Origin of the sequence: Alcaligenes sp. PF14 (assembly GCF_037150615.1) — a bacterium.
Lineage (GTDB): Bacteria > Pseudomonadota > Gammaproteobacteria > Burkholderiales > Burkholderiaceae_B > Alcaligenes > Alcaligenes phenolicus.
Map to the genome: position 1 here is coordinate 172,073 of NZ_JBAGRS010000004.1, position 57,124 is coordinate 229,196.

General features: G+C 56.2%; 49 protein-coding genes, 1 tRNA gene and 1 riboswitch (2 of these 51 cut by a window edge). Of the genes, 28 read left to right on the plus strand and 22 right to left on the minus strand.

What is annotated here, in order from left to right; all coding sequences use genetic code 11:
- Both WFM49_RS10250 and WFM49_RS10255 read right to left on the minus strand, forming a co-directional pair.
- Positions 1–289, minus strand: partial view of a CobW family GTP-binding protein gene (locus tag WFM49_RS10250; protein ID WP_009462610.1) — the beginning only. The gene continues 812 nt to the left of window position 1, outside the view; 289 of the gene's 1,101 nt are visible here — the first part of the coding sequence; its start codon is at positions 287–289; the stop codon falls past the left edge of the window.
- Between the two features lie 199 nt (positions 290–488).
- The gene (locus tag WFM49_RS10255; RefSeq protein WP_009462608.1) at positions 489–980 is read right to left on the minus strand and encodes a Fur family transcriptional regulator; all 492 of its coding nucleotides are present in this window, start codon (positions 978–980) and stop codon (positions 489–491) included.
- Positions 981–1,214: 234 nt separating this feature from the next.
- Between WFM49_RS10255 and WFM49_RS10260 the strand changes: the two genes are divergently transcribed.
- From WFM49_RS10260 to WFM49_RS10270, 3 genes are read left to right on the plus strand one after another with little or no spacing between them, the layout of a single operon-like run.
- The gene (locus WFM49_RS10260; protein ID WP_009462606.1) at positions 1,215–1,937 is read left to right on the plus strand and encodes a metal ABC transporter ATP-binding protein; all 723 of its coding nucleotides are present in this window, start codon (positions 1,215–1,217) and stop codon (positions 1,935–1,937) included.
- Positions 1,937–2,836 (plus strand): metal ABC transporter permease, encoded by a 900-nt coding sequence (locus tag WFM49_RS10265; RefSeq protein ID WP_031232761.1) that lies wholly within the window; start codon positions 1,937–1,939, stop codon positions 2,834–2,836. The genes WFM49_RS10260 and WFM49_RS10265 overlap by 1 nt, the downstream gene beginning before the upstream one ends.
- On the plus strand, positions 2,836–3,885 hold the full coding sequence (locus WFM49_RS10270) for a metal ABC transporter substrate-binding protein (RefSeq protein WP_250756638.1): 1,050 nt from the start codon (positions 2,836–2,838) through the stop codon (positions 3,883–3,885). Before WFM49_RS10265 ends, WFM49_RS10270 begins: the two co-directional genes overlap by 1 nt.
- A gap of 1 nt (position 3,886) precedes the next feature.
- Here WFM49_RS10270 and WFM49_RS10275 read toward each other — a convergent pair whose 3' ends face one another.
- Genes WFM49_RS10275 through WFM49_RS10295 form a run of 5 tightly spaced genes read right to left on the minus strand, consistent with a single transcriptional unit; the run spans position 3,887 to position 8,268 of the window.
- Positions 3,887–4,927 carry a tyrosine recombinase XerC gene (locus WFM49_RS10275; protein WP_009462602.1) on the minus strand — a complete coding sequence of 347 codons (1,041 nt, stop codon included), beginning with the start codon at positions 4,925–4,927 and terminating at the stop codon, positions 3,887–3,889.
- A complete protein-coding gene (locus tag WFM49_RS10280) occupies positions 4,915–5,592 on the minus strand; it encodes a DUF484 family protein (protein ID WP_250756639.1) in 678 nt (225 codons plus the stop codon). The genes WFM49_RS10275 and WFM49_RS10280 overlap by 13 nt, the downstream gene beginning before the upstream one ends.
- A gap of 2 nt (positions 5,593–5,594) precedes the next feature.
- Positions 5,595–6,518, minus strand: a complete 924-nt coding sequence (dapF, locus tag WFM49_RS10285) for a diaminopimelate epimerase (protein WP_203145158.1) — start codon at positions 6,516–6,518, stop codon at positions 5,595–5,597.
- A gap of 8 nt (positions 6,519–6,526) precedes the next feature.
- Complete coding sequence (locus WFM49_RS10290; RefSeq protein ID WP_009462598.1) at positions 6,527–7,417, minus strand: lysophospholipid acyltransferase family protein; 891 nt, start codon at positions 7,415–7,417, stop codon at positions 6,527–6,529.
- Complete coding sequence (locus WFM49_RS10295; protein ID WP_083054272.1) at positions 7,414–8,268, minus strand: lysophospholipid acyltransferase family protein; 855 nt, start codon at positions 8,266–8,268, stop codon at positions 7,414–7,416. Before WFM49_RS10295 ends, WFM49_RS10290 begins: the two co-directional genes overlap by 4 nt.
- A 237-nt stretch (positions 8,269–8,505) precedes the next feature.
- Between WFM49_RS10295 and metK the strand changes: the two genes are divergently transcribed.
- From metK to metF, 4 genes are all read left to right on the plus strand, one after another.
- Positions 8,506–9,669 carry a methionine adenosyltransferase gene (metK, locus tag WFM49_RS10300; RefSeq protein ID WP_009462596.1) on the plus strand — a complete coding sequence of 388 codons (1,164 nt, stop codon included), beginning with the start codon at positions 8,506–8,508 and terminating at the stop codon, positions 9,667–9,669.
- A 204-nt stretch (positions 9,670–9,873) separates the two neighbouring features.
- A riboswitch (S-adenosyl-L-homocysteine riboswitch) is annotated at positions 9,874–9,966 on the plus strand.
- 74 nt (positions 9,967–10,040) lie between these two features.
- The gene (ahcY, locus tag WFM49_RS10305; protein ID WP_026484121.1) at positions 10,041–11,438 is read left to right on the plus strand and encodes an adenosylhomocysteinase; all 1,398 of its coding nucleotides are present in this window, start codon (positions 10,041–10,043) and stop codon (positions 11,436–11,438) included.
- Between the two features lie 42 nt (positions 11,439–11,480).
- Positions 11,481–11,819 carry a phage holin family protein gene (locus WFM49_RS10310; protein WP_009462594.1) on the plus strand — a complete coding sequence of 113 codons (339 nt, stop codon included), beginning with the start codon at positions 11,481–11,483 and terminating at the stop codon, positions 11,817–11,819.
- Positions 11,816–12,655, plus strand: a complete 840-nt coding sequence (gene metF / locus WFM49_RS10315; RefSeq protein ID WP_021447042.1) for a methylenetetrahydrofolate reductase [NAD(P)H] — start codon at positions 11,816–11,818, stop codon at positions 12,653–12,655. The genes WFM49_RS10310 and metF overlap by 4 nt, the downstream gene beginning before the upstream one ends.
- Before the next feature lie 144 nt (positions 12,656–12,799).
- On the opposite strand, the gene WFM49_RS10320 is transcribed toward metF, so the two are convergent.
- Positions 12,800–13,429, minus strand: coding sequence for a 5-formyltetrahydrofolate cyclo-ligase (locus WFM49_RS10320; protein WP_009462592.1), 630 nt, complete (start codon positions 13,427–13,429; stop codon positions 12,800–12,802).
- Here WFM49_RS10320 and WFM49_RS10325 point away from each other — a divergent pair.
- Together WFM49_RS10325 and WFM49_RS10330 are read left to right on the plus strand one after the other, a co-directional pair.
- Positions 13,428–15,530 (plus strand): lytic transglycosylase domain-containing protein, encoded by a 2,103-nt coding sequence (locus WFM49_RS10325; RefSeq protein ID WP_336973076.1) that lies wholly within the window; start codon positions 13,428–13,430, stop codon positions 15,528–15,530. The two genes, WFM49_RS10320 and WFM49_RS10325, sit on opposite strands and share 2 nt — an antisense overlap.
- An 11-nt stretch (positions 15,531–15,541) precedes the next feature.
- The gene (locus WFM49_RS10330) at positions 15,542–16,684 is read left to right on the plus strand and encodes a CCA tRNA nucleotidyltransferase (protein WP_021447040.1); all 1,143 of its coding nucleotides are present in this window, start codon (positions 15,542–15,544) and stop codon (positions 16,682–16,684) included.
- 222 nt (positions 16,685–16,906) lie between these two features.
- Here the strand turns inward: WFM49_RS10330 and WFM49_RS10335 are convergent, their stop codons facing one another.
- On the minus strand, positions 16,907–18,121 hold the full coding sequence (locus tag WFM49_RS10335; RefSeq protein WP_336973078.1) for a class I SAM-dependent methyltransferase: 1,215 nt from the start codon (positions 18,119–18,121) through the stop codon (positions 16,907–16,909).
- 4 nt (positions 18,122–18,125) lie between these two features.
- Positions 18,126–18,347, minus strand: coding sequence for a hypothetical protein (locus tag WFM49_RS10340; protein ID WP_009462588.1), 222 nt, complete (start codon positions 18,345–18,347; stop codon positions 18,126–18,128).
- A 118-nt stretch (positions 18,348–18,465) separates the two neighbouring features.
- Here WFM49_RS10340 and WFM49_RS10345 point away from each other — a divergent pair, with 118 nt between their 5' ends.
- A complete protein-coding gene (locus WFM49_RS10345; protein ID WP_336973081.1) occupies positions 18,466–19,035 on the plus strand; it encodes a class I SAM-dependent methyltransferase in 570 nt (189 codons plus the stop codon).
- An 85-nt stretch (positions 19,036–19,120) separates the two neighbouring features.
- On the opposite strand, the gene WFM49_RS10350 is transcribed toward WFM49_RS10345, so the two are convergent.
- Positions 19,121–19,903: a sulfite exporter TauE/SafE family protein gene (locus WFM49_RS10350; protein WP_088451290.1), complete on the minus strand. Its 783-nt coding sequence runs from the start codon at positions 19,901–19,903 to the stop codon at positions 19,121–19,123.
- A gap of 138 nt (positions 19,904–20,041) precedes the next feature.
- On the minus strand, positions 20,042–22,876 hold the full coding sequence (gene ppc / locus WFM49_RS10355) for a phosphoenolpyruvate carboxylase (RefSeq protein WP_336973083.1): 2,835 nt from the start codon (positions 22,874–22,876) through the stop codon (positions 20,042–20,044).
- Positions 22,877–23,039: 163 nt separating this feature from the next.
- On the opposite strand from ppc, the gene ilvD reads away from it, so the two are divergent.
- The 3 genes from ilvD to WFM49_RS10370 all read left to right on the plus strand — a co-directional run bounded on the left by ilvD (position 23,040) and on the right by WFM49_RS10370 (position 26,984).
- Positions 23,040–24,899: a dihydroxy-acid dehydratase gene (gene ilvD / locus WFM49_RS10360; RefSeq protein WP_009462585.1), complete on the plus strand. Its 1,860-nt coding sequence runs from the start codon at positions 23,040–23,042 to the stop codon at positions 24,897–24,899.
- 499 nt (positions 24,900–25,398) lie between these two features.
- On the plus strand, positions 25,399–26,226 hold the full coding sequence (gene nadE, locus WFM49_RS10365) for an ammonia-dependent NAD(+) synthetase (protein WP_336973086.1): 828 nt from the start codon (positions 25,399–25,401) through the stop codon (positions 26,224–26,226).
- Positions 26,227–26,228: 2 nt separating this feature from the next.
- Positions 26,229–26,984: an IclR family transcriptional regulator gene (locus WFM49_RS10370; RefSeq protein WP_035273598.1), complete on the plus strand. Its 756-nt coding sequence runs from the start codon at positions 26,229–26,231 to the stop codon at positions 26,982–26,984.
- 8 nt (positions 26,985–26,992) lie between these two features.
- Here the strand turns inward: WFM49_RS10370 and WFM49_RS10375 are convergent, their stop codons facing one another.
- The 4 genes from WFM49_RS10375 to WFM49_RS10390 form a co-directional block, all read right to left on the minus strand.
- Positions 26,993–28,159 (minus strand): acyl-CoA dehydrogenase family protein, encoded by a 1,167-nt coding sequence (locus WFM49_RS10375; RefSeq protein ID WP_247966048.1) that lies wholly within the window; start codon positions 28,157–28,159, stop codon positions 26,993–26,995.
- A complete protein-coding gene (locus tag WFM49_RS10380) occupies positions 28,156–29,385 on the minus strand; it encodes a CaiB/BaiF CoA transferase family protein (RefSeq protein WP_336973089.1) in 1,230 nt (409 codons plus the stop codon). Before WFM49_RS10380 ends, WFM49_RS10375 begins: the two co-directional genes overlap by 4 nt.
- 17 nt (positions 29,386–29,402) lie before the next feature.
- A complete protein-coding gene (locus WFM49_RS10385) occupies positions 29,403–30,401 on the minus strand; it encodes a Bug family tripartite tricarboxylate transporter substrate binding protein (RefSeq protein WP_083054261.1) in 999 nt (332 codons plus the stop codon).
- A 61-nt stretch (positions 30,402–30,462) separates the two neighbouring features.
- Positions 30,463–30,843 carry a cupin domain-containing protein gene (locus tag WFM49_RS10390; RefSeq protein WP_026484142.1) on the minus strand — a complete coding sequence of 127 codons (381 nt, stop codon included), beginning with the start codon at positions 30,841–30,843 and terminating at the stop codon, positions 30,463–30,465.
- Positions 30,844–31,393: 550 nt separating this feature from the next.
- Here WFM49_RS10390 and WFM49_RS10395 point away from each other — a divergent pair.
- From WFM49_RS10395 to WFM49_RS10430, 8 genes are all read left to right on the plus strand, one after another.
- The gene (locus WFM49_RS10395; RefSeq protein ID WP_021447032.1) at positions 31,394–32,458 is read left to right on the plus strand and encodes an AI-2E family transporter; all 1,065 of its coding nucleotides are present in this window, start codon (positions 31,394–31,396) and stop codon (positions 32,456–32,458) included.
- A 314-nt stretch (positions 32,459–32,772) separates the two neighbouring features.
- A tRNA-Leu gene (locus WFM49_RS10400) sits at positions 32,773–32,857 on the plus strand.
- Between the two features lie 680 nt (positions 32,858–33,537).
- Entirely contained in the window at positions 33,538–33,918 is a 381-nt protein-coding gene (locus tag WFM49_RS18650) for an antitoxin VbhA family protein (RefSeq protein WP_442893031.1), read from the plus strand.
- A gap of 149 nt (positions 33,919–34,067) precedes the next feature.
- On the plus strand, positions 34,068–35,111 hold the full coding sequence (locus tag WFM49_RS10410; RefSeq protein WP_336973091.1) for an SIR2 family protein: 1,044 nt from the start codon (positions 34,068–34,070) through the stop codon (positions 35,109–35,111).
- Positions 35,108–36,859, plus strand: coding sequence for an ATP-binding protein (locus tag WFM49_RS10415; protein WP_336973094.1), 1,752 nt, complete (start codon positions 35,108–35,110; stop codon positions 36,857–36,859). The genes WFM49_RS10410 and WFM49_RS10415 overlap by 4 nt, the downstream gene beginning before the upstream one ends.
- Positions 36,860–37,024: 165 nt before the next feature.
- Positions 37,025–37,696 (plus strand): HNH endonuclease signature motif containing protein, encoded by a 672-nt coding sequence (locus tag WFM49_RS10420; RefSeq protein WP_336973096.1) that lies wholly within the window; start codon positions 37,025–37,027, stop codon positions 37,694–37,696.
- On the plus strand, positions 37,693–38,112 hold the full coding sequence (locus WFM49_RS10425) for a hypothetical protein (RefSeq protein ID WP_336973098.1): 420 nt from the start codon (positions 37,693–37,695) through the stop codon (positions 38,110–38,112). The genes WFM49_RS10420 and WFM49_RS10425 overlap by 4 nt, the downstream gene beginning before the upstream one ends.
- Before the next feature lie 985 nt (positions 38,113–39,097).
- Complete coding sequence (locus tag WFM49_RS10430; protein ID WP_442893032.1) at positions 39,098–40,144, plus strand: porin; 1,047 nt, start codon at positions 39,098–39,100, stop codon at positions 40,142–40,144.
- 146 nt (positions 40,145–40,290) lie between these two features.
- On the opposite strand, the gene WFM49_RS10435 is transcribed toward WFM49_RS10430, so the two are convergent.
- Positions 40,291–42,477 carry a DNA/RNA helicase domain-containing protein gene (locus tag WFM49_RS10435; RefSeq protein ID WP_336973100.1) on the minus strand — a complete coding sequence of 729 codons (2,187 nt, stop codon included), beginning with the start codon at positions 42,475–42,477 and terminating at the stop codon, positions 40,291–40,293.
- Positions 42,478–42,946: 469 nt separating this feature from the next.
- On the opposite strand from WFM49_RS10435, the gene chrA reads away from it, so the two are divergent.
- The 3 genes from chrA to WFM49_RS10450 all read left to right on the plus strand — a co-directional run bounded on the left by chrA (position 42,947) and on the right by WFM49_RS10450 (position 45,361).
- Complete coding sequence (gene chrA / locus WFM49_RS10440; protein WP_336973102.1) at positions 42,947–44,227, plus strand: chromate efflux transporter; 1,281 nt, start codon at positions 42,947–42,949, stop codon at positions 44,225–44,227.
- Between the two features lie 196 nt (positions 44,228–44,423).
- Positions 44,424–44,945 (plus strand): ferritin-like domain-containing protein, encoded by a 522-nt coding sequence (locus tag WFM49_RS10445; RefSeq protein WP_009463738.1) that lies wholly within the window; start codon positions 44,424–44,426, stop codon positions 44,943–44,945.
- Positions 44,946–45,076: 131 nt separating this feature from the next.
- Positions 45,077–45,361, plus strand: a complete 285-nt coding sequence (locus tag WFM49_RS10450; protein ID WP_035271398.1) for a hypothetical protein — start codon at positions 45,077–45,079, stop codon at positions 45,359–45,361.
- Between the two features lie 50 nt (positions 45,362–45,411).
- Here the strand turns inward: WFM49_RS10450 and WFM49_RS10455 are convergent, their stop codons facing one another.
- Together WFM49_RS10455 and WFM49_RS10460 are read right to left on the minus strand one after the other, a co-directional pair.
- On the minus strand, positions 45,412–46,974 hold the full coding sequence (locus WFM49_RS10455; RefSeq protein WP_336973105.1) for a sulfatase-like hydrolase/transferase: 1,563 nt from the start codon (positions 46,972–46,974) through the stop codon (positions 45,412–45,414).
- An 18-nt stretch (positions 46,975–46,992) separates the two neighbouring features.
- Positions 46,993–47,970 carry a tripartite tricarboxylate transporter substrate-binding protein gene (locus tag WFM49_RS10460; RefSeq protein WP_052159363.1) on the minus strand — a complete coding sequence of 326 codons (978 nt, stop codon included), beginning with the start codon at positions 47,968–47,970 and terminating at the stop codon, positions 46,993–46,995.
- 102 nt (positions 47,971–48,072) lie between these two features.
- Here WFM49_RS10460 and WFM49_RS10465 point away from each other — a divergent pair, with 102 nt between their 5' ends.
- Positions 48,073–48,603 (plus strand): MarR family winged helix-turn-helix transcriptional regulator, encoded by a 531-nt coding sequence (locus tag WFM49_RS10465; protein ID WP_336973108.1) that lies wholly within the window; start codon positions 48,073–48,075, stop codon positions 48,601–48,603.
- Positions 48,604–48,712: 109 nt separating this feature from the next.
- Here the strand turns inward: WFM49_RS10465 and WFM49_RS10470 are convergent, their stop codons facing one another.
- From WFM49_RS10470 to WFM49_RS10480, 3 genes are read right to left on the minus strand one after another with little or no spacing between them, the layout of a single operon-like run.
- The gene (locus WFM49_RS10470) at positions 48,713–50,188 is read right to left on the minus strand and encodes an efflux transporter outer membrane subunit (RefSeq protein ID WP_336973110.1); all 1,476 of its coding nucleotides are present in this window, start codon (positions 50,186–50,188) and stop codon (positions 48,713–48,715) included.
- A gap of 14 nt (positions 50,189–50,202) precedes the next feature.
- A complete protein-coding gene (locus WFM49_RS10475; RefSeq protein WP_336973112.1) occupies positions 50,203–53,379 on the minus strand; it encodes an efflux RND transporter permease subunit in 3,177 nt (1,058 codons plus the stop codon).
- The gene (locus WFM49_RS10480) at positions 53,376–54,596 is read right to left on the minus strand and encodes an efflux RND transporter periplasmic adaptor subunit (RefSeq protein WP_336973114.1); all 1,221 of its coding nucleotides are present in this window, start codon (positions 54,594–54,596) and stop codon (positions 53,376–53,378) included. The genes WFM49_RS10475 and WFM49_RS10480 overlap by 4 nt, the downstream gene beginning before the upstream one ends.
- Before the next feature lie 327 nt (positions 54,597–54,923).
- Here WFM49_RS10480 and WFM49_RS10485 point away from each other — a divergent pair, with 327 nt between their 5' ends.
- The 3 genes from WFM49_RS10485 to WFM49_RS10495 all read left to right on the plus strand — a co-directional run.
- The gene (locus WFM49_RS10485; RefSeq protein WP_336973116.1) at positions 54,924–55,925 is read left to right on the plus strand and encodes a 2Fe-2S iron-sulfur cluster-binding protein; all 1,002 of its coding nucleotides are present in this window, start codon (positions 54,924–54,926) and stop codon (positions 55,923–55,925) included.
- Between the two features lie 198 nt (positions 55,926–56,123).
- A complete protein-coding gene (gene cueR / locus WFM49_RS10490; protein WP_009463760.1) occupies positions 56,124–56,600 on the plus strand; it encodes a Cu(I)-responsive transcriptional regulator in 477 nt (158 codons plus the stop codon).
- A gap of 118 nt (positions 56,601–56,718) precedes the next feature.
- Positions 56,719–57,124, plus strand: partial view of a GNAT family N-acetyltransferase gene (locus tag WFM49_RS10495; RefSeq protein WP_336973118.1) — the 5' portion only. The gene runs 143 nt beyond the window's last position; 406 of the gene's 549 nt are visible here — the first part of the coding sequence; the start codon lies at positions 56,719–56,721; the stop codon falls past the right edge of the window.

Consider the following 57,124-nt stretch of genomic DNA (forward strand, 5'->3'; position numbering starts at 1 on the left):
GTTCGCCTGCCTGGCGGCGAACGCGCAAATCATTCAGGGTGCGCATCAGGTCACCACGCACGGTGCAACATACGCAACCATTGCTCAGCTCAACGATTTCTTCTTCGGAGTCCTGCACCAACAGTTCGTTGTCGATACCTTCGGGCCCGAATTCGTTTTCGATGACGGCAATGCGTCGACCGTGATATTCGCTCAGGATGCGCTTGAGCAGCGTGGTTTTACCAGCGCCCAAAAAACCAGTCAGAACAGTGACTGGAACCATGTTGTTCAGATCTGATGCCGCGTTCATAAACATGCCTCGCAGTGGCGGGCGAAAGGTACAAGGCACGGCACCAACCGCGGCTTCCTGCACCCATCTGCTCCGCACGAAAACAACGTGCGATTACATCACAGCCTTGCCTGTTGGGCAAACGGTGATCTGTAAAAATTCACAGAGGTTTGCCAATAGATCGGGGAATATATACCGATTGGCGGCAAAATACCACGTTTTAGGGGGCAGATAAGGGTTTTCGCTCGTTTTTAGCTGCAACGCAACGTTGGCACAGGCCGCGCAGTTCAGTTTCGTGGCCGGACAGGGCAAAGCCCGCTCCGCGCACACAGTCGGCCAGCCTTTGGCTCAGGTCCGGAGCGCACAGCTCCACCACGGTGCCGCACTGGGTGCAGACAATCAGCAAGTCGTGGGGGTGGCCGCCGGCATCCACACAGGCCGTCCAGGCATTGACGGCATCCAGGCGGTGGATCAGGCCTTCTTCCGTCAGAAAGTCCAGGGCGCGGTAAACGGTAGGGGGTTTGGCGCCGGGCTGGAACTCGCGAACCAGATCCAGCAGTTCGTAGGCGCGCAAACTGCGCTGGGCCTGAATCAGGATTTCCAGCACCTGGCGGCGAATTGAAGTCAGCCGTTTACCGCGTTCCAGACAAAGCTGTTCAGCGGTAGCGAGCTGATCTTCAATGGCGTTGGGCGTAAGAATATGTACAGGCATGGCGCTTGATAGGGTGTTTGTTATGTTATAACATCTTTGGAAAAATTAAATTCCCAATCTAGCCGCATTATCCCTGTTTCATGTCCTGTTCTCAATTTTCCTCGGCTCCCCGTAGTCCGGCACCCCGCCGTTCGCTCCTGCTGGCTTCGGCCGGGCAGCGCGTACTGGGCGCTTTGTGCGTGTCAGCAGTCCTGTGGTTGCTGACCACCTGGGCATTGGGTGCATGGTAGAGGCATGAGTTCACACCAAACCTTGATCGAGCTTGACCATGTGGCGCTGGGCTGGAAAGACAAGATAGCCTTGCGCGACATCAGCGGCTGTTTCAAACGCGGTTCGCTGACGGCCATTGTGGGGCCAAATGGGGCGGGCAAATCCACCTTGTTGAAAGGGCTGACAGGGCAGATCAATCCCCTGAAAGGGCGCATTGCCGTCGATAGCGGTTTTCTGGATCAGTTGGCCTTGTTGCCGCAAATGGGCGATCTGGATAAAAGCTTCCCTGTGACAGTGCATGACCTGGTGGCCATGGGAGCCTGGAAGCGCGTGGGTGCCTGGGGCGGATTTCCCAAGGCAGAACATGAACGTATTGGCCATGCGCTGGAGCAGGTGGGGCTGGCCGACTTTGCGCGTCGCTCCATTGGCACTTTGTCGGGTGGGCAATTACAGCGAGCCCTGTTTGCCCGCATGATCATGCAGGACGCCCAGATATTGTTGCTGGACGAGCCTTTTGCTGCGGTGGACCGTGCAACCTCGGACGAATTGATGAACCTGATTCTGGACTGGCACAAACAGGGCCGTACCGTGATGGCCGTGCTGCATGATCTGGATATGGTGCGTAGCTGTTTTCCGCAAACCGTGCTGCTTGCCGGGCAGGTGGTGGGCTGGGGTGAGACCGAGGCGGTGCTGACGCCGGAGAACCTGCATCTGGCTCGCCATTTGTGCGCGGGGGACTACCTATGATGGCGCTGATTGATGTGCTGTTTGGCCCCTTCATGGACTTTGGTTTCATGAAGCGCGCACTGGCTGGTTCTTTCGCCCTGGCTGCAGCGGCCGGACCTTTGGGGGTATTCCTGGTGTTGCGCCGCATGAGCCTGATGGGCGATGCCATGGCACATGCCATCCTGCCCGGTGTGGCGGTTGGATTTCTGACGGCGGGCCTGTCTTTAAGCGCGATGGCCATAGGCGGCATGATTACCGGCCTGGTTGTCGCCTTGCTGGCCGGACTGGTGGCCCGCCTGACACCACAACGGGAGGACGCCAGTTTTGCGGCCTTCTACCTGGTATCCCTGGGGCTGGGGGTGCTGCTGGTGTCCTTGCGCGGCTCCAATATGGATTTGATCCATGTGCTGTTTGGCACGGTGCTGGGCCTGGATGATGCCTCCTTGCTGCTAGTGACCAGCAGCACGACGGTTACGCTGATTATTCTGGCTTTGGTATTCCGGCCTCTGGTGCTGGAGTGCATGGACCCGATCTTTTTGCGCACGCAAGGCGGGCGCGGTTCCGTCGTCCATATGTTGTTCTTGTTCATGCTGGTCATCACGCTGGTGGCTGGCTTCCAGGTGCTGGGAACCTTGATGGTGGTGGGGATCATGATGCTGCCCGCTGCCTCGGCCCGATTCTGGGTGTATTCCGTTGGTCGTCAGATGCTGGTGGCGGCCTTGCTGGGCATGATCAGCGCCTATCTGGGCCTGCTGTTCTCGTACTACTACAACGTGCCTGCTTCGCCCGCGATTATTTTGGCAGCCGGCGCCTTCTATTTTCTTTCTATCACCTTTGGCCCCCAAGGCGGTTTGCTGCGTGCTTATTCCCAATGGCGTGCACGGCGTCGGCGCATGGCCTCTCTCTTGGAGCACGATTGATGAAAATGCGAGACATTTACTCAGGCCGCACGGTGCTGGCCCTGGGCTTGCTGGCGGCCAGCCTGTCGGTGCAGGCGGAGCCTTTGCGTGTGGTCAGCAGCTTCTCGATTTTGAACGATATGGTCAAGGAGATAGGCGGCGACAAGGTTATGGCCAGCACGATTGTGCCCGCCAATGGGGATGCCCATTCGTTTGAGCCGCGTCCCAGTGATGCAAAGACCTTGGCTAACGCGCAACTGCTGGTGATCAATGGTCTGGAGTTCGAGACCTGGTTGCCACGCTTGCAGCAGGCAGCAGGCTATAAAGGGCCGCAAGTCGTGGCGACAGAAGGTATTACGCCTTTGGCATTTGAAGGTGGCGGACACGAGGATCATGCTGGTCATGACCATGACCATGACCATGACCATGACCATGACCACGGTCACGACTCCGAACCTGAGCATGCCCACGACCATGAGCAGACCCACGCCAAAGAGGATACACAGTCCCACGGCGGGCATGACCATAGTCATCAGCACGGCAGCCAGGACCCCCACGCCTGGCAAAGCCTGGGCCTGGCACAGATCTATGTTCGTAATATCAGCAAAGGTCTGGAGCAGGCTGATCCGGCCAATGCCGAGTACTACCAGCGTCGCGCCAAGGATTACGCACAGCGCATTCAGGAGATGGACGATTCCATCAAAACCCGCCTGCAGGCGGTGCCGGTAGAAAAGCGCAAGGTCATTACCTCGCACGATGCTTTCTCTTATATGGGCAAGGCTTACGACATCCGTTTCATTCCCTTGGTGGGGGTATCCAGCCAGGCGGAGCCTTCAGCCCGTGATATTGCGCAGATCATCCAGCAAGCGCGTAGCGAGCAGATTCAGGCCATTTTTGTGGAAAACACGGTCAGCGCAAAACTGGTCGAGCAAGTGGCACGGGAGACCGGCGCCAAAGTCGGCGGCACCTTGTATTCCGATGCTTTGGGAGCCCCAGGCTCGGGCGTGGATACCTACCTGGGCATGATGCGCTCGAACACAGACCAGTTGGTCAAGGCCTTGCAGCCCTGATTCACTCCTCCGGCTTGTCACTGGCCCGGTTCTTGCGTTGTGCCCGAGGATGGGCCTGATCGTAAGCCTGGGCCAGATGCTGGAAGTCCAGACGGGTATAAATCTGAGTCGTGGAAATATTGGTATGACCCAATAGTTCCTGCACCGCCCGCAAGTCTTGTGCTGATTGCAGCAAATGGCTGGCAAAGCTGTGACGCAAGCTGTGCGGGTGGACATGCACTGGCAGGCCGCTGGCGCGGGCATAGTTTTCCAGTTCTTGCTGCACCACGCGTGGGTGAATGCGGGCTCCACGGGCACCCAGAAACAGGGCCGCGCTGGCATCTGCGCTGGTCGCCAGTGATGCCAAAGCCGGGCGCTTTTCCAGCCACTGCTGCAAGGCATGCAGCGCTTTCTCCCCGACAGGCAGGCGGCGCGTCTTGCCGCCTTTGCCACTGACCACCAGCTCACGATCATCCAGCAGTAACCAGCTCTTGGACTGATAGTGCGCGTCCTGGTGATAGTGCGTGTCCAGGCTGACCAGCTCGGACAAACGTAGTCCGCTGGAATAAAACAATTCAAACATGGCCTGATTGCGCCAGCTGACCGGGTCGTCCTGAATGGGGGCGGTGGGGCGGTCCAATAGCTGCTGGGTCTGGTCTACGGACAAGGCCTTGGGCAGAGGGCGGCCTATCTTGGGTGCCTTCAGGCTGGCTGCAGGGTTCAAGGGCCAACCCAGTTCTTTAGTGCGCGCTTGATAGTAGCCACGCCAGGCTGCCAGAATGCGGGCCAGGCTGCGTGGTGCCAGGCCCTGCGCATGCAAGCGGGCGGCAGCCTGTCGCAACTGGCTTTGAGTCAGTGTGTCGGGGTCTGTACCTGGGTACTGCGCCAGCAAGTGGCGCAAATCATTACGGTACGCACTAAGGGTGTGTTCCGAATAGCGTTTTTCGTGGCTTAGTTGATGCAGCCAGCTTTGCATGGCCGGGCTGAGGGCCTGGGGGGCGGCTGGCTGCTTTTGAGGCGTGTCCCCAGAAGGGGAGTGATCTTGTTTTTTCAGGCCGGACATTCGCTTTGATCAACACTGCTGGGCTTGTACAAACGCTGCAGGGCGGCGCTGCACAATTCGCCAATGCCTTCCAGAAAGTCCGTACCCATATCGGCCGTAAAACGCGTGGCTTCAGGCGAGCCCAGAACCAGCAGACCAAACAGGGTGTTCGACTCCGGAAACGTCAAGGGCACAATGGCCACCGATTGCGCGTCTTGCTGCAAATCGGCCAGGAACTCCTGTTCGCGTCGGACGCCGCAATAGGGATTGATCAAGGTGTAGGCCCAGCTGACCAGCGCGTCGTCAGCCAGCACTTCGTCCGGATTCCAGCAGTGCAGGCGGACAACGGGCATTTCAAAAATGCGCTCCAGGCTGCTGCAGATAAGAGCGGGGAGGGCACCGGGATCGGACTCGGCCAGCATCTGGCAGTTCCATTGATGTAGTTGGCGCGAGATCTTTTCATTGCCACGAGCATTGGCGACCAGTGTGGCCAGTTGGCGCTCGGTTTTCTTGCCGCGCTCGCGCAGCAGCATGATCTGGCGCTCGCCCAGTGAAATAGCGCGGCTTTGATGGGGGTGCGGCACCATCAGTTTGGAAAAAACATCGGCATGCGCGTCGAAGAAATCAGGGTTGGCTTTCAAAAACTGGGCCACTTCCACGGCGCTAAGGCTGTTGGGGGTATCCATGTCTAGAAGGTTTCCTTTCTGGCTAGGGACGCACACAGTGCATCTATATCGACTTGTCCGGTAAAGACGGTTTGGGCCGGGCCGCTCATGCGTAGCGCCTGTCCGTCCCATTCAATGCGCAGACTGCCTCCACGAGTATCAACGACAACCGGGCTTTGGAGCAATCCCCGCCGTATGCCTGCCACCACAGCCGCACAAGCGCCTGTACCGCAGGCCAGGGTCTCACCGGCGCCGCGCTCGTAGACGCGCAGCTTGATGTGATGGGCGTCCAGAACCTGCATGAAACCGGCGTTGACCTTCTGAGCAAAACGCGGATGAGATTCGATGAAGGGGCCGACGCTGGCAACCGGCGCCTGCAGCACATCGTCTACCACCTGCACGGCGTGCGGATTGGAGATGGACACCAGCGACAGGGCGACAGGTTCGGCTTGATCGGGTACGGGCAGAAGCCACAGCGTATCTTCGCCCTGAGTTTTTTGTTCCAGCCCGCTAGGGTCAAAAGCGACATCGGCCGGGGCAAATCGGGTGGTGCCCATCATGACATCCACGCCAAGCTCCGGATCGTCATTCAAACTGATGATGCCGGTACGAATTTGTGCTCGTAAAGGGTTGGCCGAGGACAGGCCTTGTTCGTGTACGAAGCGGACAAAGCAGCGAGCGCCGTTGCCGCAATGTTCGACCTCGCCACCGTCAGCGTTGAATATGCGGTATCGGAAATCTGCACCGGGTTCGGTTGCGGCTTCCACCAGCAAGATCTGGTCTGCCCCAATGCCGAAGTGACGATCCGCCAGCGCGCGGGCGCGTTCGGGAGTCATTTCAATGCTTTGCCTGACACCATCCAGCATGACAAAGTCATTGCCCGCGCCGTGCATTTTGCTGAAACGCCAAAGTGAGGAAGCGGGCTGGGGTGTGGTGGTGCTGTGCATGATGGGGCCTAGTAGATGCCGGGTTGACCTTCAGGGCGGGTTTTGAAGCGTCGATGTACCCAATAATACTGCGGCGGGTCTTCGCGCACATATTTTTCGATCAGGGCATTCATGCGTTCCGTGGCTTCTTCCAGGCTGCCTTCACCCGGAAAGTCGGACATGGGTTCCAGCACCTGAATATGGTAGTGACCAGTCTCGGCGTCCACGCGGGAAATAACCGGAATCACCAGCGCGTCCTGGTTGCGTGCGATCTGGGCGGTGGACAAGAGTGTGGCCGCCGGGACATTGAAAAAGGGTACAAAGGCCGAGCCCTTGGTGCCGAAGTCCATATCAGGCAGGTAATAAATCGGCTGGCCCTTTTGCAGCGCGCGCATCAGACCACGAATGCCGTCTTTGCGAGAAATCAGCGGGACGGAGGAGAAGCGGCTACGGCCTTCGTACATCAGGCGATCCACATGGGGGTCGCGTTGGGGAGTGTAAAAGGCAACCAACGGCGAGATGGACATGGACAGGCGTGTACCCGCCGCATCCATACCCAGAAAGTGAGGCACCAGCAGCATGACCTTGCGACCCTGTTCCAGAGCCTGGGTGATGTGTTCTTCGCCCGTCAGGTGCAGAGTGTTCAGAATAGTGCTGGGCAGACCAAACCAGAGCAGGCCCCGGTCCAGATAGGATTGGGCCAGCAGGCGGAAGTGCTGTTTTTCCCACTCGCGACGGGTGCTCTCGGGCGTGTCTGGAAAGCATAGATCCAGATTGGTACGCACGATATGACGGCGGCGGGAGGCAAAGCGATGCACCAGCCCGCCCAGCACAGCACCCCAACGCTGGCGCGTGCGTACCGAGGCACGGCCAAAGTAGGTGAAAACGGATTTGAGCAGCGGGTAAGAATTAAAACTCATGGGGTGGTATCGCCAGGCAAAGGGGGCGCATCGTGGGGAATCTTGTAGCGGTTATAGCCCCACAGATACTGGGTGGGGAAACGGCGTATCAAGCTTTCCATGGATTCGTTGATCAGGGTGGCCAGTTCCGTCGGGTCTTCGGGCAACGGCTCGGGTAGGCGCAAGGTGTGAATATGCCAGCCGCGACCTTTAGGCAGGCGTTCGGCAGCGGTCACAATCACAGGCACATCGGACTGGCGGGCCAGCTTGCCAGCCAGTGTCATGGTCAGGGCAGGGCGGCCAAAAAAGGGTGCCCATACGCCATCGCCACCGCTGGGAACCTGGTCGGGCAACATGCCTACCGATTCACCTTTGCGAAACGCGCGGACAAATTCGCGCACGCCTTTCATATTGGCGGGGACGGCATGCAGGCCGGGCAGTTCACGTGACTCCACCATCAGGGGTTCCAGTACGGCCTGGCGTGGTGGGCGAAACATCACGGTCAGTGGGCCTAAACCCACCAGATAACGTGCCGTAATCTCAAAGCAACCCAGGTGCGGGGTCAGATACAGCACGCCGCGTCCTTCGGCATGGGTGGCTTCCAGCAAGGCCACATCATCGACGGTGCAGCGGGCCAGACAGGCTTGCGGATACAACCAGACGCGCGGTGTTTCCAGAATCATGGCGCCGGTTTGTCCGGCCGCTTGCCGGAAAAATGCGGGGGAGTCGTAACCCGCTTGTCGGCAGTGGCTTTGCAGACGGCGGCGGTAGCGTCCGGGAAAAGCGTAAATCAGGCGTCCGATTCCTTTGCCCAGCCCATGAAGAACGGGTAAAGGCAGACGAGCCATCAGACGTAAAAGTGCCGCGAGCATGGGCCAGGCAATCCTTTAGTGTGAAGTTTTGCTGAAATAAATACGTATTTTCGCTTAAAATGGATTGTATCGCTGAGTTAAACGACAACTTGCGGAGCGATCGGGCAGCAAGCTGCCCACTATAAACCGCTAAAGCGTCGCGCCCCGTCTATCGTATCCACATCGCTGGCTTCGAGGTGCAACGCAGTTTGTTCAACCTCGTGCTGATTATCAGCCCTTATTCAAGGAAGCTACGCTGTGAACAACAACGACTTTCTCTTTACATCCGAATCCGTTTCTGAAGGCCACCCCGACAAGGTAGCCGACCAGATCTCCGACGCCATCCTGGACGCTATTTTCGAGCAAGATCCTCAGGCACGTGTTGCTGCCGAGACCTTGTGCAATACCGGTCTGGTGGTGCTGGCTGGCGAGATCACCACGCACGCCAACGTGGATTACATCCAGGTTGCCCGTGACACCATCAAGCGCATTGGCTATGACAATGGCGATTACGGCATTGATTACAAGTCCTGCGCCGTTCTGGTGGCCTATGACAAGCAGTCGCCCGATATCGCCCAAGGTGTGGATCGCAGCCCAGAAGAGTTGCTGAACCAGGGCGCTGGCGACCAGGGTCTGATGTTTGGCTACGCGTGCGACGAAACCCCTGATCTGATGCCTGCTCCTATCTGGTACGCCCACCGCCTGGTACAGCGCCAGAGCGAGCTGCGCAAAGATGGCCGTTTGCCCTGGTTGCGCCCTGACGCCAAGTCCCAGGTGACCTTCCGCTACGTGGATGGCCGTCCTACCGAAGTGGATACTGTGGTGCTGTCCACTCAGCACGCGCCTGAAATGTCCCAGAAAGACATTCACGAAGCCGTGATCGAACACATCATTCGTCCATGCTTCCCTTCGGATCTGCTGACCGAGAAAACCCGCTTCCTGGTGAACCCCACCGGCAAGTTCGTGATTGGTGGCCCTCAAGGCGATTGCGGTCTGACTGGTCGCAAGATCATTGTGGATACCTACGGTGGCGCATGCCCTCACGGCGGTGGTGCTTTCTCCGGCAAGGACCCCTCCAAAGTGGATCGTTCCGCTGCCTACGCCGCCCGTTATGTGGCCAAGAACATTGTGGCAGCCGGTCTGGCCCGCCAGTGTCAGGTGCAACTGAGCTACGCCATTGGTGTGGCCGAGCCTATCAATATCACCATCTACACCGAAGGCACAGGCGTGATCCCGGACACCGAGATCGCCAAGCTGGTTCGCCAACATTTCGATCTGCGCCCACGCGGCATCATCGAAATGCTGGATCTGCAGCGTCCCATCTACTCCAAGACTGCTGCCTACGGTCACTTTGGCCGCAGCGAACCCGAGTTCAGCTGGGAAGCTACGGACAAGGCCCAGGCTTTGCGTCAGGCTATCTAAGCGATGTGCAGATAGGCAAAGGCCGCTTGCGGGCGGCGCTTTGCTGCAGTTTGACAGCGTTGTCGGGGCCGGGAAACCAGTCAGCCAGCAACGCTGGGTGGGACGGGCAAGTGCCAGTCTCATGAGAAGAAATTATGATTTTTACCCGTGGGGCTGTCTTCCCAAGATGATCCAAACGGGTACAATCACCCACATTCATTTGCCATCCTCGAGGGGCGTTGCGACAAGACTCACGGTCTTGCCAGGCTCGGGGCATGGATAGGTGGTATCCACCTTGGAGAACGACGCTCACCACGACCTGCATGGCGGGCTGCTGGTGAGAATTCATTTGCTCTCCCTGCAGTCTGCGTGCCGTATAACGGAGCCCGACTGTGACTTTTACCGATTACAAAATTGCCGATATTTCCTTGGCTGAATGGGGCCGCCGCGAGCTGACCATTGCCGAGACCGAAATGCCTGGCCTGATGGCCACCCGCGAGGAATTTGCTGCCTCCCAGCCCCTGAAGGGCGCGCGCATTGCCGGCAGTTTGCACATGACAATCCAAACCGGGGTTCTGATTGAAACCCTGACTGCCCTGGGCGCTGAAGTGCGCTGGGCATCGTGCAATATCTTCTCCACTCAAGATCACGCAGCCGCTGCCATTGCCGCATCTGGCGTGCCTGTGTTCGCCGTCAAGGGCGAAACCCTGGAAGAGTACTGGCAATACGCCCACGACATTTTCGACTGGCCCGGCGAACAGGCCAACATGATTCTGGACGACGGTGGCGACGCAACCTTGTTGCTGCACCTGGGTGCCCGTGCAGAAAAAGACCTGTCCGTTCTGGACAAACCCGGCAGCGAAGAAGAGCGCGTCATGTTCGCCTCCATTCGTGCCCGTCTGCAAAACGACAAAACCTGGTACTCCACCCGTCTGGCCCAAATCAAGGGTGTGACCGAAGAGACCACCACAGGCGTGCATCGTCTGTACCAGATGGCCAAGAAAGGCGAACTGGCTTTCCCTGCCATCAACGTGAACGACTCGGTGACCAAGTCCAAGTTCGACAACCTGTACGGCTGCCGCGAGTCCCTGGTAGACGGTATCAAGCGTGCTACCGATGTGATGGTTGCCGGCAAGATCGCCGTGGTTTGCGGCTTCGGTGACGTGGGTAAAGGTTGTGCCCAAGCACTGGCCGCCTTGCGCGCCCAGGTTTGGGTTACCGAAATTGACCCTATCTGCGCCCTGCAAGCCTCGATGGAAGGCTACCGCGTTGTGACCATGGAAGAAGCCGCCGACAAGGCCGACATCTTCGTGACTGCCACCGGTAACTACCACGTGATCGACCGCTCGCACATGGAACGCATGAAAGATCAGGCCATCGTGTGCAATATCGGTCACTTCGACAATGAAATTGACGTGGCCTCGGTGGAAGATCTGGAGTGGGAAGAGATCAAGCCTCAGGTTGATCACATCATTTTCCCTGATGGCAAGCGCATCATTCTGCTGGCCAAGGGCCGTCTGGTGAACCTGGGTTGTGCTACTGGTCACCCCTCTTTTGTGATGTCGGCTTCGTTCACGAACCAGACCATTGCACAAATTGAACTGTTCACTCGTGGCGAGAACTACGAAACGGGTAAAGTATATGTACTGCCCAAGCATCTGGACGAAAAAGTCGCTCGTTTGCACTTGAAGAAATTGGGTGTGAACTTGTCGACCTTGTCTCAGGCGCAGGCGGATTACATCAACGTACCTGTGCAAGGGCCATTTAAGGCTGAGCACTACCGCTACTAAAACGCACCGGCGTCTTCGGACGCCTATTCTTGGAGCCCTATCATGACTTTGCTACTTGTCTGGATCCTGAATGCTGTTGCCCTGCTGGTTGTCGCCTACATCCTGCCTGGTATTACGGTTGCCTCGTTTGGCTCGGCACTGATCGCTGCGCTGGTACTGGGCCTGCTCAATACCTTGGTCAAACCTTTGCTGATTGTGCTGACCTTGCCCATCACTATTGTGACTTTGGGCTTGTTCCTTCTGGTGCTCAACGCCTTGGTGTTCTGGTTTGCGGGCTCCATCCTCAAAGGCTTCCAGGTTGAAGGCTTCTGGTGGGCCGTGATTGGGGCGATCGTCTACAGTCTGGTTTCCGGGCTGCTGTCGGGATTGTTAATGAAATGAGCAACAAGCAAACCTTGAGCCTGGAGTTTTTCCCGCCGCGAGATATCGCGGCGCAGGAAAAACTGGTGCGCACCGCCAAGTCTTTGATGGGCTTGAACCCCGCCTATGTCAGCATGACGTTTGGAGCCGGTGGCTCCACCCGTGCTGGCACGGTCGATGCGGTAGCACTGCTGCAAAAACTGGGCTTTGATGTCGCACCGCACTTGTCGTGCATTGGTACGGCGCCCGCGCAGCTTGGCGAGATGCTGGACAATTACCGCGATCAGGGCATACGACGTATCGTGGCCCTGCGCGGTGACTTGCCTTCGGGTATGGGTGGTGACGCGGGCGAACTGCGCTATGCCAGCGATCTGGTGTCATTCATTCGTGAAAACTATGGCGAACACTTCCATATCGAAGTGGCCGCTTATCCCGAGATGCACCCTCAGGCCACAGGCTTTAGCGACGACCTGGGTCACTTTGTGAACAAGGTCAAGGCTGGTGCGCACGGTGCGATCACGCAGTACTTCTTCAACCCGGACTCGTATTTCAGCTTTGTTGAGCGAGCCCAGGCGCAAGGAGTCACGATTCCGATCACACCGGGCATCATGCCCATTACCAACTCGTCCCAGTTGCTGCGGTTCTCGACCATGTGCGGTGCAGAAGTGCCGCGCTGGATTCGCCTGCGATTGGCCGATTTTGGTGATGATCGTGCATCGATTCGTGCTTTCGGTATCGATGTGGTGGCACGCTTGTGTCAGGACCTGCTCGATGGCGGCGCTCCTGGCATTCACATGTACACCCTGAACGGGGCAGATGCAAGCATGGCTATCTTGCCGAATCTGACCTGGCGCTAAGCACTTCGCGTCGCGAAAAAAAAACCCGCCACATTCATTTGGCGGGTTTTTTCATGGGGAACTGACTAGCCAGCATCTGACCCGGTTTAATCAACTGCTTGGCAAACAGAGTTGTGGATTAAACAGTTTGTGGTAGCGGGTTACTTATAGTTCCGGAGCGGGCACAGCCCAGCCTTTATCAGTCAGAATACTGTCCAGGCGTTGGTCGTGCGGGGCGGGCTGGTAGGCCTGGCCGGATAAATCGCCCACTGCCCAGGCAATACCAATGCTGGTAAAAGCGTGGTTTTGTTCTTTCAGCGCCGCCAAGGTCCGGTCGTAGTAACCCTTGCCATACCCTAGACGATCACCCTGTCTGGTGTAGCCCAGGGTTGGGACCAGGACAATATCCGGTTGCATGGTTTTAGTGGAAATGGGGATTTCGATGCCGTAGCGACCCTTTTCCATTTCGGTCTCGGGTGTCCACTCGACAAAGCTCAAAGGGGCATCGGCCTCTTTGACAACGGGCAGACAGACATTGATGCCTTCCTCTTCCACCCATTGAAGCAGCAGTGGGCGCAAGTCCGGCTCCTGGGCCATAGGCCAGAAAGCGGCAATGGTAGTGGGTTCGGTACGGCCCTGTTCACGCAGGCGGCTGCGGTTGGTGGCCAGCCAGGTAAATAGACGGCCCCGTATCAGCAAAGCGCCCCGGTTGGTGTCGATGGAGGGCTGCCCGGCTCGCAGGTCTTTTAGTCGCGTGCGCAGCGCGGCTGCGTTATGCTCTACGTTCTGAATCATGGGTGATTTTCTAAAGGCCGTCACTATGGGTATCAACCAGCTAAAGTACCAGAAAACACCAGCTTGGGGCATGGCATCCATGCTTCCTCGCCCGCCCTTGAGCGCTTTGGTGGTGTTTGCCCTGGGTTTGGTCGGCTGTGCGGGGTCGCAGTCGCCGCAAGCCCAGACTCATTCCCCGGATCCTGCCGTTGCCAAGCAAGCTGTCGCGTTGCAGCCTGCCAAAGAAGCCGTGCGTCGCTGGGATCGAGTCCCGCCTGTGCCGCCAACGGCCCGCCAGGCTTTGATTGACGCCCGTGATGCCATGCAGGCCAAGCGCTGGACGGCGCTCGATGCTCTGGCTCCGGTTGCCGCTAATGATCCTGTTCTGGGTTCTTACGCCGAATACTGGCGCTTGCGCCGGATTTTGCAGGATACGACCACGCCCGTGCCCGATGAGCAAATTCGTTTGTTCCTGAGCGGCAATCAAGACGAATACCTGGAAAATCGCCTGAAGTCCGACTGGATTGTGGCGGCCGCGCGTACCGGCAACTATGCTTTGGTGCGTGAGCTGGCCCCCGTTCACGCCCCTACCTCGGCTGTGAAGTGTGCAGTAGCGTCGGCACAGAACATGGCCGGTCAGCCTGTGGATGTGCAGGACTTGCTGGTGTCGTTCTCTCCAAGCCAGGCCTGCTGGTCGGCACTGGACCAGTTGTACGCCCGTAAAGTGATCAGCAAGAATCAGGTCCGTGATCTGATGCGTGATGCTCTGGAAAATAATCGTACATCCCAGGCCCGCCGCCTGGCCGCGATTATCTTCACTGCGCCGCAAATGAAGGATTACACCGCCTTGATGGCTTCGCCACAGAAATGGCTGGATCGTAATGTGAACAACAGTTCGGTCAATCCGGAGCTGGTGTCCTTGGCCTTGTCCCGTTTGGGCCGTGGTCAGCGCGATGCCGCAGCGGCCTATATAGACCGTACCTGGGCGGGCAAGATCCCTCAAGAGAACCTGAATTGGGTGTGGGGCCAGTTTGGTCTGATCAGTGCCTTGCGGGTGGAAGACGATGCGGCCAAATGGTATCGCCGCTCCGGTCGTACCCCCATGACGGATTACAACAACGCTTGGCAAGTGCGCGCCGAGTTGCGTCAGGGCACCATCGAGTGGAAGCATGTCTCTGCCGCCATCGACAAGATGAACGATGCGCAGAAGGCCGAGCCGGTTTGGGTGTACTGGTCGGGGCGTGCCCATGAAGCCTTGGGTCATAAAGATCAGGCTCGTGCCAAGTTCCAGTCCATTGTGGGTGATCTGAACTTCTACGGTCAGTTGGCCACGGAAGAGTTGGGCCTGACACCTTCCTTGCCCCCACAGCCGCAACCTTTGACGCCGCTGGACATGCAGGATGCCCGTACCAATGCGGGCTTGCTGCGTGCGGTGGAGCTGTTCAAGCTGGGTTGGCGTCCGGAAGCGGTACCCGAGTGGAACTTTGCCTTGCGTGGCATGAACGACAGACAGTTGCGTGCAGCAGCCGAGTTCGCGCGCGAGCAGCATATCTACGACCGGGTGGTGAATACTTCCTTGTTGACCAAGAACGAGATCGACTTCAGCCAGCGTTTTATCGCCCCTTTTGAGGGCCGCGTAACTGAGCAGGCCAAGTCCATTAATCTGGACCCGGCCTGGGTGTATGGCCTGATCCGTCAGGAATCGCGCTTTATTACCGATGCGCGCTCGGGTGTCGGGGCATCGGGTTTGATGCAACTGATGCCTGCCACCGCCAAATGGGTGGCCAACAAGATCGATATGCGTGACTTCTCGCCCTCCCGTGTGAACGAGTTCGAGGTGAATACGGTGCTGGGTACCAATTACCTGAATATGGTTCTGGGTCAACTGGATGGATCGCAGGTTCTGGCATCGGCAGGCTATAACGCAGGGCCAGGTCGTCCCCGCCAGTGGCGCTCGCGCTTGAACACTCCGGTAGAAGGGGCCATTTTTGCAGAAACCATTCCTTTTACTGAAACGCGCTTGTACGTGAAAAACGTGCTCTCCAACGCGACCTATTACGCCATGATGTTCAGCGGTCAGCCGCAGTCCCTCAAAGGGCGTTTAGGTACGATCTCGCCTTGATGAGTCCGTCCATGCTTGATAACAGACAGCAAGCAGCTCTGGCGGCCCTGATGGGGCCGCCAGATCCTGTTCTGGACGGTTTGCAGGTCTATGTGGTGGGTGGCGCGGTTCGCGATGCCTTGCTGGGGCTGCCAGCGGGTGACAAGGATTGGGTCGTAGTCGGTGCCCGGCCCGAAGACCTGGCCGCGCGCGGCTTTGTTCCCGTAGGTGGCGACTTTCCTGTCTTTCTGAATCCCCATAGCAAAGAAGAGTTTGCCCTGGCCCGAACTGAGCGCAAGTCGGGCCGTGGTTACAAGGGCTTTACCTTTTACACCGGCACAGACGTGAGCCTGGCGGACGATTTGCGTCGCCGTGATCTGACCATCAATGCCATGGCCGTGGATGCGGCGGGGAATCTGCATGATCCCTTGAATGGTTTGGCGGATTTGCAGGCCCGTCTATTCCGGCATGTGGGCACCGCATTTAGCGAAGACCCGGTACGCTTGCTGCGTCTGGCACGTTTTGCCGCCCGCTTTTCCGAGTTCACCGTGGCCGACGATACCTGGGCTCTGGCACGTGATCTGGTCGAGCAGGGTGAAGTGGACGAGCTGGTGCCTGAGCGCATCTATCTGGAAATAGCGAAAGGTTTATCTGCCCAGCAGCCCGCTCGCATGTTCGAGGTACTGCGGGAGGTCGGCGCGTTAGAGCGTGTCATGCCCGGCTTGAACTACAACGATCAGGTGGGTCAGCAGGTGCAGATCGCCAAAGACAGGCGTCTGGATCTGGCAAGCTGCTTTGCCGTTCTGTGCCATATTTCGGACACCCCAGGACAGGTGGCCGAACAGATTCGTGCACCCTCTGAATGGCGCGACCAGGCCCGTCTTTTGCCAGTGCTGTTAGCCAGCCCTGCCTTGTTGCAGCCTCGTGCAGACGTGGAGTCTGCCTTGCAAGTCATGGAGTCGTTGGATGCCTTGCGCAAACCAGAGCGCTTTACTCAGCTGATCAGTGCGGCGGCCTGTCAGCAGGACGTTCCAGAGCTGGAATGGGACTTCTTGCGAAAGGTGATGGCCAGTGTGGATGCCGGTGCAGTTGCTGCTCGATACAAGGCCGAGCCAGGCAAAATCCGTGAAGCGGTGCGCGCAGCTCGATTGGCAGCTTTGGAGCAGTCTGTTTAGTCTATGTGTGAGCAGCCTGGAGTGCACACTCAGAAAATAAGCGGCTAATAGGCCGCTTATTTTTTTCTGCTGAGTGCGTGTTCGTCTAGGGGGCGATGTCTCGGGGGAGTGTTCTGGCGCGGTTGCTTCACGTAAAAACGGCAAGGTATATACCCTGCCGTTTGCTGATCTCTGCTTATGGCTCTTGAGGGAAATGCCCTCAGGAAGTTCCTCAAGGCCGCTTTACAGACGCTCGCGTCGATCTCCGCTCATTGTGCCCAGCACTGGGGCTGAAATATCGCGCCCAATAATCAGCACTTTGAACAGTTCCCCCATTTCCGCTTCAGACAGCAGTTTATTGGCGGCACTCATGGTCTGTGCCCATTGCTGTTGCACGGCGGGCAATGGGTCTTCCGGCGGAGAAGCCAGGAAGTTGGTGATGCCGCAATTCATCAGGAAGCGCGCCTGGCTGGTATAGCCCAGTACATCCAAACCGGCCTCCAGGGCGGCATCCGCCATGGCGGTGAAGTCCACGTGGGCGGTAATGTCCTGCAAGCCAGCCAGCACCAGCGGCTCGGCATGAGCAAAGTGGCGGAAGTGGCACATCAAGGTGCCTTTGTCACGTTGCGGGTGATAGTACTCGCGCTGCGGAAAACCGTAGTCGATCAAAATGGCCGCGCCTTGCTTTAACCAAGTACCCATGCTGCGCACCCAGGCTTCAGCTTGCAGGTTGATCTCGGATAGGTAGAAGGGCTGCGCTTCCACGCGTTCGGCCACCAGCGAAGCCAGATGGTCGGGAGCCGGGCGGGTAGCCAGGTAGAAAGGCGCTGGCAGGCCCTGGGCTGTGCTGTCGTCTGCTGCAATAACGCCCACTTCCAGCACCTTGCCAGCCACATCAAACGTGAACAGGCTGGCAGGCATGGCATCCAGAACCTCATTAGCCACCACGCAACCCTTGAAGCTGTGTGGCGTGCTGTCCAGCCACTGCACTTGTGCTTGCAGGGGGGCCAGACGCTCTTGCTGACGCACACGCAAATCAGGCGATACTTCCAGAATTGAATACTGCGGCTCGATACCTTGCTTGCGCAGCTCCGTAATCAGCGCTTGGGCCAAAGCGCCGCTACCCGCGCCGAACTCCAGAACGGACAGGGATTGGCTGCCTTCCAGTACTTCCATGACCTGACGGCTCAAGGTCTGAGCAAACAGGGGAGAGAGTTCGGGGGCCGTCGTAAAGTCGCCCGTTGGCTGATTGCTGCCAAACTTGGTGCTGCCGCCGGTGTAGTAGCCCAGATGGGGGGCGTACAGCGCATGGTGCATCCATTGGTCGAATGGCAGGAAACCGCCTTCATCGGCAATGCGGTCCAGCAAGTAATCATTAACCTGTGCGACGTGTTTCTTCAGTTCCTCGGACAGGGGAGGCAAACCGTGTGGCAGGGCAGGGGCGGACAATACGTTCATGGCGTCAGTTGGGCTTGTCGTTAGGTGTCTCGGAAGAAGCCGGGGCGGCGCTCTTGGCGCTGGCTTTCTTGGCCTGGGTCACTTGGTGCAGGGTGCGGATCATGCCCACCAGCATCCCGATCAGGATGGAGGTGGCAGCGGCCAGGATGAAGTTGCCGTAGACAAACCATAAAGGCAGGCACAGAACGGCCATCAGCAATATGGGTTTTTGCAGCAGAACTTTCATACACCCTCAAAAAATAGCGTGGAATCGGGGCCAATTGTAGCCCAGGCCAGTGCTGTGCTTGAGCTTGCCCACTGCTGCGTTACCATGGGCGTTTTGTCTGCTTAGCAAAGGGGTAAGGATGAACGACAGGGGACAGGCCAGCGCCTGGTTACAGGCATGGGCCCATTTGATTCCGAATCCGGGCACGGTTCTGGATGTGGCCTGTGGTCGGGGGCGCAATGCCCGCTGGTTGGCTGAGCGGGGCAATACCGTGATCGGTGTAGACCGGGACCCGGAAGCGGTGGCAGCGACTTCGCCTTACGGGGAAATTATCCAGGCTGATATCGAAAACGGTCCCTGGCCTTTTGCCGGGCGCAAGTTCAATGCTCTGGTGGTGACCAAGTACTTGTGGCGCCCCTTGATGCCGACTTTGCTGGAGAGTCTGGAGCCAGGTGGGGTGCTGGTTTACGAAACCTTTGGGGTGGGCAACGAGCAATACAACACGCCGCGTAATCCGGACTTTCTGTTGCAGCCGGGGGAGCTGCTGCGCTGGTGTGCGGACCTGGATATCGTGGCGTATGAGCATGGTTTCCGGGCCGATCCGGACCATATTGTTCAGCGCATTGTCGCCGTGCGTCCGCGTGAGGTCGGCTCTTTCAGCGATTACCGTCTGAATCCGCAAGACGGTGGTGGCAGTATCTGCGAGTAAAGTATGTGCAGTTTTGAGCCAAGCGCAGCGCTTGGCTCAAAGCCATGTATCCGTTGTTGCTTGAGCGCGCGTATCGAATCGCGGCTTAAAACAGATAGGTACGTGCCAGCATGGACAGGGCCACAACAGCGGTCAGGATGCTGAAACCCTGTTGCAAGCGCACAGAAGGAATATGAGGGGCTAGTTGTCGGCCTATCACCATGCCACCCATGGCCGAGGCCACAAAAACCCAGCCGCTAAGGGGAATCTCCGCCCCGTGTGCCAGACTCATGGCCGAAGCGCTCAGGGAGATCAGGGCGATCAGCATCAAGGATGTAGCCACAATGCTATGCATGGACAGGTCGCTGAAACGTTTCAAGGCAGGCACGATCAGAAAGCCGCCGCCCACGCCCAACATGCCTGAAAACAAACCCGCTACCGCACCAATTGAAGCCAAGGTGGCTGTGCCTGCTGGCGTCCAGCGCAGGCGGCCGGTTTCCGGGTTCAGGCAACAGGGTGTATGAGCATGGGCCGTTGCCGCCGGACGACGCAGCATTTTGGTGGCGATCCACAGCATGATGGCGACAAACAGCGTTACCAGCACTTTTTCCGGCAAGGCGTGGCTGATGCGTACGCCCAAAGACGTGACCAAAGCGCCCGTGATAGCCATGAACATGGCAGCTCTATAGCGCACGATATGCTTGTACAGACCATCCAGCGCGCCGACCAGAGCGGCGGCGCCTACAGCCAGCAAGGCCACTGGCGTGGCCGCCGTCATGCTGTAACCCATGCCCAATACCAAAGCGGGCACGGCCAAAATACCGCCACCCGCGCCAGTCAGGCCCAGCGACAGGCCAGTCAGAATTCCCAGGATGATTGCAAGCGCCATAAGCCATATGGCGTGACCCCGGTGAGGATCACGCCTTTTTCAGAAAGCGTAGTAATGGCTTATTGTACGCTCTTAACTTCTTTTGGAAATTAGCTTATTTATAAAAGTAATTAATAGGTCAATTTCCATGGCTTGGAGTTAGCCCGAGTTACGCAGGCCAGCCGCAATACCGTTGATCGTCAGGTGAATGACGTGTTGCTTGTTCACACCGCTGCGTGTGGGCTTGTTGGCCTTTTCACCTTGACGGCGATGGCGGCGCAGCAGTTCCACCTGCAAGTGGTTCAGCGGGTCAATATAGGCAAAGCGTTCGGCCAGGGCATCTTGCAAAGCCTGATCGTGCGCCAGCAGTTCGTGGCCCGTAATTTCACGGAACAGCCGGTGTGTCAGTTCGAACTCGTCACGGATTTGCGTGAAGATGGTCTCGCGCAGTTCCTCGTCCTCGACCAGACCGGCGTATTTCAGGCCGATATCCAAGTCAGTCTTGGCCAGCACCTGCTCCATATTGGACAGTAGCGTGCGGAAGAAGGCCCAGTCGCGCGCCATGGCTTGCAACTGAGCCAAGCGCTTGCTGCGGTTCAGGCCATCATTGGGCAGCCCCGATTCCAGATAGCGGTTCAAGGCCGTGCCCATGCCGTACCAGCCAGGAATAGGCAGACGGCATTGTGCCCAGGAGAAACTCCAGGGGATGGCGCGCAGGTCTTCAATGCTTTGCGTGGCCTTGCGCGAGGAAGGACGCGAGCCGATATTCAGGCCAGCAATTTCCTTGATAGGCGTGGACTGGAAGAAGTACTGATCAAAGTTCGGCGTACCGTAGACCAGTTGGCGATAGCTTTGATGAGCCTGCTCGGACATCCAGGCCATGGCGTCACCATACGCAGCCAGATGTTCGTCGTCATTGGACGAGCCTTTGCGTGAACCCAGGCTGGCTTCCAGCGTGGCAGCGACAAACAGCTCCAGATGCCAGCGACCCACGTCCGCATCCTTGTAGCGACCTTGAATCATTTCGCCTTGCTCGGTCAGACGAATCTGACCGTTCACGGTGCCTGGAGGCTGCGCCAAAATAGCGTCGAAACTGGAACCACCGCCTCGGCCTACCGAACCGCCACGACCGTGGAACAGGCGCAAACGCACTTTGCGGCGCGAGAAAACCTGCGCAAATTCACGCTCGGCACGGTATAGCGTCCAGTTGGAGGTCAGGTAGCCACCATCTTTATTACTGTCCGAATAACCCAGCATCACTTCCTGCACGCTGTCCTGCGCGTGACGCACGCGCTGGCGGATTTCAGGCATATCCAGCCATTCCTGCATGATTTGCGGGCCACGCTCCAAGTCAGGAATGGTCTCGAACAGCGGTACAACCATCAGACCTTGATGCTCTGGCTCGTTGGAATTGGGCACGATCAGGCCAGTTTCCTGTTGCAGCACCAGCACTTCCAGCAAGTCGCTGAGGGTTTCGGTGTGCGACACAATGGTTTGTTCCAATGCGCGCGCTCCAAAGCGGCGGCGGCATTCGGCGGCTTTGCGCAGAATGGACAGTTCTTTCTCGGTTTCTTCCGAGTAGCGATACCAGGGCGAAACCAGGGGGCGATGGTGGCGCAACTCCGAGCGCAGCAAAGTGATGCGGTCCTCTTCGGACAGTTGGCGATAATTGACGGGTTCGTCCTTGTACAGCGTGCCTGCCACGCGGAACAGCTCGTCCAGTACGCGCTCGTGCACGTCCGAGCTTTGGCGCAGGTCCAAAGTGGCCAGATGGAAGCCAAAAACCTCCACAGCTTGAATCAATTCGTTCAAACGCAGGCCGGCAATGGCGCCGCCTTTGTTTTCAGCCAGGGAGTCGGCAATGATTTGCAGATCAGCCTTGAATTCTTGCGGGTTTGCGTAGGGTGGGGCGGCGTAAGTGGGGCGATCGGCCAGGTCGCGGCCCAGCAGGTTCTGCGCTGTGGCCGCCATACGGGCGTACAGATGAATAAAGCTGCGGCGATAAGGTTCGTCTACACGGTGTGGCGACGGGTCCTGGCTGCTGGCCGACAAGGCCGCCAGGTCTTTGCTGACACGGTTCAGTGCGTCGGACACGGAGATTTCCGTACCCAGCAAACGAATCTGCTCCAGATAGTGTTGCAGCGCGCGTGTCGACTGGCGCAGCACCGCTTGTTCAACCGTTTCAGGGCCTACATTGGGGTTGCCGTCGCGATCGCCGCCAATCCAGCTGCCCATGCGCAAAAAGGCGGGCAGGGAGCGTGTTTTCTGATCCAGCAGGCTTGTTTTGCCTGGTTCCAGCAAACGGTCCAGATCGTGGTACAGCTGCGGAATGGTGGGCAGGAAGGTGGAGCCGTAATAGGCCAGGGCGTTATCGATCTCGTCCATCACCGTCAGCTTGTGGTCGCGTAGCATGCGGGTTTGCCACAGCAGGGACACCAGACCGGTCAGCTTTTCCTGGGTGCGGGCTGATTGTGTGGCGCTGGCTTTGTGATCCAGTCCGTTCAATTCATCGGCAATGGCCATATGCACAGCCAGCGTACTTTGGCGCTGAACTTCGGTAGGGTGAGCCGTCAGCACCGGCATCACACAGGCTTCTTGCAGATAGCGGCGAATTTTCTTGGCGCTCAGACCCTGGTCCATCAAGGTCTGAATGGCGTGTTGCAGGCTGCCCAGCAGTTTCGCAGGATCTTGCTCTTCGCGGCGACGGTTCTGGTCGCGGTCCTCGGCAATATTGGACAGGTGCAAAAAGTAGGCAAAGGCACGGGCCACGGAACGGGCCTGCGCATCGTTCAGCTTGGGAATGTCTTTTTCCAGAATCCGTGCTTGCTGCGGATCGTGTTCACGTCTGAAACTGACAGCCGCCCGGCGCAGGGCTTCAATCAGCGTGAAGGTCGCCTTTCCTTCGCTATCACGAATCACCTCTCCCAGGGCCTTGCCCAGAAAGCGGATGTCCTGTCGAAGCAGGTTGGAAAGGTCAGGCACGGCCTGCGGCATAATATATCTCCTGTTAACTAAGGGGTTTTGCTGCAAAGGATTCTGGGTGCCAGATCGGTAGCCGCCCTACGGTAAGACGCCTTCCCGACCTTGACGCGCACAAAGCGCCTTGGGACGTTTATGATAGGTATCTTTACATAATTTTCCTGTTCAGAGAGTAGTCATGCCCCAATATCGCTCCCGTACCTCGACCCACGGTCGGAATATGGCCGGCGCGCGTGCCCTGTGGCGCGCCACCGGTATGAAAGACGAGGATTTCTCCAAACCGATCATTGCGGTGGTGAACTCCTTTACGCAATTCGTACCGGGTCACGTACACCTGAAAGACATGGGCCAACTGGTTGCCCGTCAAATTGAAGCGGTCGGCGGTGTGGCAAAAGAGTTCAACACCATTGCGGTGGACGACGGTATTGCGATGGGCCACGGCGGCATGTTGTATTCCCTGCCTTCGCGCGAACTGATCGCCGACTCGGTGGAATACATGGTCAACGCCCACTGTGCCGACGCCATGGTGTGTATCTCCAACTGCGACAAAATCACCCCCGGTATGTTGATGGCCGCCATGCGCCTGAACATTCCTGTGGTGTTTGTGTCGGGTGGACCGATGGAAGCGGGCAAGGTCTACTCGCCAGACGGCAAGACCGTGGTGCAAAAGCTGGATCTGGTGGACGCCATGATTCAAGCCGCTGACCCTAATGTCACTGATGAACAGGCTGAAGCTGTTGAACGTAGCGCTTGCCCGACCTGTGGTTCCTGTTCGGGCATGTTTACCGCCAACTCCATGAACTGTCTGACCGAGGCGCTGGGCCTGTCCTTGCCCGGTAACGGCACCATTGTTGCCACCCACGCTCGCCGCCAAGGCTTGTTTGAGCGCGCTGGCAGCCTGATCGTGGATCTGGCCAAACGCTACTACGAGCAAGACGACGAATCCGTCCTGCCACGCAACATCGCCACCTACCAGGCTTTTGAAAACGCCATGACCCTGGACGTGGCCATGGGCGGTTCCACCAACACCGTGCTGCATTTGCTGGCCGCAGCCCAGGAAGCCGGTGTGGAATTTACGATGGCCGATATCGACAAGATCTCGCGTCGCGTCCCTTGCCTGTGTAAAGTGGCTCCCGCCACCCCCGAATTCCACATGGAAGACGTGCACCGCGCGGGCGGCATCATGGCTATTCTGGCCGAACTGGCCCGGGCCGACTTGCTGAACCTGGATGTGGGCAACGTACACAGTGGCACCTTGCGTGAAGCCATCAAGCGTTGGGACGTCAAGGGCGACAACGTCAAAGCCATTAGCGATTTCTTCCGCGCTTCCCCCGGCGGTATCCCAACGCAAGTGGCCTTCAGCCAGGACCGTTACTACCAGGAACTGGACACAGACCGCGTCAAGGGCTGTATCCGCGACAAGGCTAATGCTTATTCGCAAGACGGCGGCTTGGCCGTGTTGTACGGTAACCTGGCCATCAACGGTTGTATCGTCAAGACCGCTGGCGTGGATGAAAGCATCCTGACCTTCACCGGCACTGCTCGCGTTTACGAAAGCCAGGACGATTCTGTGGCTGCCATTCTGGACGGCGTGGTCAAGGCGGGTGATGTGGTCATTATTCGCTACGAAGGCCCCAAAGGCGGCCCAGGTATGCAGGAAATGCTGTACCCCACCTCCTATCTGAAATCCATGGGCCTGGGTAAAAGCTCGGCCTTGTTCACCGATGGTCGCTTCTCCGGCGGTTCGTCCGGTCTGGTGATTGGTCATGCGTCACCTGAAGCTGCCGAAGGTGGCAATATCGCCCTGGTGCAAGATGGCGACACCATCGAGATTGACATCCCCAACCGTCGTATCCACTTGGCCATCAGCGATGAAGAACTGGCCGCACGCCGTGCCGAAATGGAATCGCGTGGCTCCAAGGCCTGGAAGCCAGTGAACCGCGAGCGCGTTGTGTCGCAAGCCCTGAAAGCCTATGCCGCTTTGGCGACGTCGGCTGACCGTGGTGCAGTGCGTGATGTGTCGCAGCTGGATCGCTAAGCTGATTTAGCTTTTAGCTGATGAAACCCCACTTGTTTTGGCAGGTGGGGTTTTTTATGGGTTTCGAGTGTAGGGGGCGGAGTAGTACTGATCTTCGTAGAACCGCCGCCCAAGCCCCTTGCCCCTGGGGCCAGGCGGACTGCTTGCCGGTGCTGCGCACCGGTGCCCTTGTCGGAGTCTCCCTTCGGGCGCACTCTGAACTCGCGCGATAGCTCGTCCCCCGGACGAGCTATAAGCGTCGCGCTCAAACAGCAGAGTGCTTGTATCCCGAAGGCAGACTCCGCCTGCGGCAAGCTGTCTGACTCGCCTGGCCCCAGGGGCAAGGGGCTTGGGCGGCTCTAGAGGAACAATAGTCCATACCTTGCTGTTGTGTTGAGTTTTCAGGCTCAGGCCATTTTGTTGGCGCATTAAATAACTGGAGATGCCTATACCGTCTGGCACAGTTCCCCCAGTCCTTTACAATCGAACTATTGTTCACTTTGTGTAGAGAGCCTGCGCCATGACTGATGATCAACGCGCTTTGCAAGCCAGTATCCGTGCGGAATTGGGGATCACGGATCATTTCGATGTTCAGCAGGAGATCGAACGCCGCGTCCGCTTTCTAAGTGACTATCTGCTGCGTACCGGCTGCCGCAGCCTGGTCCTGGGGATCAGCGGGGGCGTGGACTCCCTGGCAGCAGGGTGTCTGTCTCAGCGAGCCGTAGAGCAGGCACGTCAGCAAGGCCATCAAGCGCAATTCATCGCCGTGCGTTTGCCTTACGGTGAGCAGGCTGACGAGAAAGACGCCCAAGGTGGTTTGAAGGTTATCAATCCCGATCAGACCTTGGTCGTGAACGTGAAGCCCGCATCGGATGCCATGCTGGAGCAATTGCTGGCCTCCGGCCTGAAGTTCCGCGATGCCGCTCAACAAGATTTTCTGATGGGCAACATCAAAGCCCGTCAGCGTATGGTGGCGCAGTACGCGATTGCTGGTGCGAACGGTGGCTTGGTGGTGGGTACAGACCACGCCGCTGAAGCCTTGATGGGTTTTTTCACCAAATTTGGTGACGGCGCTGCTGACATTACGCCTTTGGCAGGCTTGAACAAACGCCGTGTGCGCGCTTTGGCTACGGCAATGGGCGCTGCTGATGCCTTGGTCTTTAAAGTCCCCACCGCTGACCTGGAAAGTCTCAGCCCTCTGAAGCCAGACGAAGATGCCTTCGGTGTCAGCTACGACCAGATTGATGATTTTCTGGAAGGCAAAGCCATTGATGATGAAGCCACGCAGATCATCATCAAGACTTTCCATGCCTCGGCGCATAAACGTGCATTGCCGGTGGCGCCCTGAGCATGAGCACCAAACCAGCCGAGAGCAATGTCAAAACTGCTCTGCGCGTTATCGAGATCATCGAACTGTTTGCTCGAGAGACACGCCCTTTAGCGCTTTCTGAAATGGCTCGATTGCTGGATGCGCCTGTATCCAGCTGCTTGGCTTTGCTGCGCACGTTGTCCCGGCAGGGGTATATCTACGAGACGGGGCGTCGGCAAGGTTATTACCCGACAGGCCGTTTACTGGCGATGGCCCAGCGTATTTCTCAAGCAGACCCGATTCTGGAAAAAGTACGCCCCAGTCTGGAAGAACTGCGCAACACCACGCAGGAAACCGTTGTGTTTGGCAAGCTGGATCTGGATAAGAAAGTGGTCTATGTAGAGGTGATTTCTTCCCCGCATCCCATCCGCTATGTGGCGGTGGCAGGAACCCAACGCCATGTTCATGCCAACTCTATTGGTAAAGCGCTGTTGTCTCAGATGACACTGGAAGAGCGCGCCCAGCTTTTGGGTGATGGGCCTTTAGAGGCCTTTACGAACAAGACCTTGACCAGCCTGGACAGTTTGAATGCAGACCTGGAAACCTCTGCGCAGCGTGGCTGGTACGGCAATATGGGCGAATCCATGTCCGATGTGGGCGGTATTGCGTGGCCCATCCGGATTTCAGGCGGCAGTTACGCTATTTCGATTGCAGGTCCTGTTTATCGTATTGAACAGAACCTGCAAAGTTATGCGGAGCGCCTGCGTGTAGCTTGCCGTTTTATTGAAGAGGCCTAGAAGGCGGCTCAATAGGACTTGGGCAGTCCCAGCACTTTTTCCGCTATATAGCACATGATTAATTGCGGGCTGACAGGAGCCAGACGCGGAATAAAGCTTTCGCGCAGATAGCGCTCTACATGGTATTCCTTGGCGTAACCCATGCCTCCTAGGGTTTGAATGGCGGTCTGACAAGACTGGAAACCGGCTTCGGCTGCCAGGTATTTGGCGGCGTTGGCATACTCCCCGCAAGGCTTGCCAGCATCGTACAAAGCCGCAGCCTTCAGAGTGACCAGGTCGGCGGCTTCCAGCTGCATCCAGGCTTGAGCCAGCGGGTGTTGTATGCCTTGATTCTGCCCGATTGGTCGTCCAAATACGTGCCGTTCTTTGGCATAGAGGGTGGCCTTCTCCAAGGCGGCTCTGCCCAGTCCAATAGCCTCGGAGGCGATCAGAATCCGTTCCGGGTTCAAGCCGTGCAACAGATAGCTAAAGCCTTTACCTTCTTCACCGATACGGTCCTCAACAGGAATACGCAGCCCGTCGATAAACAGCATGTTCGAGTCCACCGCGTTGCGTCCCATCTTGTCGATATGGCGCACTTCGATGGTGCTGCGATCCAGGTCTGTATAGAACAGAGATAGACCATCCGTTGGTTTCTTGACTTCCGATAGCGGGGTTGTGCGGGCCAGTAGCAGGATTTTGTTGGCAACTTGTGCCGTGGAAATCCAGATCTTGCGACCATGCACCTGATAATGGTCACCCTGCAAAACAGCACGGGTTTCCAGCTTGCTGGTATCCAGTCCGGAATTAGGCTCGGTGACACCAAAGCAGGCTTTGTCTTTGCCCTGAATTAATGGTGGCAGAAAGCGGGCACGCTGCTCATCGTTGCCAAACACCACGACCGGATTCAGACCAAAAATATTCATATGTACGGCAGACGCCCCCGAGAACCCGGCGCCTGTACGGGAGATGGTGTGCATCATTAGAGCGGCTTCCATCATGCCCAAGCCCGCCCCGCCGTATTGCTCTGGCATGGCAATGCCCAACCAGCCACCGTCTGCCAACGCTTTATGAAAGTCATGGGGATAGACGCCATCCTGATCGCGGGCCAGCCAGTACTCGTCATCAAACTGCTGGCAAACCGACTCAATAGCCTGCACCAAGGCGCGTTGATCTTCGCTTAATTCAATATTCATACAATCTGGTCTCGGGGTGAGGGGTGAACGCTGGCCAGCATGGCCTGTATGTCTTGCTCGGTGTAGCCCAGCTCTGCCAGAACCTGGGCGGTGTGTTCTCCCAGGCTCGGTGCATGGCGTCGAATGCTGAGAGGGGTGCGCGAATATTTACCCAGAGGGGAGGGGGTGCAGATAGGGCCCTCGGTCGGGTGTTCCATATGTTGCAGATGCTGTACCGCTTGTAGATGCTCGTCATCGATCAGTTGTTCGATGGAGTACAAGGGGGCGGCCGGGATGTCGACCTGACGCAAGGCGTGGAGCCAATAAGCTGTGTCCTTTTGCTTGATCTGTGAGGCCACAAAGTCATAGACCTCGCCGATATGAATGGCGCGGGCCGAGTGCGAGCTGAAACGTGGGTCCTGTTGCAGTTCGGGTTGACCAATCAGGGAGAAGAAATTGGTCCAATGCTTGTCGTTGTAGATCAACAGCACCAGAAAGCCGTCACTGGTTTGATAGGGCTTGCGCTCTTTAGCCAGCAGGCGGGCATAGCCGGTGGGACCCAGTGCAGGCTCAAAAGAGTGGCCGCCCAGATGATCGCCCAGCACAAAATGCGCCATTGCTTCGAACATGGGGATTTCAATGGCCTGGCCTTGGCCACTTTGGCGTGCCTCAATGACACCAGCTAGTACCGCTACGGCTACATGCAGACCTACTGTGCGATCACATAGAGTCAACGGCGTATAGCGAGGTACATCACCGGACTGCTGCTGGTAGAGATGGCCTAGCCCCGTCATGCCCTGGATCAGGTCATCGTAGGCAGGACGTCCGGCGTAGGGGCCATCTTCCCCGAAGCCATAGGCGCCGACATACACAATAGCCGGGTTAGCAGCGGCGACGCGCTCGTAATCCAGGCCCAGGCGTGCCATGGCAGCCGGGCGCAGATTGTAGAGCAGCACATCCGATTCCCGAATCAGCTGCAGGCAGGCCTCTTGACCGGCAGGGGTCTTCAAATCCAGAACTACGGATCGCTTATTGCGGTTCAGATGGAGAAACAAGGCCCCCATAGCCGCGTTGCGCATAGGGCCGACTGCCCGCATGGTGTCCCCGCTGGGGGACTCCACCTTGATCACGTCAGCTCCCAGATCGGCCAGAATTTGCGTGGCAAAGGGCCCCATCACCACCGAGCTTAAATCCAGAATACGGATACCGCTCAAGGGGCCCACATTGTCCTTCTTGTGTTCAGTCATGGCAGGAGTCCACCCAATTACTGAGGGCCGAGATTGGCGTCATTAATCAGTTTTCCCCACAGTACATACTGCTCTTGAACAAACTGGGCAAACTCCTCGGGTGGGCCACTAAAGGCATCAAAACCTAGCTGGGCCAGCTTCTGGCGCACGGCTTCGTCCTGAACAATTTCATTGATTGTGCGGTTGAGTAGCTGCACGCGCTCCGGGTCCATCCCCGCCGGGCCGAAAAATCCGTTCCAGGAAGTGATGTCAAAGTCAGACAAGCCTGCTTCTTCCATGGCAGGCAGATCGGGCAGCAAGGCACTGCGTTTGGCGGTGGACACGGCCAAGGCTTTCAGGCGGCCACTATTAATAAAAGCCAGCCCGGAGGTGACGTCGGTAAACATGAAGTCTACTTGCCCGGCGATCAGGTCAGTCAGTGCTTGAGGGGTGCCTTTGTACGGGACATGCAGCGCTTTCATGCCTGCTTGCAGATCCAACGTGCCGCCTGCCACGATGCCGGTACTGTTGCCAGAGGCGTACGTAATCTGACCAGGGTTGGCTTTGGCGTATTGCAGCAGCTGCTCAACGGTTTGGTAGGGACGATCGGGATTCGTCACCAGAATAAAGGGCAGGTTGCCGCCACGGGCAATGGGCGTGAAATCCTTGATCGGATCATAGGGCACATTTTTCATCAGCCACGGTGCAGCAGAATGCGAGGTATTGGTGGTGATGAACAGGGTGTAGCCATCTGGGGCGGCCCGTTTCACATAGTTGGCCGCAATCGAAGCATTGGCACCAGGGCGGTTTTCAACAATGATGGTCTGGCCTACCCGCTTGCCCATCTCTTCCGCAAAGATCCGACCTACGGCATCGGTGCCTGATCCAGCCGGAAAAGGCACGATCAAGGTAATGGCTCGTTCCGGATACTGAGCCCAGGCATTGCCACCCATCAGCAGCATGGCGGCGCTACAGGCCAATACGGCCTTGCAGCGTGAACGTAGCGAAAGCAAAAGATTATTTTTCTTGAAATTCATAGCGGTCTCCTCTGGGTGGAAAGGCAGGGCGCGTTAGCCCAAACCAGCAAGCACAAGCGAATCAGCGGATAACCCGATCGGGGTGCTCTTCGTAGGGCGGGGAGTAAATCACCAGCAGTTGGGCAGGTTCATCGCTGGTGACGGTGAAAACGTGCTTTTTGTCTGGGGGGAGATAGCAGCACTCGCCTGCTTTCATCTGACCGCGCTCACCGTCGACTTCTACATCGGCAGTACCGCTGAGCAGATAACAGACCTGCTCGATTCCAGGATGCGCATGGGGAAGGGCGCCCTGGTTCTTTTCAATCACACCCAAAAGCACCTCCACATGCTTGGCACCGACATTGGCCTGACTGATCAGGCGACGATTCACGGTGCCCGTGTGGTTGGCGGGAGAGTACGCAACGGCGTCTTCGGGACTAACAATCCAAGATGGTTTTTTCATTTCTAAATTTCCTGTGTGAGAAAAATATTTTACGTATGTGAAAAATTAAAAAAACTGGGGTTTACCTGTGGGTGATTGATTTGGAGGGTTTAAGCAGAAAAAGATGCCGTAGCTCGTGTCTGAACTGCAGTCAGGCCCGCAAAGTGGAAGGACTGGGAGAGGGAGGGAAGGGAGGGCTCTAGCGTGTTGAGCTGAGCAGCAAGAGAGGCCTGAGAGTTGCCGTGGACATACAAACTTGGCCGTAAGGCGTTGGAAGTAACTTTTCCCTAGTCCTTTAGTTGGACGAGGAGGATACTTGGTAGGCGATGCAGATCATGTAGTTGAGCCTTCGGGCCTTGGCTTAGCTCCAACGCTGAATAGGTCAGTGCCATATCAATTCTGGTTTGATCAGAAAGATCGGGTTTGCTTAAAGCGGGTTTGCCGTATCAAACGCCTCGCTCAGCTTCTTGTAAGAAACGGGTATTCCTCGGGCTGTGATCATGCTATCGTCAAAAAACTTTCGGGCACCGACCCATGCCCAGACCAATAGACAAGAGGGTCTCCACCGTTTATGCAACCCGTCTTACCCGCATTTCTAATCGCTCGCTGGCTATTGCTGCTCTTGCTGGCCGCAGGCGTCTACTTTTTAAAGGGATTTCTGGTCCCTGTCCTCGCCGCGTTGATCATAGGCCTGGCCGGTTGGCCCTTATATAAACGGCTGGTCGTACGCTGCAATGGCCGCACCGCACTGGCGGCTACATTGGCCTTGCTGGTCGTCATCGTGGTCCTGGTCGTGCCCTTGTCCCTGGCCTTGTCCTTTGCGATCCAGGAAGCCAGCAGCTTCATTACCTGGGCGCTGGCCGCCAACCGCTACGGCACTCCTACTCCGGAATGGATCAAAGCCATGCCCCTGATGGGCGAGCGCTTGACCGAGTACTGGCAAGTCTATTTAGGCGAGCCCCACGCGCTGGGCGAGCTGGTCGAGATGGTTAGCGGCCAGCATCTGGGCAATATCTATCGCATGGTGCTGTCCGCTACCGGCAACGTGTTTCACCTGCTGCTGACCGTGCTGTTCATGCTGATCACGCTGTTCTTCATCTTTAAAGATGGCGACAGGCTGTTGGTGCAATTGGATATTGTTGGTGAGCGCATCCTGCCAGGCCGCTGGCAGCGCTTTTCTCGTGTTGTGCCTGCTACTGTTAACTCCACTGTCACCGGGATGGGCTTGATCGCCTTGGGTGAGGGCGTGGTTCTCGGTATCGCCTATTGGATTGCAGGTGTTCCATCGCCTGTACTCTTGGGTGTGATCACCGGCTTTATGGCGTTGATCCCCGGCGGTGCTCCCCTGTCATTCACAATGGTGTCCTTGTATTTAATAGGCTCTGGTCACCTGGTGGCTGGCGTGAGCCTGTTCTTGTGGGGCGCTATCGAACTGTTCATCGTCGATAAAACACTGCGACCACGCCTGGTGGGTGGCCCGGTGAAACTGCCGTTCCTGCCTACGTTCTTTGGTTTGGTTGGCGGTGTGCAAACAATGGGCATCGTGGGCTTGTTTATCGGCCCGGTCCTGATGGCTTTGTTGGTCGCGATCTGGAGAGAGTGGATTCGTAACGGGCAGGCTGTGGCAGGGGACTAGGGGCTCCATACTCAGAACCAAAAAATTGAGCAGGCCAGGACGGTGTACCTGGCCTGTTTTTTTTATTTGGAATCCAGGTTTGAGTATGGCCAAAAGTGGTGTGGGTTCCTGCCTGCCTAGAACCGTCCGTTAATGCTTAAGCAGTTGTGACAAAGCAGGCGGAAAACGGGGCTTCCGACGGATTTTAGGTGGGAATGTTTTCAGTGCCAGGCTAAATTTAAAAAAATTGCTGTGGCACTTGCCAAAACCCTCAGGAATCTGCGTATAATAACAATCTTTCCTTCCAAGCCTGGATTCCCAGGTTGCCATACCTAGCCCGGGTGGTGAAATTGGTAGACGCAGGGGACTCAAAATCCCCCGCCGCAAGGCGTGCCGGTTCGATTCCGGCCCCGGGCACCACTCAAAAATCCCTAGTGTTTACAAGCACTTAGCGCGATTAAAGTCATAGCCCCAGTACTGGGGGATTTTCTTAAAAGTTCGCTTAGGTACAGTTTCGGTACATTGACGCAGCGCAATGCGTTCGGCTGCACGTCATGCAGAGCATGGAGAAGAACTGGGGGACGGCTACCGGCGGTTCAATCAACGATAAGCGACGCGCACGGTGGCGTTTGTATCGGCCTCGCCATCGGCAGGGCCATTTCTCGTTTATCTCATACGTCTCTCAGCGTTTCGATTGGGCAACCTCTTCGGTTGCATCCCGCGTCCGTTCTTGCCGGACTGGCTGCATGGCCTCCAGATGCGTCAAGGATGGAGGCTGCGCCCGGCATCCTCACCCGTTCCCTACGCCTTACTCCTGGCTGCGCGGCCTCCGGTACCGCCCTTGACACCTCCTCCAGCCAGAATCACTACATGCATGCCGAACTGCGCCATAGACAGCGCGGATGACGGGGCAAGGGGTTGGTGCGGCCCGCAGCCCTACGGGCGAGGACACGGCCCTTTGACACAGCAGGAGTGCTCATACGCTGCGCCCAGGGGTAGGAGTTCAGGGCCATTGGCCCGTAACCCCTGCCCCCGAGGTCCCGCCGGCGAGGGTGGAGAGTCCAGAGAGGCAAAGCCTCTTTGGGAAGTGTCCATCACGGATGGCAGCCAATATCGCCGTCAATCGGGAAAACCTATTGATAGCCACAAAAGCAAGACAATTTCTGCGTGAAACCTTTTTGCCTGTTTTCTCGACAAAGCGCCAAAAAAATCCCACACCTTGTAAAATAGCGTTACCTAAAGCACGGGAGACAACCATGGCTGAGATGGGTTCGCACGAAACGGAACAAACTAAAACAATATCCGGTGCCGAGCGCGACCGGCGTGTAGCGGCCGTCAACTATGCACGCGCATCAGTGGGTTTGGAGGGATTCTCGCTCAGTGCAGCAGATGAAGAACATGCTCAACGGTTCATCGACGGGGACATAGACCTCGAAGAATTTGTGCAACCGCGTAGTGCCTTGGCAAGCCCAAAAGCTTAGTCATGACGAAGAAAATATAGGTGACTGAAGCTAGTGCAGGATAGGCTTTCGCCGGGTTCTGTATTACACAATCATTTAAAAACTGTCACGTGGGCGTCAACACGATCTTTAGCTAGTTTAAATAAGACCTTCAAGGACGAGAGGACCGGATGGAGCTTCATAGCGTCAAGTTACGCCTTCAAGAGCACCTCAGCGATGGAATGGTTACGGTGGTTGGTTCCGGCCTCTCCTGCGCTGAGGGCCTTCCGGGGATGGGGGAACTAGCAAATTACTTGCTCACCAATATTGGTTCTAATTTAGAAGAAGATGATTCGACTGCGTGGAAAGAGATAGGGCGATTAATTTTGAGCAAAGGCTTGGAGGCGGCGCTCTTAGCGATGCCTCCAACACCTGCCCTCGAAACAGCCATTTCCTCTGCTACGGCAGAGCTAATATCTGAGCGTGAACGATCGGTTATATCTGAGGTATTTTCTGGAAAGCGGACACTGCGACTTACTCGACTACTTTCGCACCTCGTTAAGCCGCCCTCTGGACTAACGATTGTCACTACAAATTATGACCGGTTAGTAGAAATCGCCGCAGAAGAGGCGGATCTTGGGGCTGATACGATGTTTACCGGACGCTTCGCCGGCCAGCTAAACGAAAATGAAAGCCGGATGAGCTTCTGTCGGGGAATCACTATGAAACCCCGGAGAGCGGCCTCTTTACAGTTCAGACACAGAGCTATCGTTTGCAAACCTCACGGAAGTCTTGACTGGTACGCAAGAAATGGGCGTCCAGTATTCTATGCCGGAGAATTAACTGGAGTCAGCCGCCTAATAATAACGCCAGGACACAATAAGTTTCGTAACGGCTACGAAAGCCCTTTTGATCACCATCGGTCCAAGGCAAACGAAGCAATTGACCGAGCAAGTCGATTCTTAGTCTTGGGGTACGGATTTAACGACGACCATTTAGAAACGCATTTGTCGCCCAGCATCAGGGCTGGCAAACCAACATTGATGCTGACGCATTCGTTATCTGCCGTGGCAAGAGATTTTGCATTCAAATTCCCGAGCGTTATTGCTCTTGAGCACGCCCAGAAATCTGGGGTCACCGGCACGAACGCCGTAATTGAACAGCAAGAGTTTTTCTTCCCAAATATTGCAATATGGGATGTTAATTCCTTTGTTACGGAGGTACTTGAACCATGACAGCCACACCCGCAGCACTACAATTCTCCGAAGCTGAGTTGCTTGGCCGAGTGTCTTCGGTCGATACAAGCCAAGTCGCCGTCGATGTATCTAACTCAGTGTTATTGACCAGAATAGGTATAGGTAACCTAATCGCAATTAAGGGTAGTACCGAGCGCGAATTCCTAATTGCAATTACAGAACGGGTCACACGCATCCTAAGCGATGCGCTACCTGACCAATTGCCTGCGGATGGCGAGGACTTACCACTAACCGCTGTGCCTACCGATGCGGTAAGAGGCGCATTGATTGGGACTTTTCGCACCGTAGATGGGGAAAAGAAAAATACGTTTAAACGCGGCGCTGATAGTTTTCCACAGATTGATCGCGAGTGTTATGTCATAGAAGGTGCAAATCTTCAACGATTCATGGGCATACTTGGCGCCGACTACCCGCCGAACGAAAGACTAAGGCTGGGAGCTTTTGTTGCTGATAGAACCGCAGAGGCTATTGCCAGTGGCGATAAGTTTTTCCAAAGACATGCCGCGATTCTGGGAAGTACTGGTTCGGGAAAAAGTTATGCAGTGGCATTAATTCTCGAGCGGGCAGCCCAGCTCAAGTACCCTAATATCCTTGTGTTTGATATGCACGGAGAGTATGCACCGCTGTCGGATGAGAGCAAGGGCGGCTTTGCCAGCAGACTGCGCATCGCAGGCCCCGGGGACTTGGCTCAGCCAGCCGACGACGCATTGTTCCTTCCCTACTGGCTGTTGAATCGAGATGAGATGCTGTCAATGATTCTCGACCGTAGCGATCAAAATGCTCCCAATCAAGCTTCTAGATTCACGTCTCATGTACGCACTTTAAAAGAGCGAACGCTCAAAGCAGAAGGCAAAGATGACGTAGCGCAAACCTTTACTGTTGACTCTCCAGTTCCGTACGAGATAAAGGATCTACTGGATCTCTTAAACATAGACAATACCACCAAGGGCGTCGGCAAAAACGGACCTGTTAAAGGTGAATGGGAAGACAAACTGACGAGATTTATCTCTCGCATGGAAGCAAAATTGGAGGATCGACGGTATGGATTTATGTTCTCCCCGCCACCCCCTGCAATCGCCTACGATTGGCTCGCCGTACAGATTGCAAAATTGCTTGGTTCGAATGAAGGAAAGGGAATAAAAATAATCGACTTCTCAGAGGTGCCATCAGATGTCTTACCGGTAGTCACAGGAACTCTTGCTCGACTACTCTATGACGTGCAGTTCTGGATGGCCGGAAGTGATCGCACGCCGGTCACATTGCTTTGCGATGAGGCTCACCTCTACCTTCCGGTACGTGACGATGCTGATGCTGTTCAGCGTCAAGCCTTGGGGGCTTTCGAGCGTATTGCCAAAGAAGGCCGGAAGTACGGATTTTCATTGTTAGTCGTTAGTCAGCGCCCGTCAGACGTCAGTAGAACAATATTAAGTCAATGCAACAACTTTTTGTCTTTGAGATTAACCAACGATGCAGACCAGGGAGTAATTAAGCGCTTGATGCCCGATTCCTTAGCCGGCTTGACCAGCGTGCTCCCTTTACTGGATACAGGCGAAGCCTTGATGCTAGGCGACGCGGTTCTACTACCCTCTCGTATCAAACTGGACTTGCCCACCATAGTTCCTGATAGTGCAACCCGAGATTTTTGGAAGGATTGGGGAACACAAGCTCCAAATGTTGCAGCCCTGACTAAGGCTGTAGAGTCACTACGTAGCCAAACGAGAAAATAAATTGTTTGGGTCGCAAAATTTATCCTCCTCGCCAAATGAAAGCCACATGCTATTGTGGAAGATTAAGAACTCACTGATATCTAAGTTATTCATTACTCGGGCAGCCATATGGATATCTAATGTAGAAATCCATCCGGCACTTGAAGCATATGGAGTCGCTTAACCATGGCAATTAGTGACAACACGGTGAAGCTGCTCTGGGGCCGTGCAGCCGGAATTTGCTCAAATCCTGGCTGTCGGGAAGATCTGACCGTCCTGCTCGAGGGTATTCGTGGCTTCAACGTTGGCGAGATGGCTCATGTTATTGCCAGTAGCCCTACTGGCCCACGAGGAGTGGCCGGCGGAGGAAGTGATGAGTATGAAAACCTAATTCTTCTGTGCCCAACGTGTCATCGTAAGATCGACAAAGCTCCGTCGGGAACCTACTCGACGGAAACGCTTCATTTATGGAAAAGATCTCATGAGGCTAGCATTCGTTCCAATGGCATGGCAAAAATTTTTCAGAGCTCTGAAGAATTAAAGAAACACATATCATTCCTACTTGCTGAAAACCATGCGCTGTGGACCACTATAGGGCCGCAATCATCAGTGGCAAAAACAGATCCCGGATCAAACATGCATGAAATTTGGACGTTGCGAAAACTTGATACGATCGTCCCCAATAATATTGAAATCGTCAATACAATCGGCGCAAACTTTAGGCTACTCAGCAAAACAGAAATATATCTATTTTTCTTATTTAAAAATCACGCTAAGGCCTTTGAGCAACACCAATACACTAGGTTAGACAATTACCCACTCTTCCCCCAAGAGTTTGAGAAAGCGATGCAACCATGAGCCAGAACGGAAGCAATACTTGGAATGTGAGCTTTGCCCAGATTTCATGGCTCGAGCGACTTATTCGAAGCCACGGAAACTTTCTCAACCTCAGCCGACATCACGATATCGTGTTCGAATTAGATCGACGTCAACAGCAAGATCATCTTTCCATAATATGTCTCAACGAGTACGCGATGGGGCTTACCGCAGTACATCGTGTTATCCATGAATTCGGAAAGCCATCAATTATTTATATTGGTGGCAGGTGGTGCGGTTACACGGAGCAAGCAAAGGAATTTTGTCTTTCTGAGCGTATAGGACTTTATGTCACAAATGAAATGTCGGGCGCTCTTTGGGCCAGCGAATATTGGGGATATCATCAACGAGACCAGAAAGGCAATCCAAACTATTACTTTAGTCGAGAGCAGGCTTAGTTCTGTCTATGGTTTCGGATCCGCGTTTCGCGGAGAAGAATTTCAAGATATTGACATACTCGCCGTACTCGGCAAAAAAAACGGTTCCATGATAGAAACTTACTATGCTTTGCGGGAGGTGCTTGTGAGCGCAACGAGAATGTATGGCGCTCCAATACACTTGACGGTACTCACGGAGCCTGAGTTCGAGTCAAGGCCTCTCATGTGTATGAAAGAGCTTGTCCCTTTGTGGACTAATGAGAGCTAGAAATCTCTTCCAGCAGCTTCAAGACAGCTTAAGTCGGAGCCAGTGAGCAGCGTAATTGTTACTCGCTTCACACTGATTTTTTTCAGTGAAGTACAGGTACAGTACAGGTACAGTGACCAGTTTTCACCAATTCAGGTAAAATACGCTAACCTACTGATTTGAAACTGGTTTTGCCTGTTTCAACCTACGCTAGAATTCGCCCCATTTCCCTGTAGAAACACTGTAAATCACCGACTCAAAATCCCCCGCCGCAAGGCGTGCCGGTTCGATTCCAGCCCCGGCAACATCAACAATCTTTTTCCTGCTTAAGCAACTAGAAAATTTCGCAATACAAATCCCGCATCTGGGAATCTTTATAAAACTTTATTCAAGCTTAGCCACGCTAGCGACTTAGTGTTCATCGCATTCACCGTCTCTACGACTGTGCTTATTCAGTGGCCTTCGCTCTCTCTGCAAGCCTTCACTTAAGAACTGCCGCTTGCCTAAGCACACGACGCCACAGAAGAAAAACCCAAGCCGTCCCCAAGGACAACAAGCGTACAAGCTGGAATAACCGTTATCACCCGCATCTTCCCAAACCACTTGTAAGTGACAGTAAAAATTAAAAGCCCCTAGAAAAATTGGGGTTGTTCGCTTTGCCTGTTTGTACTGCCGAAGTGGATGACACCCAGTCAGGGCTCCCCCTTAGAAAAAGGGAAGGGGGATCACCACAATACTGAAAACGATAACGGAGACACAATGGTTCTAAAGATGCCGATATTGGCAGGCGGGCTGCTGGCCGCTTTGCTGGGAATAGGGTCAACTGCCCACGCTCAATCCAATGTGCAGCTGTACGGTCTGGTTGATGCCTGGGCAGGTATACATAAGCCTGTAGGAGGCAACAAGCGGGAAGGGACGGTAGGCGGGGGAGGGATGACAACCTCTTACTGGGGCTTGAAAGGCCAGGAGGAGTTGTCCAACGGTGTTCGCGCCGTGTTTGCCATGGAAGGGTTCTTCCGGCCAGAGACAGCTCAGGCGGGGCGGTTCAATGGCGATCCCATGTTTTCTCGTAGTGCTTATGTGGGTTTGCAAAGTGATGATGCAGGCACTTTGACGCTGGGGCGGCTGACTACGCCTTATTTCGTCTCCACCATCTTGTTTAACCCGTTTGGCGATTCCTACACGTTCTCCCCATCGGTGTTCCACACGTATCTGGGGATGGAAGGCCAAGGCGTGCTGGGCGATTCGGGCTGGAGCAATGCGGTCAAGTACACCACGCCAGACTTCAATGGCCTGACGGCAAACTTGATTTACGGGTTCAGTAACGAGCCTAACAAGTCTGGCTCCAATAAATGGGGTGGCAATGCGCTGTATTTCAATGGTGCTTTCTCTGCGACATTGGCCTATCAGCAGATCAAGTTCGACAATCAGGCGGATGATCTGGAAAACATTATTGTGGGCTTTCGTCATCAGCGGGCGAGCCAGTTAGGCATGGCTTATGACTTTGATTTTGCCAAGGTATTTGCTCAGTTTCAGTACGTGAAGAACACCATTACTAGTGGTGACATCACGATGAAGGGCGGGCAGTTTGGTGTGTCTGTCCCCATGGGCGGCGGCAAGGTGCTGGCTTCGTATGGTCACACGCGTAGTAGTGGGGCCAGTGACGTCAAGCGCAACAGCTGGGCCTTGGGTTACGACTACGAGCTTTCCAAGCGCACGGATGTCTATGCTGCGTATTACAGCGACAAACTGACTGGTTTGTCGCGTGGCGATACGTTTGGTGTGGGTATACGCACACGCTTCTAAACGGTTCACTGCAGTAGAAGGCAAGCAGACGACATGCCCGTAGACGTGTCGTCTGCTTTTTTTTGCTTAATCTTCCCTTCGGTTATCTTTCCTCTTCCTGAGCTTGCGTAGCGCAATGCCTGTGTTCGGCAAAACACAGGCATTGTTCAGCTCAAAACCCTTATAAACTCGCCCACTACCCGATAGCGATATTCGGCGTCTTCATTGAGTTCAATCGCTTCAAACGTAAGTTGGGTAGAGCGGGGCTTTAATAAGATCTTCTTATGCTCCCAGCCCTCTGCCGTCTGGGTTTTGATGCTTTCATATTCTTTGACGGTGAATCTTGAGCCATCGTCGCTATCCTGAGCAGACAAGCACTCTACCAGAACAATTTTGCCATTTCGGCTTCCACCGGGATCCTGGCGGAAAAGGCAGAGCGAGCCACTCGGGATGATCTTGTTCATGGATTCGCCTACGACCCGGCAGGCGAACATATCTTGCTTCGCCTCCATCTCTTTGGGCAGGCCAACCCATTCTTTGTTTTCTACGTGTTGCAATTCACTGAAGCTGCCAGCGGCGGCTTGGAGGTCATAGAAGGGAACGGCATTGACCCAGGGCACCAACGTTGGTGCAGGCAAGAGCTCTTGGGCTGGGGGAGCCTGGTAGCTGGGGATATGTTGCTTGAGATAGGCCCGCAGCGCCGGGTCGCAGGCATAGACGTAAGTGCCCCTGATGCCCCGAAGCATGATGGTTTTGTAGATGTTGAGGATGTACTGCTTCAGTTCTTCTGTGCTTTTTATGGTTTGCTTGCCGTTTCGATCCAGATAGTTTTTTTCGTTGATCGTGATCTGATTCGTGTCGGCGTCGTAGCCAATCTCTGTTCCGAAAATGATGCCGGTGTAGTTCAGGTCGTATCCTTGGGTGGTGTGAATACAACCAACCTCATCTTCTGCCCCCGTCGTGTTAATCCAGTCCGTATTGGTTCGATTCCAACGCAGTTTTACATTGTCTATTTCAATGTCATAAAGCGTGGAGTCTTTTTTCGAATGCCATGGCCAGGCATATCCGGCTACCAGGCGGGCCAAGCCGTAAGTCTGGTTTTTCTGCTCAATAACTTGAACCAGATCTGCGATGTTTTCAAAGAGTAGAAAGTCATATTTTTTGGAGCGGTATTGCTCTTGCTTTGCAAGGTGGACATTCAAAAGCTTGTCTATGAAGTCGACATAGTCCTGGCCTGCTTGGACGCGAAACTGAGAAGTCAGTGTCATTACTCTAGCGTCAGGTGATTGCTTGATCTTTTGAAAGTCTGCCGCGTTGGCGTCCGATGGTTTGATGGACTGATCGGGGTCGTAGAAAAAAATGGCCTTTTTAGCCTGTTGGGTCACCCAATCCACTTCGCTGCAGCTATCTTTATCCAAACCCAAGTCGCTGCAGACCTTGTCGAATATTCCGTAGTAGGAACCCAGGTTGACTCGTTTGCGGAGTCGATGGGACTCGTCCACCAGTACGATATCGTAAGTCTCCCGAGCCAGTTGTGACGGACCGATCACCATGTCAGGGCGCAGGCCAGCCACGTTCTTGAATGCCCGTTTCAAGGTGGCGCGGAATGAAGCCATAGGCACTACCAAGGCCATTCGGGGGGTAGGGAAACGTTGTTTTAGCTGGCAGAGTAGTTCACGTAGCTCGTTTTCCTCTTCGGAAAACTCCTGAAGATTCAGTTCCGCTTCATCGGTATGGATCAGCTTGAACAGGAAAATAGCGAGAACCGACTTTCCGGTGCCAGCCCCGCCTTGAACGACTAGATGGCGCAGATTGTCATTGAGCAGAGCACGCATCATTTCCACCAGGCTTTGACGCTGGTCGAAAGATAGCGCTTTGTATGGGGAATATTTAAAAACGTCGGAGTTATCAATCGACTCTAACGAATGCCTGGCTATGCCTTGGCCACGGAGTTTGTCCCACGTCTCACGAAAGATCTGCGTGTAGACCTCATCTCTTTGGTAATAGTTGTGATCGGACAGGCCCAAATTGCCATTGAGCAATTCGAAGCAACCATCGGCTGCCATGTATTTGATCAACGCCGATTCAATGTCTAGCGTAGCGGACTTGTTAAAGCGTGAGCTGCTGATCAAATGGGCGGTAGTGAGCATTTTCTTATGCTCATGCTGCAGATGCGTATTCAAACGGGTCAGCGCACTGCTTGTTTCACCTACATAGGCTCGGCGTTTGGCTCCGTCACTGAGGATATAAACCAAAGGCCAGTTACCGACCGCATAAGCGTTATTTCTTATGTCCGCCAAAGCCGCCGGTGAAAACGAATATTGGTTTATTTCTACAAGATGTGGCTGACTCATGGCTCTGGAGTAATGATCTCTATTTTTTGGTAGGTTTTGCTCAGTTATTGTCCGTTTGGCATGGCTTGTAAATCATAGCCTATTGGGTGGAAGAAGCCTTGGTATCTGTTTGTCTTGACTCAGGCAGGGGCATTTATTGCTGTGGTGGATGCTGGGGCAGTTGTTTCCCAAGCGTGCGCTGGATATGAGTCAGCCTATCAATGAGGTGTATTACCGCAATACGGCTTTGTAGGCGCGGATTTCCACGTTTGTAAGCTATCTGGGCGAGTGCCGGGAGGCGGGGTTGGGTGGGTCGAGTTAAATCGCCGTGGGTAAATTCCTGACTTTCTACATCACAATAATCATATGTTGCCAGGCTAAGGTGTCTGTAGCTTGTCTATCGGCGGTAAGCAGAAAACTAATCAGCAGTAAAAACAGGTGGTGCAGATGACGTGTGCCGGATGTTGATCAAGGGGGGGAACAGGCAGCAATGAATAATTCGAACGAACCTGTGCAGACACAGACACAGACACAGACACAGACACCCACATCAGTACCGGCAGAAGTGCAGAGGCAGGCGTCGGATAGGCCAGGCAGCCCGCTGGAGGTCTTCTGGGCCTTCCTGAAACTCGGGCTGACTTCGTTTGGCGGCCCGATCGCGCACCTGGGTTATTTCCGTACCGAGTTCGTAGAGCGCCGTCGCTGGCTGGATGATCGCAGCTACTCCGATCTGCTTGCCCTGTGTCAGTTCTTGCCGGGCCCGGCCAGCAGCCAGGTCGGGATGGCGCTGGGGCTGGGGCGTGCCGGGTGGATGGGTTTGCTGGCAGCCTGGACCGGCTTTACCTTGCCATCGGCCATTGCATTGATTTTGTTTGCCATGGGATTGGCGGGACAGCAGGGGATTGCAGAGTCTGCGTGGGTACATGGGCTCAAGATTGTGGCGGTAGCAATTGTGGCCCAGGCGGTGTTGGGAATGGCCCGGTCCTTATGTCCTGATCGATCTCGTGCTGCATTGGCGATGGTGGCTGCTTTGTTAAGTCTGGCCTTGCCCTCGGCCTTTGGGCAGGTTCTGGCCATTGCGGTGACAGGTTTGATCGCATGGAGGAAATTGGACTTTGCTCAAGCAGGAGTGGCTCAGGCTCATTCGTTTCCGGTGTCTCGCAGGGTAGGGATGGCTGCCCTAGTGGCTTTTGTCGGGCTCTTGCTTGCTTTGCCTGTGTGGGCTGCGGCAACAGGCTCATCGATTGTTCAGTTACTTGAGGGGGTGTACCGATCCGGGGCACTGGTCTTTGGTGGGGGGCATGTTGTGTTGCCGCTCTTGCAGGCCTCTGTCGTACCGACAGGAATGGTCAGCAATGCGGACTTGATGGTGGGTTATGGAGCAGCGCAAGCACTGCCGGGCCCACTGTTTACCTTCGCGGCTTATATCGGGGCGATGGCTCAATGGCCCTTGCAAGGCTGGCTGGGGGGCATGGCGCTGTTGGCACTGATTTTTATCCCGGCGTTCTTGATTCTGATTGGCGTCCTGCCTTTTTGGGAAGGGCTGCGACATCGGGCTGGCGTGCGCACGGCGATGGCAGGGATTAATGCAGGGGTGGTCGGCATCCTGGGGGCCGCGCTGTATGACCCGGTATGGACCAGTGCCATTCATGACAAGGCGGATTTTGGCTTGGCCTTGCTCTTGTTTGGCTTGTTGACGGTGGGGCGTGTGCCGCCGGCGTTGGTTGTGCTTTTGGCGGGGCTGGGCGCCTTTCTAATGTCGATTATTTAAGTGTTTTGCTTGCCGTGCGTGATTGCCTGGCTTCATTTTTTCGGTCCGGAATGTGTGGGAGCTGATTCAAGAGAAAGCAGGTAGCTGTTTGGTGTTTTTCAAGGTGTGCGCGGGGCGCTGGCACCTTGGGAACGCCATATGCTGGGTATCAGTTGCTTGTCGCAGTTGCGGCAAGGTAAACCGACAGGAGAATGTCATGGATACCAATAAATCACGCGCGGACAAACACTTGATGGACTGGCTTCGAGACGCGCATGCAATGGAAGAACAGGCTGAGACGATGCTGAACAGCATGCTCTCGCGGGTGGAGAACTACCCGGAGTTGCATCAGCGCATTCAGCAACATATCAAGGAAACTCAGACACAGCAGGGGCTGGTGCGCGAATGCATAGAGCGGCGCGGTGGGGATACGTCCTTGCTCAAAGACCTGGGCGGGAAAGTTATGGCAGCGTTTCAGGGCTTTTCCGGGATCTTTGCCTCTGATGAGGTGGTGAAAGGCACGATGTTCAGCTTTGCCTTCGAAAACCTGGAAATTGCGGCTTACAGCCAGCTCAAGGAGGCCGCTGATTTTGTGGGCGATACGGAGACGGCGATGGTGTGCCATCAAATCCTGGAGCAAGAGCGTGCGATGGCTCGTTGGCTGGAAGAGCACTCACCGGAGTTGATACGGATTTTTCTGGCTCGTGCCAATGAAGGTCACAGTCAGGCCAAGCCTTAGTCCACATCCGTCCAAGGCTGTTGATTGACGGCCTTGCTTGGCAGGTTTTCAGCTTTGGGGCAGCCATGAAGGCTACCAGGCACACTGTTTGCTGGAGCCTGTTTGTGAAACCTGATCTTTGGAGAGTCCGCATGAGTCCCACACGCAAAGGCAACACCGAAGGCTCGAATCAAGCCAAAGCACCGGAGCCCAGCAGCGAATCCCAAGTGGATATTGCCGGGCGGGTGCAGGAAGACCTGAAGGAAGTAAATGAACGCGGCAAAGACAAGGAGCGAAGGCGGCCGGTAGACCATAAAGCCACGCAGTTTGATGGTTCTCCGAACCCGGAACCCGATAAGAGTCCGTATTTGTTCAAGCCACATGACGATACGCCCGCCATCTTGCCCAAGCGCCGCGGTCCGAAGAACCCGGACTAGGAAAGGGGCAAGCGCTTGATGCTACACGCTTGCCCTTTCTGCTCCTGTGCTTACCACTGCCCGAAAAATACCCCTGCTTTTTTATACGCATTGGTACCGCGCTCTACTTCTTCGTCCGTCACGGTCGTTCGGCGTTTCAGGCTTGTGAACCACTGCAGCAAGCGCTCCCGACATTCAACCCGTACGTCTTCGTGGTCTGGAGTTTGGCCCAGGTCGTTGAACTGCTCAGGATCGGCATGCAGGTCATAGAGCTGCTCAGGCTCGTCCAGCCAATACACATAGCGCCAGCGGTCACTGCGCAGGGACCAGGCTCTGGCATTGGATGGTGATTTATCGCGTATCACGCGTGCCAGGCGATAGCTGTAATCCAGTTCGGAAAACACGCAGTCGCGCCAAGGGGGCTGGGTGCCATGTAGCAGGGGCAGCAAGTCTCGTCCCTCAAGTCTGTGGGAGGCCAGCGGCAGGCCCAGCCACGAGAGCATGGTGGGCAGCACATCCACGGCTTCGACCATTCTGTTATCGACTGTTCCCCGCGTAGCATTCGCCTCCGGTGACGGGTCGTAGACGATGAAAGGTACACGCTGCACGGTGTCGTAGAACAACTCTTTCTCGCCCAGCCAATGATCGCCCAGGAAATCCCCATGGTCGGCCGTGAAGATGATCAGGGTGTTGTCCATCAGGCCATTGCGGGACATGAAGTCGAACAAGCGGCCCAGGTGGTCGTCCAATTGGGTAATAAGGCCCTGGTAGGCGGGTCTGACCGTGTTGATGCAGGTTTCGCTGGCGAAACTGACGCATTCCTCTTGCTGGCGGTAGGCCTCTACGACCGGATGCGCATTGCTTAATTCGGCCTCATTGCGCACTACGGGCAGGCATTGCTCGGCGCTGTACATATCGTGGTAGGGCGCAGGAGCGATATAGGGCCAGTGTGGTTTGACGTAGCTCAGGTGCATCACCCAAGGTTCATCCCCCATGCGCTCCATGAAGGACAGGGCCTGGTCCGTCATATAGGCCGTTTCCGAGTGCTTTTCCTCTACCAGGGACGGGTAGCAAGCATTGCGCATGTGCCAGCCACTGACTGGCTGCCCATCGGGCCCGTGCGCAGAGATGACAAAGTCTGTCCATGGGTCGTCGGATTCATAACCATGACGTCGCAGGTAAGCCGGGTAGCCGCTTTCTTCTCCCGGTTCGTGGTGGCCGTCGTAACGGTCTATCTCTTCAAACCCCCCTGTTTTAAGCAGGCGGGCCAGTTCGCTGCCACCGTCCAGTGCCAGCCGTTCCAGCCCTTTGTGGTCGACCATGATGTGGGTTTTGCCCGCCAGCACCAGTTTGTGTCCACCGGCGCGCAAATACTCGCCCATGGTGACTTCGCCTACCGACAAGGGCACGCGATTCCAGGTGGCTCCGTGCGTCGATGGGTAGCGGCCTGTGTAGTAGCTCATGCGGGACGGGCCGCAGACGCCGGAATTGACGAAAGCGCGATCAAAGCGCACCCCCTTGGCGGCCAAAGCATCCAGATGGGGGGTACGAATATGAGGGTGGCCGTAGCAGGCCAGGTGATCAGCCCGCAGCTGATCGGCCATGATGAACAGGACGTTCTTGCGTTGTGTCATGTTGTCTGTGTTGCTGGTTTATTGCGTGACTTTGAAGCCGGAGGCCTGAATGACCGGAGCCCATTGCTGGCGGAATTGTTCAATGCGGACGCGGGTTTCTTCTGCATCGGCAGATACGGGAATTAATTCATTTTTCAGCAGTGTTTCTTGCAGGGCCGGGTCGCTGGTGACTTCTTTAATGGCCGTGCCCAGGAAGGCGACTTTATCGGCTGGCATGGAGGCCGGGGCAAAGAAGGCGTTCCAGCCTGAGGCTTCCAGGTCCACACCGGACTGTTTCAAGGTAGGTACATCTGGCAGGGTGGTCTCTCGTTCGCTGCCCGAGGTGGCCAGAATGCGGATGCGCTTGCCCTGGTGCTGAGACGTCAGTACATCCAGCGTATCGATAGCCAAGGGCAATACGCCGCCGATCAAGTCTGTAATGACTGGGGCCGAACCGCGATAGCCGATGATCTCGCCCTTGGAGCCAATTTGCTGGGATAGCATCAGGCCGAAAAAGTGCGGCAGGCTGCCGGTGGCCGGGACGCCAATATTGAAGGCACCGGGATGCTCTTTAGCCCAGGCAATCAGTTGGTCCATGGTTTGAATGTCGCTGTCTGCCGACACCGCTACCCCAAAACCGTATTCAGTCACCATGGAAACGGCCTGAAAGTCGGTGTCGGGTTTGTAGGGGATGTCATTGAAAACCAGGGGGGCGACGACCATGACGGCGGGGTTGGCCAGGATCAGCACATTTTTGTCTGCCGCCGTACTTTTGACATACTGGGCGGCAATCCGCCCCCCGGCGCCGGTTTTGTTCTCGACCACAATGGGAATACCCAGTTTCTTGTGCAGGCCGTCCGACACAATGCGTGCGGCCCGGTCAGACGCGCCTCCGGGCGCATAGGGCACAACGACAGTCAGGGTTTCAACGGGGCTTGCTGCGTGGGATAAACCAGTGAACAGCAGTCCTGACAGCAGACAGCTTGTTACCGTGGCGCGAAGGCGGTTCAGGGCCATGATTTGTCTCCTTTTTTTTGATTTCCATCAGTTTTTACCGCAGCTTACCAAGGGGGCTGATAGTTGTTCTAATCAAGTATCTTCAAGGTTAAAGGTCATCCCATGGTCAGCTCCCCCAAGCCTTCCCCTGCCTTGGCAAGCACTGCAGGCAGTGCGGCGCCCCTTACGCTGCCGGCCATGATGATGTTCCAGCTGTATCGAGCCTGGTCTGCCAGTAATCCGATTTTTATTCGCTTATGCGAGGGGCGTTTCAATATCACTCGCCGTGAATGGCGCATTTTGGCGATTGCCAACATGCATCCTGCTTTGACAGGCACGGCTTTGGCCGAGGCGGCAGCATTGGATACCGCTCGTTGCTCACGAGCGGTCAGTACTTTGTGCGAGAAAGGTTTGCTAAAGCGGACGCGCGATACCAAAGACTCGCGCATTGTGCATGTCTCGGTGACGGAATTGGGGATGCAGCGTTATGAGGAGGTTATGCCGGTTGTTGCGTCCTTGAACGAGGAGATCTTTCAGGATTTGAGTGCAGCAGAACTGTCGGCCCTGAGCAGCATGCTGGATCGGGTTACTAGCCGGGCGGCATTGATGCTGGAAAGTAACGTCGTGCAGGAGCGGGCCCGTCGGAATCGTTAAGATCAACCGTGCTGCCCTGGCACTGCTAGAGCAGTGTCAGGGCCAGAGCGGGAGGTCCATCCATGCACGCCATGCACATGCTGTCCTGCCTCGGGCACAAAAGCGAGGTTCAAGTGTTGTGATCCGCCGAGTTTGTGTACTCCTTCCACCCACCCCCCAAAGCCTTGTACAGGTCAATCAGATTGCTCAGTCGTGCCAGGCGCGTTCTGACCAGTGTTTGCTGGCTGCTGTACAGGCTGCGATGTGCATCCAGAACGCTCAAGTAGTCGTCCATACCTTCCTGAAAGCGTTGCTCGGCCAGGGTTTGAGCCTCAAGGCTGGCCGTGACCGCCAGCTTCTCGGATTGGATCTGCTGGTCCAGCAGGCTTTTGCTTGCCAGCCCGTCCGCCACTTCCCGGAAAGCGACCTGAATGGTTTTTTCATACTGGGCGATTTCTATCCGTTTGCGCACATGGGCGACATCCAGATTTGCCAGCAGGGCACCCCCCTTGAAAATGGGCAGATTAATGCTGGGAAAAAAGCTCCAGGCCCGTGTACCCGAGTCGAACAGACCTTCCAGTGAAGCGCTGGCGGTTCCGATGGACCCAGTCAGGCTGATGGTAGGAAGAAAAGCAGCTCGTGCTGCGCCAATATGGGCGTTGGCGCCTCGAAGGGTTTGCTCGGCAGCCCGAATGTCGGGTCGGCGTACCAGCAGGTCGGAGGGCAGGCCGCCAGGTAGATCCGCCACAAGGATCTGATCGGGCAGCGTAACCGCCTCATCCAGCTGTCTGGATAGATCAGCGCTGAGTGCTTGTCCCAACAGCAGGACCAGAGCGTTGCGATCCAGGGCTGCCTGGCGGCTATAGGCGGCATAGCTGGATTCTGCCTGTCGCAGGGCGACTTCCGCGCGGCGCAGGTCCAGTTGGGTGGCATGGCCCAGTTCCTTTAACTGGCGACTTAATTCGTAGGAGCGCTGTTGCGTTGCCAGCGTGTCGCTGCTCAGGCGTAGCAGCTCCTGGTCGGCCCGCAACGTCAGATAGGTATTGGCCAGCTCGGTGATCAGGCTGGTTTGGGCCGCTACGCGAGTTTCATCCAGGGCCAGATAGTGGGCCAGTGCCTGTTCGTTCAGACTGCGGATGCGGCCCCATAGATCCAGCTCCCAGGCTGTGCTGACACCGCCCACCTCGTAGCGACGATTAAGCTGGCTGGTGCCAGTTGGATTTAGGTCGGCGGGAAGTCGCTCGGAGGCACCGCTGGCGGCCGCCTCCAGCTCTGGTAGCAGTTTGGCGCGTTGAATGCGATACAGCGCCTGTGCCGCTTCGACATTTAAGGCCGCTGTACGAAAGTCGCGGTTGTTTGCCAGTGAAATTTCTATCAGTTGCTGTAGTAGCGGGTCGCGGAAGAAGTCGCGCCAGCCTATTTCTGCAGCGATGACTGCAGCAGAGCTAGCCTCTTCGGTCATAAGGGGGGAAGCGGGATACGTGGCCTCGATAGGGGCTGCCGGCCGCTCGTACTTGGGAGCCAGCGTACAGCCTGTCAGTATCAATGCCAGGGCAAGGGGGCTGAGGCGTCGAACGCGGGGCAGGTAGGGGAAAATCATGTTCATGCTTGTCCTTGGCTTCATGCGTGTTGCTGGTCGTTGCGGTCAGGGCCCCGGCGCTGTTGGCGACGCAGTGCCAGTTTGCGCACCAGCACGTAGAACACAGGGGTCAGTAGCAGGCCGAACAGGGTGACGCCCAACATGCCGGCGAACACGGCCACCCCCATGGCGTGGCGCATTTCTGCACCTGCTCCACTGGCCAGCATCAGGGGAACCACGCCAGCGATAAAGGCTAGAGAGGTCATCAAGATGGGGCGCAGCCGTAGCCGGGCGGCCTCCAGGACGGCCGTCAATGGGTCAGCTCCCGCCTCTTCCTGCGTGCGGGCAAACTCCACAATCAGAATGGCGTTTTTGGCGGCCAGCCCGACCAGTACTACAAAACCAATCTGCGTGAAGATGTTGTTGTCGCCACCGGATAGCCAGACACCACCTATGGCCGAGAGCAGGGCCATGGGGGCGATCAGCAAGACGGCAAAGGGCAGGGACCAGCTGTTGTATTGCGCGGCCAGAATCAGGAAGGCCAGCAGGACGGCCAGAGGGAATATGTACAGGGCGGAGTTGCCGGCCTGCTTTTCCTGATAGACCAGGTCTGTCCATTCGTAGACCATGCCTTCGGGCAAGGTTTCCCTAAGGATTTTTTCGATAGCGTCTGTGGCCTGTCCCGACGAGTAGCCAGGGGCTGGGCCGCCACTGATGTCGGCGGAAGGAAAGCCGTTGTAACGGATCACCCGGTCGGGGCCGGAGCCTTCGGTCAGGGTGATAAAGGCGTTCAAGGGAATCATGTCGCCTTTATTACTGCGTACTTTCAGCAGACCGATGTCCTGAGCCTGGGCGCGAAATGGCGCGTCAGCCTGTGCCATGACGCGGTAAGTGCGCCCGAAGCGGTTGAAGTCGTTGACATACAGCGATCCCAGGTTGATCTGCAAGGTCTCGAATACGTCTGTCATGGAGACGCCCAGGGTCTTGGCTTTGACCCGATTAATCTCCACATCCAGCTGGGGCGCATTCGTTTGGAAACTGGCCAGCATATTGGCCAGCTCCGGGGCCTGCATGGCTTTGGCCATGATTTGCCCTTGTGCCTGCACCAGAGCTTCGAAGCCCAAACCATCTCTGTCTTCAATTTGCAGTTTGAAGCCACCCATGGCGCCTAGTCCGGGGACAGGTGGCGGTGGGAAAATCCCCAAAAATCCGTCAGGGATCTGGCTGAACTTGCCCATCAGCTTGCCGGCGATGGCGTTGGCAGAAAGCGAGGGGTCCTGACGCTCGTCAAAAGGCTTGAGCATGGCAAACATCAGAGCGGAATTGGGAACATTGACCGGCCCGTTGACGGACAGGCCTGGAAACGCGACCACACTTTCCACGCCCGGCTCGGACAGGGCAATGTTCGACATCTGCTTGACCACCGTTTCGGTGCGGTCCAGTGAGGCTCCGCTAGGAAGCTGAGCGATGCCCACCAGAAAGTACTTGTCCTGAGCGGGCACAAAGCCGTTGGGTACTTGGTGAAAACCCAGCCAGGTCAGACCCACAAAGCCGACATACAACACCAGAACAATCGCACTGCCACGGACTGCACGGCGCACTGTCCCTACGTAAGAGCCGGCAGCGCGGTCAAAGAAGCGGTTAAAGAGGCGGAAGAATCCGCCAAACAGGGTATCGATCAGCCGTGTCAGCCAGTCTGGACGTGTCTTGCTGTGATGGGGTTTTAGCAGGATGGCGGCCAGCGCGGGCGACAGGGTCAAGGAGTTGATGGCCGACAAAATGGTGGAAATCACGATCGTCAGGGCGAACTGTCGATAAAACTCGCCTTGCAGTCCGGATAGAAACGCGGAGGGGATAAAGACCGCTGCCAAAACGGATGTGATGGCAATAATCGGGCCGGTTACTTCATCCATGGCTTTGAAGGCCGCTTGCTTGGGCGACTCGCCCAGCGCCATGTGCCGTTCCACGTTCTCTACCACCACAATGGCATCGTCAACCACGATGCCGATGGACAAGACCAGCCCGAACAGCGAAAGCGTGTTCAGGGAGAAACCAAATATATGCATCAAGGCGAAGGTGCCCACCAGGGACACTGGCACGGCGACCAGCGGGATGATGGAAGCACGCCAGGTTTGCAGAAACAGGACAACCACAATCACCACCAGCAAGACGGCTTCCAGCAAGGTGATGGCCACGGATTGCAAGGAGGCCCGAACGAACACTGTCGGGTCATAGGCGATGCGGTATTCAATGTCTTGCGGAAAACCGCCTTGCAGTTCCTGCATCTTGGCGCGTACCGCATTGGAGACATCAATGGCATTGGCACCTGGGCTTTGAATGATTTGCAGGGCAGGGGCGGATTCGCCATTAAGCAAACTGCGCAGTGTGTAGCCATCGGCCCCCAAAGAGACTCGGGCTACATCGCGCAGACGGGTCACTTGTCCGTCCTCGCCCGTCTTGACCACAATCTCACCAAACTGTTCTTCCGTGGACAGGCGCCCCACGGTATTGACGGTGACTTGAAAGGCCGAGTCCGTATTGGGCTGTTGCCCCACCGAACCGGCAGCGACCTGCACGTTCTGTTCGCGCAAGGCCGCCACGATGTCGCTGGCTGTCAGCCCACGTGTTGCCACGCTGGACGGGTCCAGCCAGATGCGCATGGAGTATTCACCGGCTCCCCAAACCAGCACATCACCCACCCCAGGAAGGCGGGCCAGTTCGTCTCGTACCTGCCGGATGGCAAAGTTGGACAGATACAGCGAGTCGTAGCGTTTTTCCGGGGAGACCAGATGAACCACCATCAGCACATCTGGCGAGGTTTTCTGGGTGACAACGCCGATGCGTTGAACCTCCTCGGGCAGACGAGGCAGGGCGCGAGAAACCCGGTTCTGCACTTGGATCTGTGCCATGTCGGCATCCGTTCCCTGCTTGAAGGCGATGGTCAAGACCATCTGGCCGTCGGTCGCCATTTGGGAGTTCATGTACAGCATGTTCTCCACGCCGTTGATAGCTTGTTCCAGCGGCGCGGCCACCGTGTCGGCAATGACTTCTGGATTGGCACCTGGATACTTGGCCGTTACCTGCACGGTAGGGGGCGTGACTGCCGGATATTCGCTTAGCGGCAGTTGCCAGAAGGCCATGGCACCGGCGATCAGCATCAGCAAGGACAGCACGATGGCAAAGATGGGCCGGGCGATGAAAAAGTGAGGGAACTTCATGGCTGGGCCTCCGCGGGGTGGACCGCAGCGCTTGCTGTTTCACTGCTCGCCTGCATGGGAACGAGGCGGGCAGTGATGCTCATGCCGGGGCGTACCAAGCCTTTGATGATGACTTTTTCACCGGCTTGCAGACCGCTTTTAATGACACGTAAACCATCGACCATCGGTCCAGGTTCGACCACGCGGTATTGGGCTTGATTGTTCTGGTCTACAACCAGTACATATCTTTTCCCTTGATCAGTGCCCAAGGCCTGATCGTCAATCAAGATAGCGGCCTGTTCTGCCCCTGTAGCCAGTCTGACGCGTGCAAACAAACCGGGGGCCAGCATGCCGTCGGGATTGGGAATGACTGCGCGCGCCCGTACGGTTCCGGTGCTGCGATCAATCTGGTTTCCCACAAAGTCCAGTGTCCCCTGATATGGGAAGCTCTGATCTGTTGCCAGTCCAACGGAAACGGGTAGCCCGGAGGTGTTGTCATCCTTTTCGGGGCGGGTCTGGCGGATGGCTTTCAGGTAGGTGGCTTCGTCTATGTCGAAGTACGCATACAAAGGGTCTGTGGAGACGATGGTGGTCAACAGGCTGGCCTGATCAGTGGCGCCGCCATTGACCAGATTGCCTGCCGTGACCAGGACCCGGTCTACCCGACCCGAGATGGGCGAGCGGATATGGGTGTAGGACAGGTCCAGCTGCGCGGCGGCGACCGCTGCTTTGGCAACCTGGACCTGAGCTTGCTGGGCGTTGCGTATGGCCAGTGCATCATCGTATTGCTTGCGGGAAACGGCGCCGGTCTCGACCAGTTTCTGTACCCGGTTCAGATCGTCTTGCGCTTGTTTGGCCAGAACCTCGGACTGACGTAATTGCGCTGTGGCTGTATCCAGAGCCACTTGAAAGGGGCGCGGGTCTATATGAAATAAAGCCTCCCCTTTACGTACCAGACTGCCTTCCGGGACGCTGACCGCTTCGACCGCGCCGCTTACGCGCGAACGTAGTTCTACCGATTGAGGGGCGGCAAGAAATCCGGTGAAATCCGTAGAGGGAAGAATGCTGCGCTCCAGAACTTGAGCAACAGGCACGCTGGGGCCTGCGGGCGTACTGGCGGCTTCTGGTGGCGGTTCTGCTGCCTTGTCTTTATGATCGGAACCATCGCGGGCAGCGTAGGCGGTTCCGATGGCGGCGATGGCGCTTGCCGCTAAAGCAAATTTGAATGTTCGACGCATGGCTGTATCCCTTTCTTGCAGCAGGGCTTCGGCCCTTCCGAAGCGTCTGTGCAAAGTTGTTAGCCAAGGCTAGGCATTACAACGATTGGAAGGTCAAGGTTTGTCTGCACACCTTGTTGAAGGTGTTGACTCTCCAATCGTTGGAAGCTTTAGCTTGTTCACAAGGCATTGAGAAATAAGCCTTTTGTGTCGTTAAACAACAACTTTGTGTGGAGTCGCCATGTCAAATACAAGAATGAGACAGCTAGATCCCTATTGGTCAACCAGAACCGGGCGGGAACTGAGAGCAATGCGTGGCCCGTGGGGCTATACGTGAAGGGGGCAGCAATGAGCAGCAAAACAATTCTTATCCGTCAGACCGGTCAGCAGATCGCCGCTCAGGAGGGGCAAAACATTTTGCAGGCCGCCTTGCAAAGCGGCCTGGCCTATCCGCATGGCTGTCGTCTGGGACGTTGTGGGGGCTGTAAAACCCGGCTGGTTGATGGGCAAATTGACCGGCTGGAGCACTCCCGCTTTGCCCTGACCGAGGAGCAGCAAGCCCGCGGTCTGATTCTGGCCTGCAGGGCGATCCCCTTAAGTGATGTGACCGTAGACTGGATTGGCACGGATGATGTACGGGGGCTGGCACCCTCGCGTAGCGTGACCGGCACGGTGTCCGAGTTGCGAGAACTGACGCACGATGTGCGCCTTGTGCGTATCCGTCTGGATGAGCCTGAGCCTATGATGTTTTTTGCCGGTCAGTACGCGGATATCAAATTCGGACAGGCGCCCGTGCGCAGTTACTCCATGGCCAACCGCCCTGGTGCACCCGAGCTGGAGTTTCACATACGCCGTGTTACCCGTGGGGTGACGTCTTCGTATGTGCACACCGTGCTTCAGCCGGGCGAGAAGCTCAGCCTGGACGTGCCTCGCGGCTCCTCCTATCTGCGCGAGGGGCATGGCGGCCCTATCTTGTGCATTGCGGGAGGCACGGGCCTGGCCCCTATCAAATCGATTGTTGAAACGGCGTTGGCCTGTGGCATGAATCAGCCCATTCATGTGTATTTTGGAGCGCGCGAACTGCGGGATTTATATGCTATTGATGACTTCCGGGCGCTGGAGCGCCAATACCCCAATCTGGCTTTTACTCCTGTCATCTCCGGGATACCGGCCACTCACTATCGCCGGGGGCTTGTCACCGATATCGTTGGCCACGATCAGCCTGATTTAAGCGGTTGGAAGGTTTATGTGGCGGGCTCGCCATCCATGGTGGATGCCACGATGGGCATGGTGCTCAAGCGCGGTTTGAAAGTGCAGGATTTGCATGTGGATGTATTTTTTACGCCATAGCGTTCTGGAGCCGGAGGCTTGGGCCACGCGGGCGCTTGACCTTCCTACCGTGGGAATCTTCACACTATGTGTTGTCAGTGCTGGCAACACAGGCCTGGGCAGGCAGAAAAGACTGATGGGGCTTTGGACAAGGCCTGCCACCTTTTGCCATCACTGACACCCGACTTTCGAGTCCTTTCATTGAGCAAGGGGAGCAAGATGAATATTGGTGAAGCCTCCAAGGTATCCAAAGTGTCGGCCAAAATGATTCGTTATTACGAGCAGATTGGCCTTATCCCGGAAACCGAGCGCACTGCTGCGGGTTACCGGACGTATAGCCGAAAAGATGTGGAGCGCTTGCGCTTTATAAGACGTGCTCGCGATCTGGGATTTTCCATGGTAGCCATTGGTGATTTGTTGAGCCTGTGGCACGACCCGTCGCGTCAGAGTGCAGATGTAAAGCGGGTCGCTCAACAGCATCTGACTGAGCTGAGCAGCCGCATTAAAAACATGCAGGACATGGCCTTGGCGCTGGAAGCATCCATTGGTTGTTGTCCGGGTGATGAACAGCCTGACTGCTCGATTTTAAGTACGCTGGCGCAGGCAGAGGATCGTGATCCACAGCCCGATTTGCGAGCTGCTACGGTCTTGCGCCGTCCTGTTCGCCGAGGCATTCAGAGCGATGTACGCCTATAATCGGGCGCGTTCACCCAGGGGGCAAGTTTCATGCGGGACTTGGCCAGGCGAGTTCCCTGGTTGAGCGTTGAGGCGGATTCAATCCTCTACAAACCCGAAATACATCACCTTGATTACCATGCCCTCTTTACCTCCAGGCTTGACGCTGCGCCCTTTGAAAGAAACCGAACTGAATCTGTTGTGGTCTATAGACCGTAGTGAACGGATTGACGGTTTGTACGAGCTGCGCGATGGCGTCTTGCACAAGCAAGCGGCTGATATTGATTTGCGGGGTTGGCCGGAAGGTGACCCGGAGAAATATCACCCGGAACATGAGGACGCTTTTCATCGAGGCTCCTGGTTCATGGGCGTATTCAAGGGTGATAGCCTGCTGGCCGCCGTCGGCCTGGACAGCCTTCCTTTGGGGCCACAGGGGGAGTGGCGTCAGTTGTTCTTTCTGCATGTCAGCCAGTCCTTGCGCGGGCAGGGGATGGGCGTATGGCTGCTGGATCAGGCCAAGAAGCAGGCTGTTAAGTGGGGCGCGA

Excerpts from the sequence above, each read along its gene's own strand:
- WFM49_RS10470 (WP_336973110.1), bottom strand. The coding sequence starts at position 50,188 with ATGAACATGATTTTCCCCTACCTGCCCCGCGTTCGACGCCTCAGCCCC.
- WFM49_RS10335 (WP_336973078.1), bottom strand. The coding sequence starts at position 18,121 with ATGAACGTATTGTCCGCCCCTGCCCTGCCACACGGTTTGCCTCCCCTG.
- nadE (WP_336973086.1), top strand. The coding sequence starts at position 25,399 with ATGACTGATGATCAACGCGCTTTGCAAGCCAGTATCCGTGCGGAATTG.
- WFM49_RS10345 (WP_336973081.1), top strand. The coding sequence starts at position 18,466 with ATGAACGACAGGGGACAGGCCAGCGCCTGGTTACAGGCATGGGCCCAT.
- WFM49_RS10480 (WP_336973114.1), bottom strand. The coding sequence starts at position 54,596 with ATGCGTCGAACATTCAAATTTGCTTTAGCGGCAAGCGCCATCGCCGCC.
- WFM49_RS10410 (WP_336973091.1), top strand. The coding sequence starts at position 34,068 with ATGGAGCTTCATAGCGTCAAGTTACGCCTTCAAGAGCACCTCAGCGAT.
- WFM49_RS10340 (WP_009462588.1), bottom strand. The coding sequence starts at position 18,347 with ATGAAAGTTCTGCTGCAAAAACCCATATTGCTGATGGCCGTTCTGTGC.
- WFM49_RS10385 (WP_083054261.1), bottom strand. The coding sequence starts at position 30,401 with ATGAATTTCAAGAAAAATAATCTTTTGCTTTCGCTACGTTCACGCTGC.
- chrA (WP_336973102.1), top strand. The coding sequence starts at position 42,947 with ATGAATAATTCGAACGAACCTGTGCAGACACAGACACAGACACAGACA.
- WFM49_RS10325 (WP_336973076.1), top strand. The coding sequence starts at position 13,428 with ATGGGTGATTTTCTAAAGGCCGTCACTATGGGTATCAACCAGCTAAAG.
- WFM49_RS10485 (WP_336973116.1), top strand. The coding sequence starts at position 54,924 with ATGAGCAGCAAAACAATTCTTATCCGTCAGACCGGTCAGCAGATCGCC.
- WFM49_RS10275 (WP_009462602.1), bottom strand. The coding sequence starts at position 4,927 with ATGTCCGGCCTGAAAAAACAAGATCACTCCCCTTCTGGGGACACGCCT.
- WFM49_RS10370 (WP_035273598.1), top strand. The coding sequence starts at position 26,229 with ATGAGCACCAAACCAGCCGAGAGCAATGTCAAAACTGCTCTGCGCGTT.
- WFM49_RS10330 (WP_021447040.1), top strand. The coding sequence starts at position 15,542 with ATGCTTGATAACAGACAGCAAGCAGCTCTGGCGGCCCTGATGGGGCCG.
- WFM49_RS10475 (WP_336973112.1), bottom strand. The coding sequence starts at position 53,379 with ATGAAGTTCCCTCACTTTTTCATCGCCCGGCCCATCTTTGCCATCGTG.
- WFM49_RS10260 (WP_009462606.1), top strand. The coding sequence starts at position 1,215 with ATGAGTTCACACCAAACCTTGATCGAGCTTGACCATGTGGCGCTGGGC.
- WFM49_RS10465 (WP_336973108.1), top strand. The coding sequence starts at position 48,073 with ATGGTCAGCTCCCCCAAGCCTTCCCCTGCCTTGGCAAGCACTGCAGGC.
- WFM49_RS10375 (WP_247966048.1), bottom strand. The coding sequence starts at position 28,159 with ATGAATATTGAATTAAGCGAAGATCAACGCGCCTTGGTGCAGGCTATT.
- WFM49_RS10395 (WP_021447032.1), top strand. The coding sequence starts at position 31,394 with ATGCAACCCGTCTTACCCGCATTTCTAATCGCTCGCTGGCTATTGCTG.
- WFM49_RS10270 (WP_250756638.1), top strand. The coding sequence starts at position 2,836 with ATGAAAATGCGAGACATTTACTCAGGCCGCACGGTGCTGGCCCTGGGC.
- WFM49_RS10425 (WP_336973098.1), top strand. The coding sequence starts at position 37,693 with ATGAGCCAGAACGGAAGCAATACTTGGAATGTGAGCTTTGCCCAGATT.
- WFM49_RS10290 (WP_009462598.1), bottom strand. The coding sequence starts at position 7,417 with ATGAGTTTTAATTCTTACCCGCTGCTCAAATCCGTTTTCACCTACTTT.
- WFM49_RS10415 (WP_336973094.1), top strand. The coding sequence starts at position 35,108 with ATGACAGCCACACCCGCAGCACTACAATTCTCCGAAGCTGAGTTGCTT.
- WFM49_RS10350 (WP_088451290.1), bottom strand. The coding sequence starts at position 19,903 with ATGGCGCTTGCAATCATCCTGGGAATTCTGACTGGCCTGTCGCTGGGC.
- WFM49_RS10390 (WP_026484142.1), bottom strand. The coding sequence starts at position 30,843 with ATGAAAAAACCATCTTGGATTGTTAGTCCCGAAGACGCCGTTGCGTAC.
- WFM49_RS10310 (WP_009462594.1), top strand. The coding sequence starts at position 11,481 with ATGACTTTGCTACTTGTCTGGATCCTGAATGCTGTTGCCCTGCTGGTT.
- WFM49_RS10320 (WP_009462592.1), bottom strand. The coding sequence starts at position 13,429 with ATGATTCAGAACGTAGAGCATAACGCAGCCGCGCTGCGCACGCGACTA.
- WFM49_RS10445 (WP_009463738.1), top strand. The coding sequence starts at position 44,424 with ATGGATACCAATAAATCACGCGCGGACAAACACTTGATGGACTGGCTT.
- WFM49_RS10420 (WP_336973096.1), top strand. The coding sequence starts at position 37,025 with ATGGCAATTAGTGACAACACGGTGAAGCTGCTCTGGGGCCGTGCAGCC.
- cueR (WP_009463760.1), top strand. The coding sequence starts at position 56,124 with ATGAATATTGGTGAAGCCTCCAAGGTATCCAAAGTGTCGGCCAAAATG.
- WFM49_RS10430 (WP_442893032.1), top strand. The coding sequence starts at position 39,098 with ATGGTTCTAAAGATGCCGATATTGGCAGGCGGGCTGCTGGCCGCTTTG.
- WFM49_RS10450 (WP_035271398.1), top strand. The coding sequence starts at position 45,077 with ATGAGTCCCACACGCAAAGGCAACACCGAAGGCTCGAATCAAGCCAAA.
- WFM49_RS10265 (WP_031232761.1), top strand. The coding sequence starts at position 1,937 with ATGGCGCTGATTGATGTGCTGTTTGGCCCCTTCATGGACTTTGGTTTC.
- WFM49_RS10435 (WP_336973100.1), bottom strand. The coding sequence starts at position 42,477 with ATGAGTCAGCCACATCTTGTAGAAATAAACCAATATTCGTTTTCACCG.
- WFM49_RS10295 (WP_083054272.1), bottom strand. The coding sequence starts at position 8,268 with ATGCTCGCGGCACTTTTACGTCTGATGGCTCGTCTGCCTTTACCCGTT.
- metF (WP_021447042.1), top strand. The coding sequence starts at position 11,816 with ATGAGCAACAAGCAAACCTTGAGCCTGGAGTTTTTCCCGCCGCGAGAT.
- dapF (WP_203145158.1), bottom strand. The coding sequence starts at position 6,518 with ATGCACAGCACCACCACACCCCAGCCCGCTTCCTCACTTTGGCGTTTC.
- WFM49_RS10455 (WP_336973105.1), bottom strand. The coding sequence starts at position 46,974 with ATGACACAACGCAAGAACGTCCTGTTCATCATGGCCGATCAGCTGCGG.
- ppc (WP_336973083.1), bottom strand. The coding sequence starts at position 22,876 with ATGCCGCAGGCCGTGCCTGACCTTTCCAACCTGCTTCGACAGGACATC.
- WFM49_RS10280 (WP_250756639.1), bottom strand. The coding sequence starts at position 5,592 with ATGGATACCCCCAACAGCCTTAGCGCCGTGGAAGTGGCCCAGTTTTTG.
- ilvD (WP_009462585.1), top strand. The coding sequence starts at position 23,040 with ATGCCCCAATATCGCTCCCGTACCTCGACCCACGGTCGGAATATGGCC.
- WFM49_RS18650 (WP_442893031.1), top strand. The coding sequence starts at position 33,538 with ATGGCAGCCAATATCGCCGTCAATCGGGAAAACCTATTGATAGCCACA.
- WFM49_RS10460 (WP_052159363.1), bottom strand. The coding sequence starts at position 47,970 with ATGGCCCTGAACCGCCTTCGCGCCACGGTAACAAGCTGTCTGCTGTCA.
- WFM49_RS10255 (WP_009462608.1), bottom strand. The coding sequence starts at position 980 with ATGCCTGTACATATTCTTACGCCCAACGCCATTGAAGATCAGCTCGCT.
- WFM49_RS10380 (WP_336973089.1), bottom strand. The coding sequence starts at position 29,385 with ATGACTGAACACAAGAAGGACAATGTGGGCCCCTTGAGCGGTATCCGT.